At 72.0% G+C, this 57,671-nt stretch carries 46 protein-coding genes (2 of these 46 cut by a window edge); 23 read left to right on the forward strand and 23 right to left on the reverse strand.

The genetic code is table 11. From position 1 onward, the window contains the following. The 7 genes in view from BM085_RS22615 to BM085_RS22645 are tightly spaced (at most 60 nt apart) and all read right to left on the reverse strand, a layout consistent with a single transcriptional unit that may run on beyond the window. Window positions 1-671, reverse strand: the 5' portion of a protein-coding gene (locus BM085_RS22615; RefSeq protein WP_093888929.1) for a sensor histidine kinase. 1,243 nt of this gene lie to the left of the window's left edge; the window shows 671 of its 1,914 coding nt (coding positions 1-671); the start codon lies at window positions 669-671; its stop codon lies off the left edge, out of view. Between the two features lie 60 nt (window positions 672-731). Next, window positions 732-2,018 carry an amidohydrolase family protein gene (locus BM085_RS22620; protein WP_093888992.1) on the reverse strand — a complete coding sequence of 429 codons (1,287 nt, stop codon included), beginning with the start codon at window positions 2,016-2,018 and terminating at the stop codon, window positions 732-734. Continuing rightward, window positions 2,015-2,833 (reverse strand): energy-coupling factor transporter transmembrane component T family protein, encoded by an 819-nt coding sequence (locus BM085_RS22625; RefSeq protein ID WP_093888930.1) that lies wholly within the window; start codon window positions 2,831-2,833, stop codon window positions 2,015-2,017. Before BM085_RS22625 ends, BM085_RS22620 begins: the two co-directional genes overlap by 4 nt. Window positions 2,834-2,838: 5 nt before the next feature. Beyond that, on the reverse strand, window positions 2,839-3,402 hold the full coding sequence (locus tag BM085_RS22630; protein WP_093888931.1) for an ECF transporter S component: 564 nt from the start codon (window positions 3,400-3,402) through the stop codon (window positions 2,839-2,841). Continuing rightward, a complete protein-coding gene (locus BM085_RS22635) occupies window positions 3,399-5,141 on the reverse strand; it encodes an ABC transporter ATP-binding protein (protein WP_093888932.1) in 1,743 nt (580 codons plus the stop codon). The genes BM085_RS22630 and BM085_RS22635 overlap by 4 nt, the downstream gene beginning before the upstream one ends. Continuing rightward, on the reverse strand, window positions 5,138-6,298 hold the full coding sequence (locus BM085_RS22640) for an adenosylhomocysteinase (RefSeq protein ID WP_093888933.1): 1,161 nt from the start codon (window positions 6,296-6,298) through the stop codon (window positions 5,138-5,140). Before BM085_RS22640 ends, BM085_RS22635 begins: the two co-directional genes overlap by 4 nt. Next, the gene (locus BM085_RS22645; RefSeq protein WP_093888934.1) at window positions 6,292-6,825 is read right to left on the reverse strand and encodes a Rossmann-fold NAD(P)-binding domain-containing protein; all 534 of its coding nucleotides are present in this window, start codon (window positions 6,823-6,825) and stop codon (window positions 6,292-6,294) included. Before BM085_RS22645 ends, BM085_RS22640 begins: the two co-directional genes overlap by 7 nt. Before the next feature lie 208 nt (window positions 6,826-7,033). Between BM085_RS22645 and BM085_RS22650 the strand changes: the two genes are divergently transcribed. From BM085_RS22650 to BM085_RS22670, 5 genes are all read left to right on the forward strand, one after another. Beyond that, complete coding sequence (locus BM085_RS22650; protein WP_093888935.1) at window positions 7,034-8,899, forward strand: CASTOR/POLLUX-related putative ion channel; 1,866 nt, start codon at window positions 7,034-7,036, stop codon at window positions 8,897-8,899. Window positions 8,900-9,146: 247 nt separating this feature from the next. Further along, a complete protein-coding gene (locus tag BM085_RS22655; RefSeq protein ID WP_245789562.1) occupies window positions 9,147-10,280 on the forward strand; it encodes a sensor histidine kinase in 1,134 nt (377 codons plus the stop codon). Then, window positions 10,277-10,942 (forward strand): response regulator, encoded by a 666-nt coding sequence (locus BM085_RS22660; RefSeq protein WP_093888937.1) that lies wholly within the window; start codon window positions 10,277-10,279, stop codon window positions 10,940-10,942. The genes BM085_RS22655 and BM085_RS22660 overlap by 4 nt, the downstream gene beginning before the upstream one ends. 278 nt (window positions 10,943-11,220) lie before the next feature. Next, entirely contained in the window at window positions 11,221-12,468 is a 1,248-nt protein-coding gene (locus tag BM085_RS22665) for a cytochrome ubiquinol oxidase subunit I (protein WP_093888938.1), read from the forward strand. Between the two features lie 10 nt (window positions 12,469-12,478). Beyond that, window positions 12,479-13,228 carry a cytochrome d ubiquinol oxidase subunit II gene (locus BM085_RS22670; RefSeq protein ID WP_093888939.1) on the forward strand — a complete coding sequence of 250 codons (750 nt, stop codon included), beginning with the start codon at window positions 12,479-12,481 and terminating at the stop codon, window positions 13,226-13,228. Between the two features lie 289 nt (window positions 13,229-13,517). Here BM085_RS22670 and BM085_RS22675 read toward each other — a convergent pair whose 3' ends face one another. Beyond that, entirely contained in the window at window positions 13,518-13,748 is a 231-nt protein-coding gene (locus tag BM085_RS22675; protein ID WP_093888940.1) for a hypothetical protein, read from the reverse strand. 226 nt (window positions 13,749-13,974) lie between these two features. Between BM085_RS22675 and BM085_RS22680 the strand changes: the two genes are divergently transcribed. The 3 genes from BM085_RS22680 to BM085_RS22690 all read left to right on the forward strand — a co-directional run bounded on the left by BM085_RS22680 (window position 13,975) and on the right by BM085_RS22690 (window position 16,508). Beyond that, a complete protein-coding gene (locus BM085_RS22680) occupies window positions 13,975-15,195 on the forward strand; it encodes a sensor histidine kinase (RefSeq protein WP_093888941.1) in 1,221 nt (406 codons plus the stop codon). Further along, complete coding sequence (locus BM085_RS22685) at window positions 15,192-15,875, forward strand: response regulator (RefSeq protein ID WP_093888942.1); 684 nt, start codon at window positions 15,192-15,194, stop codon at window positions 15,873-15,875. The genes BM085_RS22680 and BM085_RS22685 overlap by 4 nt, the downstream gene beginning before the upstream one ends. Window positions 15,876-16,151: 276 nt before the next feature. After that, window positions 16,152-16,508, forward strand: coding sequence for a hypothetical protein (locus tag BM085_RS22690; RefSeq protein ID WP_093888943.1), 357 nt, complete (start codon window positions 16,152-16,154; stop codon window positions 16,506-16,508). A 139-nt stretch (window positions 16,509-16,647) separates the two neighbouring features. Here the strand turns inward: BM085_RS22690 and BM085_RS22695 are convergent, their stop codons facing one another. Further along, window positions 16,648-17,556 carry an NAD(P)-dependent oxidoreductase gene (locus tag BM085_RS22695; RefSeq protein ID WP_093888944.1) on the reverse strand — a complete coding sequence of 303 codons (909 nt, stop codon included), beginning with the start codon at window positions 17,554-17,556 and terminating at the stop codon, window positions 16,648-16,650. A 59-nt stretch (window positions 17,557-17,615) separates the two neighbouring features. Here BM085_RS22695 and BM085_RS22700 point away from each other — a divergent pair, with 59 nt between their 5' ends. The 3 genes from BM085_RS22700 (at window position 17,616) to BM085_RS22710 (ending at window position 20,540) form a co-directional block, all read left to right on the forward strand. Next, window positions 17,616-18,008 (forward strand): MerR family transcriptional regulator, encoded by a 393-nt coding sequence (locus BM085_RS22700; protein WP_093888945.1) that lies wholly within the window; start codon window positions 17,616-17,618, stop codon window positions 18,006-18,008. Window positions 18,009-18,267: 259 nt separating this feature from the next. After that, the gene (locus BM085_RS22705; RefSeq protein ID WP_218158802.1) at window positions 18,268-19,083 is read left to right on the forward strand and encodes a CPBP family intramembrane glutamic endopeptidase; all 816 of its coding nucleotides are present in this window, start codon (window positions 18,268-18,270) and stop codon (window positions 19,081-19,083) included. 179 nt (window positions 19,084-19,262) lie between these two features. Beyond that, a complete protein-coding gene (locus BM085_RS22710; RefSeq protein ID WP_093888947.1) occupies window positions 19,263-20,540 on the forward strand; it encodes an MFS transporter in 1,278 nt (425 codons plus the stop codon). Between the two features lie 145 nt (window positions 20,541-20,685). On the opposite strand, the gene BM085_RS22715 is transcribed toward BM085_RS22710, so the two are convergent. Further along, entirely contained in the window at window positions 20,686-22,344 is a 1,659-nt protein-coding gene (locus tag BM085_RS22715; RefSeq protein WP_093888948.1) for an alpha-amylase family protein, read from the reverse strand. Between the two features lie 120 nt (window positions 22,345-22,464). On the opposite strand from BM085_RS22715, the gene BM085_RS22720 reads away from it, so the two are divergent. From BM085_RS22720 to BM085_RS22740, 4 genes are all read left to right on the forward strand, one after another. Beyond that, a complete protein-coding gene (locus tag BM085_RS22720) occupies window positions 22,465-22,836 on the forward strand; it encodes a hypothetical protein (RefSeq protein ID WP_093888949.1) in 372 nt (123 codons plus the stop codon). Window positions 22,837-22,919: 83 nt separating this feature from the next. Then, window positions 22,920-25,190, forward strand: coding sequence for a protein translocase subunit SecD (secD, locus tag BM085_RS22725; RefSeq protein WP_093888950.1), 2,271 nt, complete (start codon window positions 22,920-22,922; stop codon window positions 25,188-25,190). Window positions 25,191-27,171: 1,981 nt separating this feature from the next. Next, entirely contained in the window at window positions 27,172-27,372 is a 201-nt protein-coding gene (locus BM085_RS22735; RefSeq protein WP_031168267.1) for an EF-hand domain-containing protein, read from the forward strand. A gap of 139 nt (window positions 27,373-27,511) precedes the next feature. After that, the gene (locus BM085_RS22740; protein WP_093888951.1) at window positions 27,512-28,765 is read left to right on the forward strand and encodes a PucR family transcriptional regulator; all 1,254 of its coding nucleotides are present in this window, start codon (window positions 27,512-27,514) and stop codon (window positions 28,763-28,765) included. On the opposite strand, the gene ccrA is transcribed toward BM085_RS22740, so the two are convergent. Together ccrA and BM085_RS22750 are read right to left on the reverse strand one after the other, a co-directional pair. Beyond that, complete coding sequence (ccrA, locus tag BM085_RS22745) at window positions 28,746-30,056, reverse strand: crotonyl-CoA carboxylase/reductase (protein ID WP_093888952.1); 1,311 nt, start codon at window positions 30,054-30,056, stop codon at window positions 28,746-28,748. The genes BM085_RS22740 and ccrA overlap by 20 nt on opposite strands. Continuing rightward, the gene (locus tag BM085_RS22750; protein ID WP_245789581.1) at window positions 30,053-36,370 is read right to left on the reverse strand and encodes a type I polyketide synthase; all 6,318 of its coding nucleotides are present in this window, start codon (window positions 36,368-36,370) and stop codon (window positions 30,053-30,055) included. Before BM085_RS22750 ends, ccrA begins: the two co-directional genes overlap by 4 nt. Before the next feature lie 260 nt (window positions 36,371-36,630). Between BM085_RS22750 and BM085_RS22755 the strand changes: the two genes are divergently transcribed. Then, window positions 36,631-37,752, forward strand: a complete 1,122-nt coding sequence (locus tag BM085_RS22755) for an alpha/beta hydrolase (protein WP_093888954.1) — start codon at window positions 36,631-36,633, stop codon at window positions 37,750-37,752. A gap of 137 nt (window positions 37,753-37,889) precedes the next feature. Here BM085_RS22755 and BM085_RS44585 read toward each other — a convergent pair whose 3' ends face one another. The 8 genes from BM085_RS44585 to BM085_RS46880 all read right to left on the reverse strand — a co-directional run bounded on the left by BM085_RS44585 (window position 37,890) and on the right by BM085_RS46880 (window position 49,945). After that, entirely contained in the window at window positions 37,890-38,459 is a 570-nt protein-coding gene (locus BM085_RS44585) for a L,D-transpeptidase family protein (protein WP_177245221.1), read from the reverse strand. A 346-nt stretch (window positions 38,460-38,805) separates the two neighbouring features. After that, window positions 38,806-39,921 carry an FAD-dependent oxidoreductase gene (locus BM085_RS22765; protein ID WP_093888956.1) on the reverse strand — a complete coding sequence of 372 codons (1,116 nt, stop codon included), beginning with the start codon at window positions 39,919-39,921 and terminating at the stop codon, window positions 38,806-38,808. A gap of 484 nt (window positions 39,922-40,405) precedes the next feature. Further along, complete coding sequence (locus tag BM085_RS22770) at window positions 40,406-41,755, reverse strand: hypothetical protein (protein WP_093888957.1); 1,350 nt, start codon at window positions 41,753-41,755, stop codon at window positions 40,406-40,408. A 144-nt stretch (window positions 41,756-41,899) separates the two neighbouring features. Beyond that, window positions 41,900-43,117 carry a glycosyltransferase gene (locus tag BM085_RS22775; RefSeq protein WP_093888958.1) on the reverse strand — a complete coding sequence of 406 codons (1,218 nt, stop codon included), beginning with the start codon at window positions 43,115-43,117 and terminating at the stop codon, window positions 41,900-41,902. Then, window positions 43,114-44,490 carry an MFS transporter gene (locus BM085_RS22780; protein ID WP_093888959.1) on the reverse strand — a complete coding sequence of 459 codons (1,377 nt, stop codon included), beginning with the start codon at window positions 44,488-44,490 and terminating at the stop codon, window positions 43,114-43,116. Before BM085_RS22780 ends, BM085_RS22775 begins: the two co-directional genes overlap by 4 nt. Then, window positions 44,487-47,972, reverse strand: a complete 3,486-nt coding sequence (locus BM085_RS22785) for an MMPL family transporter (RefSeq protein WP_093888960.1) — start codon at window positions 47,970-47,972, stop codon at window positions 44,487-44,489. The genes BM085_RS22780 and BM085_RS22785 overlap by 4 nt, the downstream gene beginning before the upstream one ends. Then, complete coding sequence (locus BM085_RS22790) at window positions 47,972-49,696, reverse strand: fatty acyl-AMP ligase (RefSeq protein WP_093888961.1); 1,725 nt, start codon at window positions 49,694-49,696, stop codon at window positions 47,972-47,974. The genes BM085_RS22785 and BM085_RS22790 overlap by 1 nt, the downstream gene beginning before the upstream one ends. A 117-nt stretch (window positions 49,697-49,813) precedes the next feature. Next, a complete protein-coding gene (locus tag BM085_RS46880; RefSeq protein WP_281249865.1) occupies window positions 49,814-49,945 on the reverse strand; it encodes a hypothetical protein in 132 nt (43 codons plus the stop codon). Window positions 49,946-49,969: 24 nt separating this feature from the next. Between BM085_RS46880 and BM085_RS22795 the strand changes: the two genes are divergently transcribed. After that, window positions 49,970-50,602, forward strand: a complete 633-nt coding sequence (locus tag BM085_RS22795) for an IclR family transcriptional regulator (protein WP_086578398.1) — start codon at window positions 49,970-49,972, stop codon at window positions 50,600-50,602. Window positions 50,603-50,693: 91 nt separating this feature from the next. Here the strand turns inward: BM085_RS22795 and BM085_RS22800 are convergent, their stop codons facing one another. Continuing rightward, entirely contained in the window at window positions 50,694-50,942 is a 249-nt protein-coding gene (locus BM085_RS22800; protein WP_093888962.1) for an SCO4226 family nickel-binding protein, read from the reverse strand. A 238-nt stretch (window positions 50,943-51,180) separates the two neighbouring features. Continuing rightward, a complete protein-coding gene (locus BM085_RS22805) occupies window positions 51,181-52,488 on the reverse strand; it encodes a hypothetical protein (protein WP_143121029.1) in 1,308 nt (435 codons plus the stop codon). A 286-nt stretch (window positions 52,489-52,774) separates the two neighbouring features. Here BM085_RS22805 and BM085_RS22810 point away from each other — a divergent pair, with 286 nt between their 5' ends. The 3 genes from BM085_RS22810 to BM085_RS22820 all read left to right on the forward strand — a co-directional run bounded on the left by BM085_RS22810 (window position 52,775) and on the right by BM085_RS22820 (window position 55,734). Beyond that, window positions 52,775-53,026: a ferredoxin gene (locus BM085_RS22810; protein WP_093888964.1), complete on the forward strand. Its 252-nt coding sequence runs from the start codon at window positions 52,775-52,777 to the stop codon at window positions 53,024-53,026. Next, window positions 53,016-54,410 carry an NAD(P)/FAD-dependent oxidoreductase gene (locus tag BM085_RS22815; RefSeq protein WP_093888965.1) on the forward strand — a complete coding sequence of 465 codons (1,395 nt, stop codon included), beginning with the start codon at window positions 53,016-53,018 and terminating at the stop codon, window positions 54,408-54,410. The genes BM085_RS22810 and BM085_RS22815 overlap by 11 nt, the downstream gene beginning before the upstream one ends. A gap of 91 nt (window positions 54,411-54,501) precedes the next feature. After that, window positions 54,502-55,734 carry a cytochrome P450 gene (locus BM085_RS22820; protein ID WP_093888966.1) on the forward strand — a complete coding sequence of 411 codons (1,233 nt, stop codon included), beginning with the start codon at window positions 54,502-54,504 and terminating at the stop codon, window positions 55,732-55,734. 6 nt (window positions 55,735-55,740) lie between these two features. Here the strand turns inward: BM085_RS22820 and BM085_RS22825 are convergent, their stop codons facing one another. Continuing rightward, the gene (locus BM085_RS22825; protein ID WP_093888967.1) at window positions 55,741-55,998 is read right to left on the reverse strand and encodes a putative antibiotic biosynthesis monooxygenase; all 258 of its coding nucleotides are present in this window, start codon (window positions 55,996-55,998) and stop codon (window positions 55,741-55,743) included. 113 nt (window positions 55,999-56,111) lie between these two features. Between BM085_RS22825 and BM085_RS22830 the strand changes: the two genes are divergently transcribed. From BM085_RS22830 to BM085_RS22840, 3 genes are all read left to right on the forward strand, one after another. After that, on the forward strand, window positions 56,112-56,696 hold the full coding sequence (locus tag BM085_RS22830) for a TetR/AcrR family transcriptional regulator (protein ID WP_093888968.1): 585 nt from the start codon (window positions 56,112-56,114) through the stop codon (window positions 56,694-56,696). Between the two features lie 216 nt (window positions 56,697-56,912). Further along, entirely contained in the window at window positions 56,913-57,230 is a 318-nt protein-coding gene (locus BM085_RS22835) for a hypothetical protein (protein WP_093888969.1), read from the forward strand. 133 nt (window positions 57,231-57,363) lie between these two features. Continuing rightward, window positions 57,364-57,671 carry the 5' end (the start) of a scabin-related ADP-ribosyltransferase gene (locus BM085_RS22840; protein ID WP_425443274.1) on the forward strand. It continues 727 nt past the right edge of the window, so the window shows 308 of its 1,035 coding nt (coding positions 1-308); the start codon lies at window positions 57,364-57,366; its stop codon lies beyond the right edge, outside the window.

Genomic DNA, 57,671 nt, shown 5'->3' on the forward strand with positions numbered 1-57,671 from the left:
CCCTCGCTGAACAGCAGCCACCGGTTCGGCGCGATCACCTCGATCGCCTCGTACTCGTCGTGGGTCAGCGCGCCGGCGAGGGCCGCGCTGGAGATCAGCGAGTCCTCCCTGGCCATGAGGTCGCGTGCGTGGGCGATCCGCTGGAGTCCGATGGCCTGCTGGTAGAGCTCGATCTCCGGCACGGTGATGAGCTTGTCCTGGAGCCGGTAGACCGCGTCGGTGATGCGGCTGTACGCCTGGACGACCTGGAGCCGGTTGGCGGTGCGCCCGTCCACGTCCCTGCGGATGGAGCGCAGCCTGCCTATCTCACCGATGACCCGGTTGACCGCCTCGCCCAGCTCCGGGGTGGTGATCGTCTTGGACTCCAGCGAGGTGGCGCGCAGGCGGAAGGCGGTGGCCGCCTTGTTGGTCAGGTCGCGGACCTGGGCCAGTTCCTCGGGCTGGGAGACGGCCTTGCCCAGCGCGACGGCCGAGAGCTTGCGCTCGTTCTGCACCTCGGTGGCCAGGGCGACGGCGGGCGCCGATATCTGCTCGTACAGCGCGGTGGCCTGGCGCAGCTCGAAGAAGTCCCCGACGACGTAGCCGGTGACGAACGTCCACAGGGCGACGAGCGCCACGATCGGGAGGCTGAGCAGCGCGTACAGCTTGAAGCGAATGGTCCGGGATGCCATGACTCCATGCCTGCAATATCGATGTCCGCAATATCGACAAATAGCGCTAAAGATCGGAGATTAACACCCAACGGCAGCCGCTGTCTGGTGATCCCACATCATCCGGCCTCCGATCACCGTCGCGACGCACCGCCCCGGCCCCTCCTCGATCAGGACCCGGTACGGCTCCCGCCCCACGGAGACGTCGAAGACCGCGAAGTCGGCCGGGCCGCCGGGGGCGAGGCCGCCGGCGATCCCCAGGGCACGGGCCCCGCCCAGCGTCGCGGCCTCCACCAGCCGCCGGTCCAGGTCGGCGGCCCGGTAGCCCTGCCGTACCGCCAGATCGCGCAGCACCGCCACGTCCGCCAGCACGTCCAGCGACGGCGAGGAGGAGAGCGAGTCCGTGCCGACCGCGATGGGGTTGCCCTCGGCGAGCAGCGCGGCCACGTCCGGCCCCTCCATGCCGACCGTCCGGTTGGAGCGGGGGCAGAGCGCGACGGCGGTGCCGCGCGCGCGGAGCAGGGCGCGGTCGTCGGCGTCGAGGTGGACGCCGTGCGCGACGTGGCACTCCGGCCCAAGCACGCCCAGCCCGTCCAGGAACGCGGTGGGCCCGAGACCGGTGCCGCCCTCGCGCAGGATGGCGAAGTCGAACTCCAGCTCCCTGACCATCCGGGCCAGCGGCCCGGTGCCCGAGACCGTGTACTCCCGCTCGTGCGCGCCCTCGGCGAGGTGGATGTGCCGGCGCAGCCCCCGGGAGCGGGCCAGCTCCGCCACGTCCCTCAGCGCCCCGGTGTCGAGGGTGTACGGCGCGTGCGGGGAGACCCCCACCGGCGGGCCCGCCGCGTCGAGCATGGCGAGGAACCGCTCCCGCCCCGACTCCGCCCAGCTCGCGTCGGTGTCGCCGAGGGTCTCCAGATACGGCAGGCCGCCCAGGCCCGCCTCCCGCAGCGCCCCGGCCGCCGGGAGGTCGGTGACGACGTCGGCGGCCGAAGTGGTCCCCGACCGCAGCGCCTGCCGGGCGCCGTCGCGGGCGCTGGCCGCCCAGTCGATCGTGGAGCCGTAGTAGACCTCGTCGAAGGCCGTGGACCACTCCTCGAAGGAGGCGTGAACGCGCTGCCCCACTTCGGCCATGTGGGTGTACTGCAGGTGGGTGTGGGCGTTGACCAGCCCGGCGACGATCATCCCGTCCCAGCGGGTCTCCTCCCGGCCCGGCCACGCGGCCAGGATCTCCGCGCGCGGGCCGAGCGCGGCGACGCGGCCCCGCCGTACGACCAGGGCGCCGTCACGGACGGGGGGCGCGCCGACCGGCAGGATCAGCGGCGCGGAGTGGATCGCGGCGTCCGCCCCCCGGAGGCCCTGACCGGTCACGGCGCCCACACCTCGCCGAACGGCCCGAAGAACTTGGCGGCGGTCATCACCGCGGCGAGCGCCAGGAACCCGCCCATGACGAGGTAGTCGGTGCGGCCGAAGGCCAGCTCGCGCATCCAGGTGCGGTGCTTGGCGCCGAAGCCGCGCAGGTCCATGGCGTTGGCGGTGTCCTCGGCGTCGATCAGCGCGTTCACCGTCACCGGGACGACGACGGGCTTCAGCGAGGCGAGCTTTCTGAACGGGTTGCGGCTGCGGCTGTGCTCGTAGCCGCGGACCCGCTGGGCGTCGATGGTCTCGCGGAGCGCGGCGACCGTGGACGGCAGGAACCGGAACGTCAGGTCCACGCCGTAGGCGAGCCGCTGGGACAGGCGGAGACGGGCGAGGGCCACGCCGAGGTCGGACGGGGCGATCGCGAAGGCCACCGGGAAGCTCACCATGGCCAGGGAGGCGTAGCGGATCAGCAGGGTCGACGCGTATGACAGCGTCGCCCAGGTGACCTCCGTCCCGGTGAGCGGGACGGCGAACAGCGCCTCGCCGGCCCCCACGCGGGTGTCCGCCGCGGTGAAGACGCTGTTCACCACCACCAGCAGCGTGGTGAAGGTCAGCATGAAGACCCAGTTGGCCCTGACACCGCGCCACGGGATGCCCGCGGCGCGGTAGTACACCAGGGCGATCGCGGCGCACACGAGCATGCCGCGGAGGTCGGCGACGTTCGCCACCGCCACGAAATAGAGCACGGGGACCAGCAGGAGCACGCGCGGGTCACGTCGCGCGAGGAAGGAACCCGCGCCCAGATAGCGTGGCGTGACGTCCATCGGCCCTACAGTCCCGCGCGCTTGGCGAGCGGCTCCCAGGCGGCGTCCAGCGCCGGGACGAGGATGACGACCGCGATGCCGTTGGCCAGCAGCGCCGGGAGGTAGTTCAGGAAGAGGAAGGTGTTGAAGTCGATCCCCAGGACCCAGAGGTCGGTGATGATGAACAGCAGGCCGAGCGCGGTCGCGATGAGCGCGCCGAGCGCGGTGACGACGTGGCGGAGCGCCTCGCTGGAGATCGGCGGGATCACGGTGAAGATCAGCGCGGCGAACGCGCCGACCAGGCCGTTGGCGACGCTCCAGTTCCACCAGATCAGGCCGGCGCCCTGGATGAGGTCGATGACGACGTTCCCGACGAAGCCGACGAAGAATCCGGTGATGACGCCGAAGCGCTTGCCGAAGAACGGCACCAGCGCGACCGCGGGCCGGACGGTGACGCTCTGGGTGCCGGGGATGAGGAAGCTGAACAGGCCGAGCACGGCGTAGAGGGCCGCGCCGACGGCGCCGAACACGACCGTCCTGGAGTCGATCGTCCACGGGGAGTGGCGCGGCGACAGTGCCTCGGTACTCATGAAGGGGGGGTTCCTTCCGGGTGGGGGATGAGACGCGCGAGGTCGAACGGGTGGGGAATCCCTCCCGCGCCGTGGACGTGGTCGCGGATGGCCCGGACCAGGCTGGTCTGCCGGAGCCCCGCGCGGGACCAGACGTCCGCGTCGCGGGCCAGTTCGGCGGCCGGCGCGTCGGCGACGACCCGGCCCCCGTCGACGACGATGATCCGGTCGGCCGAGGTCAGCGCCAGATCGACGTCGTGGGTGATGAAGTAGACGCTCTCCGAGGCGGCCATGACCTGCGCCATGAACCGCGTGGTGGCGTGCAGGTCCTGGCCGGCGGTGGGCTCGTCGAGGATGAGCGTGCGCGGCCGCATGGCCAGGGCCAGGGCGACGGTGAGGCGGCGCTGCTGGCCGAAGGAGAGCGTGCGCGGCGAGCGGTCCATGACGTCGGCCTCGCCGTCGAGGAGCATCGCGCGCAGCGCGTCCTCCGAGACCCGCCGGATCTCGTCGGCCGGCCAGCCGAGGTTGCGCGGGCCGAAGGCCAGTTCGTCGCCGACCGTCGCGCAGAACAGCGCCTGGCCGGGGTTCTGGAAGACGTATCCGAAGGTGGTCGCCAGCTCCAGGGTCGAACGCTCGGTGACCGGCGCGCCGTCCACGTGGACGGCGCCGCGCAGCGGTTCGAGGAGCCGTACGGCGGCGCGCAGCAGCGTGGACTTCCCCGCCCCGTTCCGCCCGAGGACCGCGACCCGCTCCCCTGCTCCGAGCGCCAGGTCCACGCCGTCCAGCACGGCCCGCCCGCCGTACCCCAGCGCGACCCCCCGGTACTCCAGCCGCGCCGCCGCGCTCCCGCCCCGGCCCCGCCGTACGGCGGGCCCGCCGGTCCGGGCGGGTGGCGCGTCGGACACCGCGGTCCGGGCGGATGGCGCGTCGGACACGGCGGTCCGGGCGGGCGGCGCGTCGAACGCGGCGGTCCGGGCGGGTGGCGCGCCGGACGCGGCGGGAAGCTCGGCGGCCCGGGCCACCAGCGTCTCGAACGGCAGCTTCACGTGGGCCACGGGCGCGGCGGCCAGGAAACCGGCCACGTCCCCCGCGTAGCCGCTCCGCCCGTCCTCCAGGTAGAGGACCTGGGTGGGGTCGAAGTCGAGGATCTCCTCGACCCGGTGCTCGACGACCACGGCGGCCCCGCCGTCGTCGACGAACCGGCGCAGCTCGCGCATGAGCCGCAGGCTCGCCTCCAGGTCGAGGTTCGCCAGCGGCTCGTCCACCAGGACGACCTGGGGACGCATCACCAGCACTCCGGCGAACGCCACCATCTGCAGCTCGCCGCCGCTCAGCTCGGCGGTCGCCCTGCCGAGCAGGTGCCGGATGCCCACCCGGTCGGTCACCTCGCCGATCCGGCGGCGGATCTCGGCCCGGGGCAGGCCCAGGTTCTCCGGGCCGAAGGCCAGCTCGGTGTCCACGGTGGTGCCGACGATCTGCTTGCGGGGGTCCTGGAGCAGGGTGCCGACGGTGGTGGACAGCTGCCTGACGCTCTGCTGGGCCACCGGCCGGCCGCCGACCAGGACCTCGCCGGTCACCTCGGCCCGGTAGGCGTGCGGGATGAGCCCGTTGAGCAGCCGGAGCAGCGTGCTCTTGCCGCCACCGGAGGGGCCGCTGACCAGTGCGAGATCGCCGGGGCCCACGGCGAGGTCCACTTCGGCGAGCACCTGCCGGCCGGTGGTCTGGTAGCGGACCGAGGCGGCCCGCACTTCGATGATCACAAGCCTCTTCCCAGGAACTCTCGCTGGCGGGCGGACGGTGTGTCGAGGCCGATCCCCAGCGCGCGCAGCTTGAGCCGGGCGACCCGCTCGTCCAGCTCCTCGGGCAGGAGGTGGACGGCGGGCGCCATCGTGCTCCCCCGCCTGACCAGGTGGTCCACGGCGAGCGCCTGCACGGCCAGCGAGAGGTCCATGATCTCGATCGGGTTGCCCTCGGCCGCCGCGCAGTTCACGCACTCGCCTTCCGCGAGGACGGTGACGCCGGCCGGCACGTCGCCGGCCTCGACCTCGTCCGGCACGCCTCCGGCGACGGCCACCACGGCACCGGGCCTCATGGCCCGCAGGTGCTCGCGGGTGACGGTGTGCGCGACACCGGTCGCGGAGAACACCAGGTCGGCGTCCGGGCAGGCGTCGAGGAGCGGGCGGACCTCATACCCCTCGTGGTGCGCGCGCAGCGCCGCGAACGGCTCCACCTCGGTCACGACGACCCGGGCGCCGAGCGCCCTGGCGTAGCGGGCCACGCCCTGACCGACGTAGCCGTAGCCCGCGACCACGCAGACGGCGCCGGCGAGCTGGAGCCCGGTCAGGTCCAGGGCGGCCATCACGCAGGACTGGCCGGTCCCGTGCACGTTGTCGAACAGGTATTTCGAGCGGGCGTCGTTCACGGCCAGCACGGGGATCCGCAGCTCGCCCCGGTCGGCCATGACCCGGAGCGGGCGCAGGCCGCTGGTCGTCTCCTCGGCCGCTCCGATCAGCCCTCCCAGGAGGTTCTCGGCGTGCGCCAGCCGTACGACCCTGGAGCCGTCGTCGGCCAGCACGTCCAGCCCCTCGCGGAGCATGCGCAGCGCGAAGGCGCGGTCCCGCTCCGGTGAGGCGTCCGAGCGGGCGAGCACGGCGACGCCCTCGGACACGAGGGCCGCGGCGACGTCGTCGGCGGTCTCGCTCGCCGGGCAGGTCACGATCACGTCCGCCCCGGCGTCCCGGAGCGTCAGCGCCAGGTTCGCGGTCTTGGGCTCCAGCACGAGCACCAGGCCGACCGTGCGCCCGGTCAGGTCGAGCTCTCCGGCGATCGCGTTCAGCACCGGCATGGACCGCCGCGCCCAGGCGATCCGCTCCAGCCCGCGCGTCCGGAGCGAGGCGTCCCTGATGTCGGCTAGCACGACATGTCCAGCACGAACACCTCACGGCCGGGACCGAGCCGGTAGCCGGTGATCCCGTCGCGGACCCGCACGCCCGGCAGCCCCGCGAAAACACCGCCGGTCCCGGACGGTCCACCACCGGTCCCGGACGGCCCGGCGGGCGGTTCGCCATCGGTCCCGGATGGTCTTGCCGGGGGCCCGGTGGGCGGTTCGCCATCGGTCTCGTGCGGTTCACCGGTCCCGGACGGTCTTGCCGGGGGCGCGGCGGGGATCAGGATCGCCCCGTCCCGCAGGAAGGGCAGATGCGCCTCGGTCGCCCCGACCACCAGGTCGGCGAGCGCCACCGCCTCGTCCTCGGCGAGCACCCGGTGCCCCCGGAGGGCCGCCGCCGGGTCGGCGAGGAGGGTCTGGGCGCCCATCGCCCTCAGGCGGGCGGCCAGCTCCGGCTCGTCACCGATGACGGCCACGCGCTTGCCCGCCATCAACAGGTTGGTGAGCCGGAGAATGGCCTGGATCGCAGCCTGTGCCCGGCGATGTCCGTCACTCATGTCCCCTCATCCGATCTTTTGCAAGATCCGATTAAAGGGGAGATCCACACTCAGTGACAATGCTCTTTCGCTGATAAAAGGCACAATCACCACATGTGAGCCCCAGCGAAGGCCGGTCCGGGCCCGCATTTCATGGATTTGCGAACACCAGAGCGACATGGAAGTTTTGTGTGATCGTTTGTCGGACGTTCACCCACGGGAGGTACCGGTGTCCAGGGCGACGGTCCGGGAACGGGTTCGGTACTGGTTCGACAACACCATGTCACGCGGCACGGCGGCCCTGATCGGCTGGCTGGCTCTGATCTCCTTCGGGTTGATCCTGCTGGTCACGGTGTTGGGCATGTGGCTGACGCCGGTCGAGGCGGCCAAGAACAACGGCTTCCCCGGCATGCTGTGGATGTCGCTCATGCGCACGCTGAGCCCCGGCAAGGTCGCCAGTGACAGCGGGAGCGCGCCGTTCGTCGCGCTGATGTTCGTCGCGTCGCTGGGCGGGCTCTTCATCGTGAGCGCGCTGGTCGGCGTGCTCGCCAACGGGCTCAAGACCAGGTTCGAGCAGTTGCGCAAGGGCAAGTCCCGGATCATCGAGACCGGGCACATCGTGATCCTGGGCTGGTCGGAGCAGGTTTTCACGATCGTCACCGAGCTGGTCCAGGCGCACGCGAGCGACCGGGGGTCGGTCATCTCGATCCTGGCCGACATGGACAAGCCCACCATGGAGGACGACATCCGCCGGCACGTGGGCGACACCGGCAGGACCAAGCTGGTCTGCCGAACCGGGCGACCCACCGAGCCGACCGACCTCGACCTGATGAGCCTGGACTCGGCCCGCTCGGTGGTCGTGCTCTCCCCGCAGGGCGACGACCCCGACGCCCACGTCATCAAGACGCTGCTCGCCCTGGCCAAGCGCTCCGGCGACCACCCGCCGGTGGTGGCCGCGATCGCGAGCACCGCGAACATGGCCGCCGCCCGGCTGGCCGGCGGCCCGGACGTCCACCTGGTCGACTCCGACGACACCGCCTCCCGGCTCATCGTGCAGTCGTCACGACAGTCGGGCATGTCCGTGGTCTGCATGGACCTGCTCAACTTCGACGACGGCGAGATCTACCTGCGCTCCGACCCCGACCTCACCGGCATGGCGTACGGCGACGCCCTGCCCGCCTACCAGACCGCCACGGTCATCGGCCTGCGCGGGAGCAGCGGGGTCATGCTGAACCCGCCCATGGACACCGTGATCTCCGCCGGGGACGAGGTCATCGTGATCGCCCACGACGACTCGCTGATCCACCTGGCCGACGGCATGCCCGAGGCCCGGGAGGAGTCGATTCTCTCGGTCGAGCACACCGGGCCGGCCCCGGAGCGGACCCTGGTCCTCAACTGGAACGGCCGGGGACGCCAGATCGTCCGCTACCTCGACGGCTACGTCGCCCCCGGCTCCGTCCTGGACATCGCCTCCGACCACCCCGACGCCGCGACCGGCTTCGAGGGGCTGCGCAACCTCACAGTGAACGCCAAGGAGTGCGACACCGCCGACCGCTACGCGCTGGAGTCCCTGGGCCTGGGCGTCTACCAGCACGTGATCGTGCTCTCCGACGACCGCTTCCTCGCCGGCCACGCCGACACCCGGACGCTGATGACCCTCCTGCAGCTCCGCGACATGCAGACCTCGCTCGGCGAGCGCTACTCGATCGTCAGCGAGATGCACGACGAGAACAACCGGAGCCTGGCCGAGGTCACCGAGGCCGACGACATCGTGATCAGCGACACGGTGATCGGCCTGCTCCTGGCCCAGCTCGCGGAGAACCAGCACCTGGCCGAGGTGTTCGACTACCTCTTCGACTCCCGCGGCTCGGAGATCTACCCCCGCCCGGCCGGCCAGTACGTCCGCCCCGGCGCCCCGGTCAGCTTCGCCTCGGTGATCGAGTCAGCCCGCCGCCGGGGCGAGACCGCGATCGGCTACCGCCTGGCGGAGCGGGTGAACGAGGCCCCCCACTTCGGCGTCGTCCTGAATCCCGACAAGTCACGCCCGCTCCGCCTCGGCCCCGGGGACTCGGTGATCGTCCTCGCCGAACGCTGACCCACCGCCCCGAGTCCGCGACGCGGGGTAGGCGGTCCGTGACCGGAGCCCGGCCGTGCCCCGGAGACCGGGGCCCGTGACCCGAAAGCCGGGCGTGACCGGAGCCTGGGGCCCGTGACCCGAAAGCCGACCGTGACCCGGAGACCGGCCGTGACCCGGAGACCGGCCGTGATCCGAAGCCCGGGGTCCGGGATCCGGCACGGTCCGCCGTATCCGGCCCTGGTAAACGATCGATAAAGTGCCGGGCGTGGAACTTCGCCGCGTCCCGGTCGAGACCGCGATCACCGTCCTGGTGATCCTTACAGTGCTCGCCGGGACCGTCACCATGGCCGCCCTGCGGCCGGAGGTGACGCCCAACGTCTGGGACTACACGATGCCGCCGGTGGCGTGCGCCGCGGCGGTGTTCCGCCGCCGCTTCCCGATCTCGGCGCTGCTCCTGGCCGGAGCGGCGGCCGGGTTCTACTACCCGCTGGCGCATCTGGACGGATGGATCCTCCTGGCGGTGCTCCTCACCCTGTTCACCGCCGCCGACCTGGGCCATCTCGCGGCGGCGGCGACCATCACGGTCGCGGGCCTGCTGGCGGTCACCCTCGGCGAGGTGAACAGCCCGATCCGGCATCTCGACGACAGCCAGTTCCTGCTGCTGGGCGGCTGGGTGTTCGCGACCCTGGCGATGGGCGGGATGTCGCGCAACCGGCGCGCCTATCTGGCGGAGGCCGGGCGGCGGCTGGCGGAGGCCGAGCGCACCCGCGAGGAGGAGGCACGGCGCAGGGCCGCCGAGGAACGGCTCCGGATCGCACGGGAGCTCCACGACACCCTCGGCCACAACATCTCGATGATCAATGTGCAGGCAGGGGCCGCGCTGCACCGGATCAAGGACCGGCCCGGACAGGCCGAGACGGCGCTGGCGACCATCAAGGAGGCCAGCAAGGAGGCGCTGCGGGAGCTGCGGGCCACGCTGGGCATGCTGCGGCAGGTGGACGAGGACTCCCCCACCGGCCCGGCGCCGAGCCTGGCCCGGATCCGGGAGCTGGCCGACCGGTCCGGGCTCGCCGTGCGGATCGAGATCCTCGGCGAGCCCCGGGCCCTGCCCGCCGAGGTGGACCACGCGGCCGTGCGCATCGTCCAGGAGGCCCTGACCAACGTCACCCGCCACTCGGGCGCCGGCGCCGCCGAGGTCGTCATCCAGTACGGCGACGCCGACCTGAGCCTCCGGATCGACGACCACGGCCCCGGGGCCTGGCCCCGCTCGGAGACCGGGTTCGGGATCATCGGTATGCGGGAGCGGGCCACCGCCCTGGGCGGGTCCCTGGAGGCCGGCGACCGCCGGACCGGCGGTTTCCGGGTCTCCGCACGGCTCCCCCTGAGAGGAATTTCATGATTCGCGTACTGCTCGCCGACGACCAGACCCTGGTCCGCGCCGGTTTCCGGTCGATCCTGGAGGGCGAGGACGACATCGAGGTGGTCGGGGAGGCGGCCGACGGGATGCGGGCCGTACGGCTCGCCAGGGAGCTCAGCCCCGACGTGGTGCTGATGGACATCCGGATGCCCGAGCTGAACGGGCTGGAGGCCGCACGGCGGATCATCGCCGACGACGGGCCGGCCGTCACCAAGGTGATCATCCTGACCACCTTCGACCTCGACGACTACGTGTACGGCGCGCTGCGCGCCGGGGCCAGCGGTTTCCTGGTCAAGGACACCGAGCCGGCCGAGCTCATCCACGGCATCAAGGTGGTGGCCAGGGGCGACGCGCTGATCGCGCCCTCGATCACCCGGCGGCTGATCGCGGAGTTCGCCGGGCGGGTGAAGCGGCCCGAGCCGGGGCCGGAGTTCAACGGGCTGACCGAGCGCGAGCGGGAGGTGCTGACGCTGGTCGCCGGCGGGCTGTCCAACGACGAGATCGCCGCCAGGCTGGTGCTGAGCCCGGCCACCGCCAAGACCCACGTGAGCCGGATCATGACCAAGCTGCACGCGCGGGACCGGACGCAGCTCGTGGTCCTCGCCTACGAGGCGGGCGTGGTCACCCCGGGGTGGATGGGTTAGCCACCGGGCAGGCGGGGCAGCCGCGTAGATGAAGGCGAGCCCGTAGGCCGAGCGACCGGGAAGGCGAAGCAGCCGCCCTGTAGGCGAGGCGGCCGTGTAGGCGAGGCGGACCCGTAGGCGACACGAGCGCGCAGGCGAAGGCGGACCCGTAGGCGTAGGCGGGGCGGCCGGGGCGCGGGGCGTCGCACGGCTCGGGTCCGGGGACGCAACTTCTGGAGTACGGCGTATGCGCTCCGGGAGGGACGCGCGGGCGGTGGCCGTACCGGGAATCTGTGGACATGGAGACGCTCGACCTCGCCCGACTGCAGTTCGCCCTCACCGCGGGGGCGCACTTCCTGTTCGTCGCCCTGACCCTCGGCCTGGCCACCCTGGTGGCGATCATGCAGACCCGGGCCACGCTGACCGGCTCGGCCGTGCACATGCGGATGACACGGTTCTGGGGGCGGCTCTACGTGATCAACTACGCGATGGGGATCGTCACCGGGCTGGTGATGGAGTTCCAGTTCGGCCTGGCCTGGAACGGGCTGACGCACTTCGCGGGCAACGTGTTCGGCGCCTCGCTGGCGATGGAGACGCTCGTCGCCTTCTTCGTCGAGTCGACGTTCCTGGGGCTGTGGATCTTCGGCTGGGACCGGCTGAACCGGTGGGCGCACCTGGGGGTGCTCTGGGTGGTCACGCTCACCGCCTACGCCTCCGCCTACTGGATCATGGTCTCCAACGGCTTCCTGCAGAACCCGGTCGGCGCCGAGGTGGCCGGCGGCGTGCTGCGGCTCACCGACGCGGCGGCGGTGCTCGCCAACCCGGCGGCGCTCACCGCGTTCGGCCACATCCTCTGCGGCGCGCTCCTGGTCGCCGGATTCTTCGTGGCCGGGGTGAGCGCCCACCACCTGCGCAGGGGGACCGGGGAGCAGGAGTTCTTCCGCCGTTCGCTGCGGATCGGCGTGTTCACCGCCCTGCCCGCGGTGATGGCCACCGCGGCGCTCGGCGGCGCCCAGTTCGACACGGCGCAGCCGATGAAGATCGCCGTCTACGCCGGCCGGACGGAGGAGGTCGCGCGGCTCCAGGCCGAGATGGTCGCCGCGCACGGACCGGGTGACTACGTCCCGCCCGCCGGGCTGGTGCAGGGCAGCGGCACCGCCATGATGATCCTCTTCGCGCTGATGATGGGGGTCGCATGGCTGAGCGCCCTGCTGGCGCTGTTCCCCTGGGCCGTCCGCCGGCTGCGGATCTGGCACGTGGTGCTCACCGCGATGATCCCGCTGCCGTTCGCCGCCATGCTCGCCGGCTGGGTGTTCCGGGAGGTGGGCCGCCAGCCGTGGGCGGTGTACGGCCTGCTGACCACCGAGGACGCGCTGAGCGACCTGTCGCCCGGCGCGATCCGGTTCTCGCTGGCCGCCTTCACCCTGCTGTTCGGCCTGCTGGTCGCGGTCAACACCTGGCTGCTCGCCCGCAACGCCCGTCAAGGCCCGGCGGACACCGCCGCCGCCCCCGTCTCCGCCGAGCCGCTGCCGGCCCCGGTCTTCTGAAGGGACCTCCATGGAGATCACGCTTCTGGCGTTCTTCGCCGTCGGCTACTTCGTCCTCGCGGGCGCGGATCTGGGGGTGGGCGCGCTGCTGCCCTACCTCGGCCGCTCCGACGACGAGCGCGGCCGGGTGCTCGCCTCGATCACGCCGTTCTTCCTGGGCAACGAGGTCTGGCTGATCGCCTCGGCCGGGATCCTCGTCGGCGCCTTCCCCGTGCTGGAGGGAGAGCTGCTCAGCGGGATGTACGTGCCGTTCGTGATGCTGCTGCTCGGCTGGGTGGTCCGGGACGCGGGGATCTGGCTGCGCGGCCGGGTCGACCGGGCCGGGTGGCGGGGCGGGTGTGACGGCGCCGTGGCCACGGGGAGCTGGGTGGTGGTGCTGAGCTGGGGGTTCATCCTCCCCGGGATGGGCCAGGAGTCCGTCACCGGCCTGGCCGCGGCGATCGTCGTGCCCGCCGTGGTCGCGCTGTTCTGCGCGCATGGGCTGGCCTTCGCCGGCCTGCGGCTGGACGGCGGCCCGAGGGAGCGGGCCCGGCGGTTCTACGGAGCGTCGAGCGAGCGCACGATCTACGCCCTGACCTCGGGCGGGATGGCACTGGTCTGCCTGCTGGCCGGATCCCGCCTGCCACTGGCGGAGAATCTGGCCGACCCGGCGACCCTCGCCCTGCTCACTCCCTCACTGCTGGTGATCACTCCTGTGCTGGTGGCGTCACAGGTGTGGCTCTGGCGGGTGTTCGGCCGCGCTCCGGTCAGGTCGCAGTGATCATGAAGGCCAGGCCGAGCAGCACGACGACGGGGATCAGCCATACCACGGCCTCGACTGCGAACTCCTTGTACACGGTCAACTTCTCCCTTTAGGTCGCACCAAATACATAGAACTGGCAATGCGAAGCATATGTGCACCCACAGGCAGCCCCGTACGCGGGCCCGGGGCGTACGCCCGCCATCGACCGGGGCGGATGCGGATCCGTGTCGCCGGCGAGACGGAACGGCCTTCTCCGGGTGCGGCTCCTACGGGCTCCGGGTGCGACGCCTACGGGCGGCTCCGGATGTCATGACGGCTGGAGCCGTTCCGCGGCGACGGCCAGGACGGCCCCCAGCGCCGCCAGGGTCAGGTTCGCGAAAATCTCGTAGCCGGTCAGGAAGTCCAGGCGGGGAAGGATGACACGGTTGAAGAAGTTGAGGAATATGCCGAAGAGGGGCTGGACGGCCACCTGGTCGATGGCCCCGCTGACGCCTTGGAAGACCATGACGATCCCCAGAAGCTGGATGATTTTGCGCATGATCGAACGGTAGGGACCGTCGCCGTGGCGGCGGATCGGGCATCGGGATCCTCCGCCTCGACCGATGTCTCCGCTTCCGGGCGTCGCGGCCGACGAAAGTATCGCGCGCCGCGACTTCGGTATCGCCCGCCGCCCGCGACGGGTACGGCCCACCTGGAACGGCATAGGCTCCGGGAGGTGACATCCTCCCCAGGGCCGAAGCCCGGGGTCTCCTGGGGAGTTCCTGATGAACGGATCCGCGACCGCGCCCCGGTCCGGCCTCCGCGACTGGGCGGTGGACATCGGCCTGTTCCTGCTCGCGGCGGCCTACGGCGTCTTGATGGCCTCCATGCGCCTGGAGGCTCCTTCCCCGCCACCGCGGTGGCTGTTCAACCTCGACCAGCTCACCGGCGCGCTGGGCTGCGCCGCGCTGTGGCTGCGCCGCCGCCGGCCCGTCGAGCTCGCCCTGGTGCTGGTCGCCCTGTCGGCGTTCTCCGAGCTGGTGGCCGGCGCGATGCTGGTGGCGCTGTTCACGGTCGCGGTGCACCGGCCTCCGCGGACCACGACGGCCGTCTTCGCGCTGAGCCTGCTCGCCGTGCTCGGCTACGTCGTGCTCCGTCCCGAGCCCGGCACGCCCGGCCACCTGCTGTTGCTGCTGGGCGTCGTGATCCAGGGGGCGGCGGTCGGCTGGGGGCTGTTCATCCATCACCGGCGCCGGCTCGTGCTGTCGCTGCGTGACCGCGCGGCCCGTGCCGAGGTCGAGGCCCACCTCCGCGCCGAGCAGGCTCAGCTCCACGCCCGCGAGCGGATCGCCCGGGAGATCCACGACGTGCTCGGCCACCGGCTGTCGTTGCTGAGCGTGCACGCCGGCGCGCTGGAGTACCACCCGGACGCCCCCGCCGAGGACGTCGCCCGCGCGGCCAAGGTGATCCGGGAGAGCGCCCACCAGGCGTTGCAGGACCTGCGCGAGGTCATCGGCGTCCTCCGCGCCCCGGTCGGCGAGCTGCCCCAGCCCACCATCGCCGACGTCCGGCAGCTCGTCGCCGAGTCGGGCCGGGCCGGGATGCGGGTGGATCTGAGCGAGGAGCTCACCGGGGCCGTCCCCGACCGGGTCGGCCGCACCGCCTACCGGATCGTGCAGGAAGCCCTGACCAACGCCCGCAAACACGCTCCGGGGGCCGAGGTGCGCGTGCGCGTGGCGGGGGCGCCGGGCCGGGGAGTGACCGTCGAGGTGTGCAACGACGCGCCCGCGCCCGCCGCATCCGCGCCCGGTGCCACCTCCACGTCCCCACCCGCCCCGCCCGCGCCGGCCCCCGTTCCCGGTGCCGTGTCCACGCCCGGCGCGCGGCCCGGTCAGGGCCTGGTCGGCCTGGCCGAACGCGTCGCCCTGGCCGACGGGCGCCTGGAGCACGGGCCCGCCGCCGCGGGTGGCTGGCGGCTGTCGGCCTGGCTACCCTGGCCGCCATGACCGCATCAGAGCCGTGGACGGTCGGCGTGCTCATCGTCGACGACGACCCGCTGGTCCGCGCCGGCCTGGTGATGATGCTGGGCGGCGCTCCCGACATCCGCGTGGTCGCCCAGGCCGGTGACGGCGCCCAGGCACTGCCCCTGGTCGACCGGCACGCCCCCGACGTGGTCCTGATGGACATCCGGATGCCCGTGATGGACGGGCTGACCGCCACCGAGACCCTGCGTGCCCGGCCGGGCGCGCCGGAGGTCATCGTGCTGACCACCTTCGACGCCGACGACCACGTCCTGCGCGCCCTGCGCGCCGGAGCCGCCGGGTTCCTCCTCAAGGACACCCCGCCCGACGAGATCGTGACCGCCGTACGCCAGGTGGCCCGGGGCTACCCCGTGCTGTCCCCGGCGGTGACCCGGCGCCTCATCGCCCGGGTCGCCGACTCCGGCCACGACCTGCGGCGCACCCGGGCCGGGGACCGCCTGGCACTGCTGAACGGCCGCGAACGCGAGGTCGCCGTGGCCCTCGGCCAGGGCAGGTCCAACGCCGAGATCGGCGCCGTGCTCCACCTCAGCGTCCCCACGGTCAAGACCCACGTCTCCGGCATCCTCACCAAGCTGGACCTCAACAACCGCGTCCAGATCGCGCTGCTGGTCCACGACGCGGGGCTCCTCGACGACCAGGAGTGACGGTCCGCGGATCCCGCGCTCCGGACAGCCTGGACCTCACCGTCAGGACCGGCGAGGCGCACGGCTTCCCCGAATCCCATGGGGCCGGGAAAGCCACCACGGACGGCCGGTCTCCGCCGGCTCCCTCTCCCCGCTGTGCGACCTCCCTCCCGCGCGACCTCCCCGCCGTGCGACATGCCCCGGAAGGCAGCCGACGCTCCGGGACGGTGCCAGCCAGAGCCGCCTTAGTTGCCGAATGTAACCTTATGACTACATTTCATGGAAGGGGTGCGGGCGATGGCAGACACGGGTGACGAGCAGGCGGACGTCCTGGGCGAGCGGCTCACGCTCGGCACGGGCTTCGCCGAGGACGAACGCCCTGAGATCGTCGAACGGTTCACCGCCCTGGGAAAACGGCTGCGCTCCTATCCTCCCGACTCGGTGGACCTGCGGCTGAGCGTCAAGAACCGGGGCCGGGCCGAGCAGAAGGCGACCCTCGAATGCCGGCTCGCCGGCGTCGAGCCGCTGGTCGCCACCTCGACCGAGCCCGAGCTCTCCAGCGCGCTGACCGAGGTCCGCGAGGACCTGATCCAGCAGCTCGACAAGCTCAAGACCCGGAGGGACCCACGCCACGACCGGCCCCACCGGCCGTGACCCCGCCGCCATGGCCGCGCCGCACAACCGGGATCTGAGAACCGTTCCCCGCATGGACGTTCGCCTTCTCGGGCGGGCGGGCGACGATCAGGGATCACCCGACGGGGCGCCGCCCCTCCTTGCAAGTCGGACGGCGCGGTCAGGTCGTCGCCGGTCTTCTGAGGATTTCGAACACGGCCAGATAATTGTTGCCGCCGTAGCCCTCGGCGATCGCCTGTCCAGCGATCTCCTGCATCAGCCGTGGCTGGTCGGAGTGGACTCCCTGCTCCACGCTGGTGCGGGTGATGTGCTCCAGCGCGTTCAGGTTCATCTCCATCGTGCCCACGTCGCCGGGGTAGTCGCCCTTGTCCAGGTCGGACGCCTGCTCGACGAGGCTCGCGTCCATCACCACCGTGGGCATGAACCAGTTGACGGCGAGGTCGGCGAACTCGGTCGCGGGCACGCCCGCCGAGGTGACCAGCGCGGTGGCGTGCAGGAATCCGTTCATGGTCGCGTACATCAGGTCCAGCAACGCCGCGTTGTACAGCACCGCCAAGCCGGGGTCCGCGCCGAGCCAGCGGGGGTCGCCGAGGCAGGCCAGCGTCGGCTGGAGCCGTTCGAAGACGGCCTGGTGACCGCTGTAGAGCAGGACGGAGCCGGGCTGCCCGACGAGCGGCGGCGGCACCATGATCGCGCCGTCGAGGTAGGCGATCCCATGCGCGGCCGCCCACTCGGCCGCCGCGCGTGCCTGCGCGGGCGTACCCGAGTTGAGGTTCACCAGCACCCGGCCCCGCAGAGCCTCAGCGGCCGGGACCAGGAGTTCGTGTGTGGTTTCGTAGTCCTTGAGGCACATGATCGTGACTGGGCTTGCGGACACCGCCTCGGCGACGGTCGCCGCGCGGCGCGCGCCTTCGGCGACGAGGGCGTCGCCCTTTTCGGCGGTGCGGTTCCAGATCGTCAAGGGGTGTCCGTGGGTCAGGAGTGCCCTGGCCAGTGCCAGGCCCATCGGGCCCAGCCCGATGACGGTGACCGGTGTGCGGCCCTGGCCGGAGGAAAGCGGATTCGTCATGACGGATAGGTTGGACCCTCACATTGACGTGAGAGTCAAGCCGATGAGGCGGTGATTTCATGCGGATAGGCGAGTTGTCCCGACGCACGGGGGCCAGCGTGCGCTCGTTGCGGTACTACGAGGAGCAGGGCTTGCTGCAGCCGGCGCGGCTGCCCAGCGGCTACCGCGAGTACGGCGAAGAGGACGTCAGCATCGTGCGGGGCATCCGCCTCATGCTCGCCGCCGGACTGAACAGCGCCACGATCGCCGAACTGCTGCCCTGCATGACCGACGACGGCCAGACGCTGAGGCCGTCCTGCTCCGGCATGGTTCCTGACCTGCACCGGGAACGTGAACGGCTCAGCGGCGCGGTGGCCGAGCTCCTGACCGCGCGCGATGCGCTGGACACCCTCATCGAGGCCACAGCGCCACTCGAGCCCGCCGATCCGGCAGCGTGCCAAGCTCTGACCTGACCTGCCGAGAAGCGTTCCGATCTACACCAGTGGCATCGCCACGGCGGCCACCGGCCACCACACCGACCAGACAGTGACAACCGCGGCAACACTTCAGCAATTGAAACCATATGAACTGGCAGGGAGCCGCTACGCCGCGGGGGCGACCCGATGGCTCCCCCGGTCCGCATCCGCCGTGACCTGTGCCTTTCACGGCGACTCGAAGCCATGTCAGTGCGATGTCAGGTCCGTGTTAGGTCGCGGGGCCACGATTCTCGGCATGGCTACAGCAATGCGGCCCCCGACCGACACCCAAGGCGCCCAGCCGAAAGGCTTCGTCGCGAAACTCCTCGCCGACCGTCACTCCGTCCCGTTCTCCATCGCACTGCATCTGGTACCCGGCGCGGCCATCGTCGCCGTGTACGTGTTCGTCGCCGCCCCCCTGGTCCGGGCGATGGAATTCCCGATCTTCCTTTCCTGGGCCATCACCCTCGCGGTTGTGCTCTTCCCGCTCCAGCTGTTCCTGCTGTGGCTGGGCAAGAAGCAGACCGGCCGCTTCACGATGAAGGGCGTCGTCCACTACCGCGACAAGCCGGTCGCGCGCGGCAAGGTCTTCTGGCTCGGGGCCGCGTGCCTCGTGTGGATGACCGTGGTCGCGCGCTCGCTGACCCCGCTGGACAACATCGTCTACGACTGGTTCTTCACCTGGGTGGACTACCAGGGCGCCGGCCCCGACGGCATCGCCTACCTCCAGGGCTACTCGCAGGATCTCGTGCTCACCACGCTGCTCATCTGCGCGCCGTTCACCGGCTTCACCCTGCCCCTGCTCGAGGAGTACTACTTCCGCGGCTTCCTGCTGCCCCGCCTCCCGCAGCTCGGCAAGTGGGCCCCGTTCTTCAACACCTTCTTCTTCTCGGTGTACCACTTCTGGGCCCCTTGGACGGTCCTGTCGAAGCTCGTCTTCCTCTACCCGGGCGTCTGGCTCGCCTGGAAGAAGCAGGACATCCGTATCTCGATCGCCATGCACCCCGGCTCGGCGCTGCTGATGACCGTGGTCGGCGTCATCGCCCTCGCCTCCGGCGCCTACTCGATGTAAGACCGCCCGACATGATCGATCCATGGCCGCTTTCCCCCGTATCCCGGCTGATCCCGCCGGCGTGCTACCTGCCTCGTTCGGTGCCCTCCGCCTTAGCGGTCATGTCCGGCGACCTGGCGCGCTCAACGGGATCCGCAGACTGATTTGGTGCTTTCGGCGCCCATGTGAAGGATGCGGGGATGATCTCTTCGAGTCCGCGGCGCCGCTTCCTGTTGTTCCTGGCCGGTGGCGCGGGCCGGCAGATCGGCATGTACGCCTCAGGGTCCGTGGTCACCCTGTCCGGCCTCGCCGTGCTGGAGATGGGTTACGCGCAGATCGGCCTGGCGCAGATGGCCGCGAGCATGCTGCCGCTCGTGCTGGCCCTCCCCCTGGGCGTGCTGGTCGACCGGGTGCGGCGCAGGTCGGCACTGGTGACGACGGGACTGCTGAGCGCCGGGCTGCTCGCCTCCGTCGCAGCCGCCATCTGGCTGGATTCGATCACCGTGCCGCACTTCATGCTGGTGGTGGTGGTTCTGGGCATCGTGCAGGCCGCCGGAGGAGGCGCCCAGGACGCCTATCTGCCGGCCGTCGTCAAGCGGGACCGGCTGGTCCCGGTGAACGCCGTGCTGTCCGGCGTGGCGTCGATCGGGTTCCTCATCGTCCCGCTGCTGCTCGGCGAGCCTTCCGGCAGCGCCATATCGATCCTCTGGCTCGTCGCGGCGGTGGCGTGCGCAGCCTCGGCACTGCTGTTTCGCGGCATCGACACACCGGAGGACCCACCGGGACCGCGCACGAGGTGGTGGCGCGAGGCGGCCGAGGGCGTGCGCTTCACCTTGACCCACCCGGCGCTCCGGGCGATGACCGTCTACCTGGTGGTGTCGACGGCGCTGGAGGAGGTGATCGAAGAAGCCGCCTGGCCCCCGCGCCGGGAGCCGGGCGACCACAGCGTCCTCGTCGAGCTGGCACCGACGGTGATCTTCTCGGCGCCCGCGGTCGGGGCTCTTGCGGCCGCGCTGCTGTACCGGCGCATCGGTGCCTTCCGGCTGGGGTGGCTGGCCGTCGTGGTGACCCAGCCGTTCACGCTCCTGCTCACGCTGACCGGCACGGCCTGGGGGCCGGCCTGGTACCTGATGGGCAGCTTCGTCCCCTGGGCCGGATGGGCCATCACGGCGATCGCCCTGCTCAGCCACCGCCAGGCGATCACCCCCGGACGACTGCTGGGCCGCGTCGGCGGCACGCTGGCCCTGTTCATCGGCCTGGCAGGTGTCGCCGGATCGGGACTGGAGGCGCTGCACGCCGGGCTTCTCTCCGGTGTCGAGCCCTTCGGCGGGACCTGGTCCCTGGTCGAGTCGCTGATCCTCGTGCTGGGTACGGCCGGCACGCTCGCCGCGGCCGTCCCGCTACTGAAGGTCCGCCACCTCGCCGAGCGCGCGCACCCGCCGGCCGTGCCACTGACATCATCTCCGCACGAAGACTGACAGCACGTCCGCGAGCAGTGACGCGGGCCGGTCTTCCGCTTCCGCAAGACCCCGGCCAGTTGCCTGGCCGGGCTTCTCCATGTGGCGCCGTTCTGTGGATGCGGAGCCTCCGGCCCGTTTGGGGATCCGAACTCGGAACAGGCCCCTAGTGGCTCTTGGCCGAGGTGTTCTCCAGGGGCGCGTCGGGGACGGCGGCGCGCAGCCAGCGGGTGCCGTAGGGCTCAAGGGCGAACGTCACCCGGCCGTCGGAGGGCAGATCGAGGGTGCCGTCCACCAGCAGGTCGGTCAGCACCTCGCAGCGGCCGAGATCGCGCAGCACGAGCTCCACCTCCGCCTCCCGGTCGGCGAAGTTGTGGACGGCGATCACGGTGCCGCCCTCGGCGTCGGCCCGGTGGGCCAGTACGACCTCGTCCCCGGCGTCCAGCACCTCGTAGCGGCCCCAGGCGAGCTCCGGCGACTCCCGGTAGCGCTCGACCAGCATGGTGATCCATTTGAGCATCGAGTCGGGGTCGCGGCGCTGGTCGTCCACGTTGACGTGCAGCGGGCCGTACTCATCGGCGGGGGCCGGGACGAGGGTCTTCGGGTCCGGTGAGAAACCGCCGGAGCGGGACCACTGCATCGGGATCCGGACCGCCATCCGGCCCTCGCCCTCAAGGTTCTCGCCGAGACCGATCTCCTCCCCGTAGAAGAGCACCGGCGTGCCCGGAAGGGAGAACAGGACGCTGTAGGCCAGCTTGAGACGACGCTGGTCGCCGCCGAGCATCGGGGGCAGGCGGCGGCGCAGGCCACGGTCGTAGACCTGCATGTCCTTGTCCGGGCCGAAGGCGTCGAAGACCTCGTGCTTCTCGGCTTCGGTGAGCTTGTCCAGGGTCAGCTCGTCGTGGTTGCGGACGAAGGTGGCCCAGTGGGAGTCGTCGGGCGGGGCGGGCCGCTCGCGGAGGGCCTCGGCGAGGGCTTGGGGGTTCTGCCGGGCCATCGACAGGTGGAACCGCTGCATGCCGATGAAGTCGAAGCACATGGTGACCTGGTCGCCGTTGCCGTCGCCGAAGTACTCCATCAGGTCCGGATAGGGCAGGTTCACCTCGCCCAGCAGGATCGAGGTGCCGTCGCGGCGGTTCATGAAGGCGCGCAGGTCGGCGAGGAACTCGTGCGGGTCAGGGCCGATGCCCTCGATCAGGAACGGCACCGCGTCCACCCGGAAGCCGGACAGCCCCAGCTCCATCCAGAATCCGAGGATGCGCGCGATCTCGTCGCGGACCTCGGGGTTCGCCACGTTCAGGTCGGGCTGGAACCGGTAGAAGCTGTGTAGGTAGTACTGGCCCGTCTTCTCGTCCAGTTCCCAGATGCTGTCCTCCTTGTCCGGGAAGACGAGGTCCTTGGGGTCGACGGGGTCGGGGTCGTCCTGCCAGATGTACCAGTCCCGCTTGGCGGAGTCCCGGCTGGAGCGCGCCTCCTTGAACCAGGGATGCTCGTCGGAGGTGTGGTTGACCACCAGGTCGGCGATCACCCGGATGCCCCGGTCCCTGGCCGTGCGCATGAACTCCACGAAGTCCCCGAGGGTGCCCAGCCTGGGGTCGACGGAGTAGAAGTCGGTGATGTCGTAGCCGTCGTCACGGTTGGGCGTCGGGAAGAACGGCATCAGCCAGATGCAGGTCACCCCGAGCCGGTCCAGGTGGTCGATCTGCTGGGTGAGCCCGCGGAAGTCCCCGATGCCGTCGCCGTTGCCGTCCTTGTAGGTCTCGACGTCCAGGCAGTAGACAACCGCGTTCTTCCACCACAGGTCAGCTGTGTAGGTCAGTCGCATGCCGACGCCCTACCCGTGCGGGGGCCGTTTACCGGGAAGCGGGCGCTTACCTCGTCATGCCGGCATACGCCGTGCCCGTGCCGGACGGGCTACGGTGGGACCGGACCCCTGGAGGAGAACATGCGGCAGGCGAGGCGCGGCGCGCCCTTCGGCTGGCTGCTCGCTCTCCTCCTCCCGCTGCTCGTCTCCGGTGGCCTCAACGCGGGTGGCGCCACCGCCCTCCTGGGACACCCGGCCGTCGCCGCCGTCGCCGGGGAGCATCAGCCCCTGTCCCGCCAGGTTCACGCCGGCGGGGAGCAGCACGCCTTCACCGGGGGTTCCATCGGGACCGGAACCGGGGGCGGCCACCCGTCCGCGGCCGGGCCGCCGGACGCCCGGGACCTGTCCCGCACCCCGGGCTTCGACTCGCGTCCCGCCGGTGACGACGACCCACGCCCGCTCGCGGCCCTGCTGGTCAGGCCTGGCCGGGCACCCCCCTCCACAGGCGTCTGAAAGCACCTCGCAGCCGGCCTCCGAGGCCGCTACGGGTGCTTTCGCCGTACCCGGACACCTTTCCCCTGCCTGTGGAGGCTTCCATGTCGCGTGCCCCCGTGGTGCGCGCGGTGACGGCGTTCGCCGTCATCGCCATCTCCCTTTTCGTCGCGTTGACCATGACGCCGCGCCTCGGTCTCGACCTGCGCGGCGGCACCCAGATCGTCCTGGAGACGAGGGACTCCCCGACCGTCAAGGCCGACGCCGAGGCCACCGACCGCACCCTTGAGGTGCTGCGCCGCCGGGCCGACGCCCTGGGCGTGGCGGACGCGCCGCTGGCCCGCTCCGGCGAGCGGCGCATCATCGTGGAACTGCCCGGCGTGCAGGACCCGACCAAGGCCGCCGAGGTCATCGGCAAGACCGCCCAGCTCACCTTCCACCCCGTCATCGCCCAGGCGGACGAGGCGACCACCCCGAAGAAGGGCGAGCAGATCATCTCCGACGAGGACGGCGTCAAGCTGCTCGTCGGCCCGGCCCGGCTCACCGGCGACGGGGTCGAGGACGCCCAGGCCGGGACCGATCCCCAGCAGGGCGGCGGCTGGTACGTCACCGTGGACCTGCGCGAGGAGGGCCGCAAGGCGTGGGCCGAGCTGACCGGTGAGGCCGCGTGCAACCCGGTGGGCGACCCGAAACGGCGGGTCGCCATCGTGCTCGACTCCAAGGTCATCGTCTCGCCACAGGTCAACGACGGCGTGGCCTGCAACGTGGGCCTGCCGGGCAGCTCCACCCAGATCACCGGCTCCTTCACCGCCGAGGAGGCCGGCGACCTGGCCGTGCTGATCAAGGGCGGCTCGCTGCCGGTCCCCGTCGAGATCGTCGAGCAGCGGACCGTCGGCCCGACGCTCGGCGCGGCCGCGATCGCGGCCAGCGCGCAGGCGGCCGTCATCGGCGTGCTGCTCACCGCGCTGTTCATCGTGGTGGTCTACCGGCTGGTGGGGTTCCTCGCCGCCATCGCCCTGGCCTGCTACGCGCTCATCTCCTACGCGGCCCTGGTGGCGCTCGGCGCCACGCTCACCCTGCCGGGCCTGGCGGGCTTCGTACTCGCGATCGGCATGGCGGTGGACGCCAACGTGCTGGTCTTCGAGCGCGCCCGGGAGGAGTACGCCTCCGGGCCGAGGCTCCGGCCCGCGCTGGAGAAGGGCTTCCGCAACGCCTGGAGCGCGGTGGCCGACTCCAACATCACCACCCTGCTCGCAGCGGGGCTGCTGTTCTTCCTGGCCTCGGGCCCGGTGCGCGGCTTCGGCGTCACGTTGAGCATCGGCGTGATCGCCTCGCTGATCACCGCGATGGTCATCACCCGGGTGCTGGCCGAGTGGGCGGTGACGAGACGGCCGGTGGCGCGGCGGCCGGCACTGACCGGCCTGGCCGGCATCGGGCGCGTCCGGACCTGGCTGAACGCGCGCAAGCCCCGCCTGATGCGCCACCGCACGGTGTACTTCGTGGTCACCGGCGTGCTGGTGGCCGTGGCGGTGGCCGGGGTGGCGGTACGGGGGGTGAACTTCGGAGTGGAGTTCACCGGCGGCCGGCTGGTGGAGTACTCCACCAGCGTCCCGATCACCGCCGACGCCGCCCGCGAGCTGGTCGGCGAAGCCGGGTTCCCGAACGCGGTGGTGCAGGCCTCGGACGCGGACATCTCCGTACGGACCGGCCAGATCGGCGCCGCCGACCTGGCGAAGATCGAGGCGGCTCTGGAGAGCGGCGCCGGGCAGATCACCAAGGAGCGCGACGAGCTCATCGGCCCCAGCCTGGGTGACGAGCTGCGCCGCAACGCGATGATCGCGCTGGCTGTCGCGCTCGCCGCGCAGCTCCTCTACCTGGCCTTCCGGTTCCGCTGGACGTTCGGGCTGGCGACGGTGCTGGCCCTGGTGGTGGACGCGGCCATCGTGGTCGGCGCGTTCGCGTGGCTGGGCAAGCCGGTGGACGGGGTCTTCCTGGCCGCGATGCTCACCGTGATCGGCTACTCGGTCAACGACAAGGTCGTGGTCTTCGACCGCGTCCGCGAGCTGTGGGGGATGCGGCCCAGGACTCCGTTCGCGGAGGTCGCCGAGACCGCGATCCTGCAGACCGTGCCCCGTACGGTGAACACGGGCCTGGGTGCGCTGTTCATCCTGGCCGCGCTGGCCGTGCTCGGCGGTGACTCGCTGACCGACTTCGCGGTGGCGCTGCTGATCGGCATCGTCGTCGGCACGCTGTCGTCGGCGCTGGTCGCGGCGCCGCTGGCGATCGAGTTCGAGAAGCGTGGCTCCGCACCGCCGCCGCAGCCCCCGCGCAAGGGCGCCTCCAGGGTCCGCGAGGGGTCGGGCGCCGTGATCTGAGCCGGTCCGCGCCGGCCTGAGCCGGTCCGCGCCGGCCTGAAAGGGACTGAGCTGGACTGAGGGGGACGGAGGGAACGAGAAGAAACAGGAAAGGTGCGGGCCTGTGATGGCCCGCACCTTTCCTGTCTCACACGCTGAACGCCTGTCCTACCCGTGTTCCGGTCGACCGTACCGATCGGCTCTCGACCTTCGCGGTCTCACCGGACTCACCGGTCTCCGTCACCGGGCCGGTGAGTCCGGATCACCTCGCCCTGACGGTGATCAGAAGCACCAGGTCACGCAGGACGGAAGGGACTGGTAGGCCGAGAAGGACTGGAAGGTGGGAACGGCATGGAAGGTCTGGATGGGACGGAAGGTCGGGATCGGACGGAAGGTCGGAAAGACCCCGACGACGACGGGCCGACCGGCCGGCACACGCGTCACTTCGGTGGACGATCCGGGAGGCCCCTGCGGCCCCTCAGGTCCCTGCGGACCTTCAGGACCGGCGGGACCCTCAGGACCGGCAGGACCCTCAGGACCGGCAGGACCCTCAGGACCAGCGGGCCCCTCAGGACCAGCGGGCCCCTCAGGTCCAGCGGGCCCCTCAGGACCGGCAGGACCCTCGACGCCTCCAGGACCGGCAGGACCCTCAGGACCGGCGGGACCTTCAGGTCCAGCGGGCCCTTCAGGGCCGGCAGGCCCCTGCGGGCCCTCGAAACCCTCGGGACCTTCAGGGCCCTCAGGACCGATGGGACCCTCAGGACCCTGCGGCCCCTCAGGACCAGCAGGACCGGCGGGGCCTTCAGGACCAGCGGGACCCTCAGGACCAGCAGGACCGGCAGGGCCTTCAGGACCAGCAGGACCGGCGGGACCTTCAGGACCGGCAGGACCCTCAGGACCAGCGGGCCCCTCAGGACCAGCAGGACCCTCAGGACCAGCAGGACCCTCAGGACCAGCAGGACCCTCAGGACCAGCAGGACCCTCAGGACCTCGCGGACCCGTCAGGCCGCGCGGGCCCGCAGGACCGGTGGCACCGGTCGCACCGGTGGGTCCGGCGGGTCCGGCGGGTCCGGGCGGACCTGCGGGACCTTCAGGGCCACGGGGGCCGACGGGCCCTGGTGGAACCGCACAGAGGGACAACGGCAGACGGAGCCACTTGCACAGCGGGATGTAGCTCTGCGCAGCCGAGTCGGCAGTCGGCCGCGCGGGGCTGGGCTGGTTGACCTGCGGAATGGCAGGGGCGGGATTCTGCCAGTAACCAACGACAGAGCTGCAGAGAGGATGGGAAGGCGTCACCACAAGAGCAAGTGCCGCCGAATTACTACAGAAGGGATCGCTTATCCCATAGCGGGCATGTGCCTCATTCATCGGCCAGGCCGGCGCTACGCCGGCATTAACCGGAGCAGGCATCTGAACGAGAACGGCCCCGGCGAGCGCGCCGCCGGCCAGGATGCGTTTCATAAGGGTAGACACAGCGTCTTCTCTCTCCTACCCCGCTCGCCGAAAACCTGGTGAGAACACTTTTGAACCGACCGGGGACAGCCGGAAACAATGCCCTCCGGATCCAGTTGATGCACCTGACGGGAAACGCGCGTTTCTTTGCTCTCCGCCAATGCGACCCGCCAAATAAAAACCAATGTGCTTAGTGCCTGAATATTCGCATCAAGCGCCTTATATTCGCGCAACGCCGACACCACGGCCGAATCTCCGGAATCCGGAACCTCCACGACCTCGCCTCCGCAGGCGGCCGTCCGGATCACCGGACGGCGGGGGCGGCCGGGAGACACTCGACAGGAGGCCGTACGGCATCCGGGCCACGCGAGGCCGTCCTCGCGGGGCGCGGAGAGCAGGGGCCCGCGAAGAGGGGAGCCCCTCGGAAGAACCAAGGCCCGCGAAGAGGGGAGCTCCCTCGAGGGAGCCGAGGGCGGCCTCCTCGAAAAGGGCGGCCCCCCGCTAGTGTGCTTGGCGTCTGATTCCCTGCTGCCGGAAGGCGGATGCGCTCGTGGCGGACGACTACGCGACGACTTTCAAGATTATCGACGTCGACGGTGACGGCCTCATCTCGGCCACCGAGATGACGCGGCTGATGGAGGTGCTCGGCCAGCCGATCACCCCCGAGGCCGCCGAGGCCGCCATCGCCAGGATCGACCTGGACGGCGACGGGCTGATCTCCCTGGAGGAGTTCGGCGGCTACCTCAAATAACCTCACCCCTCCCTAACCCCACCCCACCCCTCCCGCCGGGTGCCCTCACATGTTGCATTTGAGATAAGAACAAGCGTTTGCTACTTGCTCAAAGTGTCAATGAGATCAGAATGTGAGGCGCACTCCGACGGGAGGGTCTATGACGATAAAAGAAGATTCCAAGCTCGTTGTCACTGGGTTCGGCGACCGGAAGAGAAGATCTCACGAGCTGTCTGACCAGCGACTATGGAGATCCGCTCCGGCAGAAGTGGCCAGGTTGCTGAGACCGGGCCTGTCCGAGGTGGCCGACCAGGTGATCAAGGAGATCACGGTCCGGATCCCCGAGTACTCCCGGCCTTCCGACGAGATCTACATCAGGGCCATCCGGCTCGCCGTGGACGAGGCCCTGCGCCAGTTCGTCGACCGGATCGAGAACCCCAGCACGCCGTGGGAGCCCGACGTGTTCCGCACCATCGGGCGCGGCGAGGCCAACGAGGGCCGCAACCTCGACCCCCTGCAGACCGCGATGCGGCTGGGCGCCCGGGTGGCCTGGCGGCGGCTGACCGAGCACTCCGAGCGTCTCGGCCTCACCCCGCAGCACCTCTACGACCTCGGCGAGGCCATCTTCGTCTATCTCGACCAGCTCGCCGACGCCGCCGCCGAGGGCTTCGACGAGGCCCGGGCCCGCGCGGCCGGAGAGATCGAGCGTCGCCGCCGCCGGCTGATGGACCTGCTGCTGAGCCAGCCGGCCGCCTCCCCCGACGCGATCGCCGACCTGGCCAAGACCGCCGGATGGCGGCTGCCCAAGACCGTGGCCGGAGTCGCCCTGGACGCGCACTCCCGGGGCTACCGCGCCCCCTCGCTCCCGCCGGACGTGCTGTCCGGCCTCGACCGGCCCGGTCCCTGCCTGATCGTCCCCGACCCCAACGGCCCCGGCCAGGCCCAGACCCTGGAGGCCGGGCTGCGCGGCTGGAAGGCGGCCGTCGGGCCCGCCGTACCGCTGGCCGCCGCCGCGACCTCGCTGCGCTGGGCCCGCGAGGCGCTGGATCTGCACCGGCGCGGGGTGCTCACCGAGGAGCGCGGCGTGCTCCGCTGCTCCGACCACATGGCCACCCTGATCGTGTTCAAGGACGAGGAGCTGGTCAGCGCCCTCACCGAGGTACGGCTGGCGCCCCTGGCCCACCTGCGTCCCAGCCAGCAGGACCGGCTGGCCGAGACGTTGCTGGCGTGGTTGCGGCACGGCCGGGGCGCCGGCGAGGTGGCCGCCCGGCTCCACGTGCACCCGCAGACCGTGCGCTACCGGCTGCGCCAGCTGGAGGAGCTCTACGGCGAGCAGCTCAGCGATCCGGACATCCGGTTCGAGCTGGAGATCGTCCTGCGCGCCAGGCAGTCCGTCAGCTCCGGAACAGCCTGATCCGGTCCTCGCCGATGCGCTCCCTGAGCGCCGGGTCCTCGACGCCGAGGTCCTCGGCGGGAGCCAGACCCAGCACGCCGACCTTGCCGACATGCTCGTTGAGCTGTACGGCACGGGCGGCGTCGCCGGTCCGGTCGAGGGGGTAGACCTTGGACAGGGTGGGCTGCAGCGCGCCCAGCGAGAGCAGCCGGTTGACCTCGTGGCATTCCTGGTAGTTCGCTCCGTGCGAGCCGACGATCCGCTTGAGCTTCATCCACAGGTGCCGGTTGTCGTACTCGTGGGCGTAGCCGCTGGACGATCCGCAGGTGACGACCGAGCCGCCACGCCGCGCGACGTAGACGGACGCCCCGAAGGTCTCCTTGCCGGTGTGCTCGAAGACGATGTGCGGGTCCTCCCCGACCTGGCGGCGGACCTCCGCACCGAGCCTGCGCCAGGCCTTCTCGTCGTTGAGGTGCTCGAACTGCGAGCGGTCCACGACGTGCTCGCAGCCCATCCGGCGGAGCAGGTCGGCTTTCTCGCCGGAGCTGACCACGCCCACCGGGACGCCGCCGCCGTTCTTCACCAGCTGCACGGCGTACGCGCCGAGCCCGCCGGTCGCGCCCCAGATCAGCACCACGTCGCCCTGCTTCATCCGGGAGCCGCGCTCGCTGACCAGCATCCGGTAGGCGGTGGAGGCGCACAGCATGTTGCAGGCGGCCTCCTCCCAGGTCAGGTGCCTGGGCTTGGGCAGCAGCTGGGTGGCCCTGACCACCGCGAACTCGGCCAGCCCGCCGTAGTTGGTCTCGAACCCCCAGGCGCGCAGGTCGGCGCCGAGCATGGAGTCGGCGTGGGTGATCGGGTCCTGCTCGTCCACGTAGGCGGGTGAGACGACGACCCTGTCGCCGATCTTCCAGCGCCGTACGGCGGCGCCCATCCGGACGATCACCCCGGAGGCGTCCGAGCCGAGCACGTGGAAGCTCTGGTCGTGCCGGGGGTCCTCGCGCCCGAACCGCTCCAGGAACGCGAACGTGGGGATCGGCTCGAACATGGCCGTCCACACGGTGTTGAAGTTGATGGCGCTCGCCATGATCGCGACCAGCACCTCGTCCGGGGCGAGCTCCGGCATCGGCACGTCGTCCACGTGGATGGACTTGGTGATGTCCTTGTCGACGTCGTCGACGCCGTGCGGGCGCCGCCCGAACATGCCGACCTCGTTCTTGCGGGTGTGGGCGGCCCGGAAGGTCGTGGGGACCTCCAGGCGCGCGAGCTCCTCCGGATCGGCGCCGTCGACGACGGCCTGTGCGAGTGTCATAGCTGGCCTCCAAGGTGAGCGGCGATGACTTCGACGTGGGGCGGGTCGAGCAGGTTGAGATGGTGCGACCCGGGGATGGTGACGATCTCCAGCTCCGGGCTGAACGGGCCGAATCCCCTCGCGGGGTCGTCGGTGTGGGCGTATCGGGTGTCCTCCACCGCCCAGGGGGTCGGGTCCGTGGAGCGGTAGAGCACCACGCGGCCCTCGTAGGTCCCGGCCCGGTAGCCCTCGATGGCCCGGGTGTCCTCGTGCGAGGTGATCTGGTGCCGGAGGATGGCCTCCCCCAGCAGGTCCAGCACCCCCGACTCGGCGACGCGCGTCTCCACCAGCGCGAGCTGGCCGGCCTCGCTCAGGCCCGCGAGCTCGTCGTGGGACAGCCGGACGCGCACCCCGTAGGTCCGGGCGAGGTAGGCGGCGAAGTCCGCGTACCTCCTCGCCGCGATCTCCGCCCGCTCCGCCGCCGCCACCTCGTCCGGCAGGCCCGAGTCGATCATCGCCACCAGCTCCACGTTCTCCGCCCCGAGCTGCCGGGCGATCTCGAACGCCAGGATCCCCCCGAAGGACCATCCCCCGACCCGGTACGGCCCCGCCGGCTGCACCTTCCTGATCTCCGCCACGTACCGGGCGGCCCGCTCGCTCACCCCCGCCTCCGCGCCGAGGCCCCCGACGTCGTCCAGCCGCTCCAGCCCGAACACCACCCGGTCCGTTCCCAGCGCCCCCGCCAGCAGCGAGTACACCCCCGTGGTCCCCCCGGCCGGATGTCCCAGGAACAGCGGCACCTGCCCGCCACCCGCCGTCACCGGGGCGCCGGTCGGCGGCACACCCCGCGCGGGCCCGCCGGTCGGCGGCGCGGCGTGGCGGGCGGCCAGGTACGCGCGGGCCGCCGGGGTCAGCGGGCGGACAATGCCCCGGGCGGCCTCCTCCTCGTCGATCTCCCGGAGCAGGTCGGCGATCCGGGCCCCGGTCAGCGCGCCCTCGGCGGACAGCTCCCGGCCGGCCTCCCGGCTGAGGACGTCCAGGACGACGGGCAGGACATCGGCCGGGATCTCCTCGGTGACGCCGGGCTCGCGCCCGAGGATCCGGGTGAGGGCCACGACGACCTGCCGTTCCGCCGCGTCCCGGGGCTCGACCGGGCGCGTCCCGGCGGTGGCGCCGTGGATGCCCAGCTCGGCGGCCACCGCCGTGGCGACGTCCCCGAGCGTCGCCCCCTGGAGCAGCAGGGCGGGGGGCACGGCCACCCCGAAGTCGTGCTCGATCATGCCGCGCACCCGGGTGGCCGCGAGCGAGTCGAGGCCCGCCTCGGTGAGCACCGTGCTCTCCTGGAGCCAGGCTGCCTCGAATCCCAGCACGACGGCCGTCCGCTCCCTGACCTTGGCGACCACCGCCTCCATGGCCCGGCCGGGCTCCATCGAGGCCAGGGCCTCGGCGCCGGCCCACTCACCGCCGGTCGCGACCGCCCCCGCCAGATCCGCGAAGTACGGCATGCGCGCGATGCCGGGGAAGGCGGCGACCGCCGCCGCCGCGTCCAGCCGCAGCACGCCCGCGGCGGCCGTGCCCCGCGCCAGGAGCGCCTCCAGCGCCTCGACGCCCTCGCCCGGTGTGAGGGGCGAGACCGCGGGCAGCGTCGCCTGGCCCGCCCCGCCGACCTCGGCCCACGTGCCCCAGTTGATCGCCGTACCGGGCAGCCCCTCGGCCCGGCGGAGGTCGCACAGCGCGTCCAGCCAGGCGTTCGCCCCGGCGTAGGCCGCCTGCCCCGGCGACCCGAGCAGCGCCGCCGCCGAGGAGAACGCCACCCACCAGTCGAGTCCGGCGTCCCTGGTCGCCTCGTGCAGCTCCAGGCCGCCGCGGACCTTGGCCGACCAGACCCGGTGCAGGTCCTCGGGACCGACGTCGGTGACGAGGCGGTCGTCCAGCACGCCCGCCGCGTGCACCACCCCGCGCAACGGCATCCCCCCGGCCGTGACCGCGTCGACCAGTCCCCTGGCCACCCCCGGCACCGCCAGGTCCCCGGTCACCACCTGGATGTCGGTGCCCAGCGCCCGCAGTTCCCCGATCGTCCCGGCCCCCTCGTCCGACGGCCCCGACCTGCCGCCGAGCACGATCCGGCCGGCCCCCCGCTCGGCCAGCCACCGGGCCACCACCAGCCCCAGCCCGCCGTACCCGCCGGTGATCAGGTAGCCCCCGCCGCGCCGTACCACCGGCGTGCCCTCCCCGGCGCGACGCCGATCACCGGCGTCCGGGACCGCGGACAGGCGGGCGGTGTGGCGGACGCCGTCCCGCCAGGCCACCTCGTCGTCCGGCGCGTCGACCGCCAGCTCGGCCAGGAGCGCGTCCGGGCCGTCCGCGTCGATCAGGCAGGCACGCAGCCCCGGCTGCTCGAAGGCGAGGACCCGGACGAGGCCGCGCAGCGCGGCGGCGCCGGGGTCGCCCGGCTCTCCCGCCAGTACGGCCTGGGCCCGGTGGGTGACGAGCCGCAGGCGCGTCCCGGTCCCGGCGAGGGCGCGGACGATCCGGGTGACGGCGAGGAAGAGGGTCTCGGCGCCGGCCGGGTCCAGGCCGCCGGGGACCAGCACCACGACCTCGTCGGCCGCCGGAAGGGCGGACGGAAGGGCGGGCGGCTCCGGGACCGGCCCGGTCCGCGGGGGCGCGGAGCGCTGGGCGGGGACCAGGGAGGGCAGCGGCCCGGCCGGAGCCACGCCGGGCAGGTCGAGGTGGTGGACGTCGTGCCCGGCGGCGGCGAGGCCGGAGGCGAGGCGCCCGGCCCGCGGATCCCCCTTACCGGCCACGATGAGCCAGCCGCGGACCGGGCGCGGACCGGATCCATTCCCCGCCGACGCGGCCTCGACACCTGGCGCCGGCGCCCACACGCGGGCCACGAGCTTGCCCGCCAGCGGAACCGGTACGGCGGTGGCGGGGATGTCCCTGGTCAGCAGGCCGGCCGGGGTGCCGTCACCGCCCAGCCGGCCGATCGCCACCGGCACCCCCGAGGAGTCCCGCAGCCGCTCGGCCAGTTCGGCGGGGCCGGGGACGGTCCCCGCCGGGGACGGATCGGGCGCGACGGTCGCGGTGCCGTACCGGATCCAGACGCCCGCGGCGTTCTTGGCGTCGATCCCGACCTCGCCGGACGGGGTGAGGGTGGTGGTGATCGTGGCGGGCAGGGGCAGCAGCGCGTCCAGGGTGACGTCGGTCAGCTCGGCCCGGCCCAGGATCCCGGCGGCCGCCGCCTGGGCGAGGGCGGCCACCGCGGCGAGCGGCAGGACCGGCAGGCCGTGCAGCCGCCAGGCCGAGGGGTCCAGGCGCCAGGGGGCGTCGGAGAGGTCGTCGACGGTCGTGGTCCACACGTGCCCGGCGGGGCTCTCGACGTGCACGCCGAGCAGCGGATGGCTGCCGGGCGGGAGGGCGGCGCGCCTGGGTGCGGAGAACCAGTGGCGTCCGTGCCGCCAGGGCGAGGGGGGAAGGTCGACGAGCCGGCCGGAGGAGGCCGCGACCAGCGAGGGCATGGCGATCACGGTGGCGGCGAGCTGGGGATACAGCTCCTCGTCGTGCCCCCTGCGGAGGGAGTGGGTGATCACCGTTCCCGCCGGGAGGGAGTCGCGCAGGGGCGCGGCCAGGACCGGGTGCGGGCTGATCTCGGTGAACACGGTGTGGCCGTCCTCGGCGGCGGCCTGGAGGGCGGTGAGCAGGCGCACCGGACGGCGGACCCCGGCGGCCCAGTAGGCGGGTTCGAAGGTGGGGATCTCGCGGGGGTCGTCGAACACGGTCGAGTAGAACGGGATCTCGGGCTTGCCTCCGGCGACGGTGGCCAGCGCCTCGCGGAGCTTCGGCAGGAGCGGCTTGACCTGGGGCGAGTGCCCGGCGCCCTCGGCGGTCAGCACCCGGGCGAGCAGACCCCGCGACTCGACCTCGGCGGCGAACGCCTCGACCCGGCCGGGGTCGCCGGTGACGACGCACTGCCTCGGCGAGGAGTGGACGGCGACGTGCAGATCGCCGGGGACCTCCTCCGCGGCCACCTCCAGCACCGCCATCGCCCCGCCGCCGCCCAGCGTCCCGAGCAGCGCGGCCCGGCGGCAGATCACCCGGACCGCGTCCCGCAGCCCGATGCCGCCCGCGACCACGGCCGCCGCGACCTCCCCCATCGAGTGCCCGACGACCGCCGCGGGCCGTACCCCGTGCGACCTCCAGAGCTCGGCCAGCGCCACCTGCACCGCGAAGATCACCGGCTGTGCCGTGGCCACGCCCACGGCGTCCAGCCCCCCGGCGACGATCTCCCGCAGCCCGATGCCCGCCTCGTCGCCGAACATCGGGTCCAGTTCGTCGATCATCGCGGCGAACACGGGTTCCTCGACGTAGAGCCGGGCCCCCATCCCCGCCCACTGCGAGCCGTAGCCGGAGAACACCCACACCGGCCCCCGCCCACCGGTCACGGCCGCTCCGGTGACGCCCCCGCCCGCCTGTACGGCCCGCAGCCCGGCCAGCAGTTCCCCGCGGTCCCCGGCCACGACGGCGGCCCCGGCCCGCCCGCGCCCGGCCCGCCGGGCGAGCGTGTGGGCGACGTCGCCGAGCGCGGCGCTCCCCCGTGCGGCCGGGTCGGGCGCGATCCCGGACTCGACCCAGTCCGCGAGCACCCCGGCATGGTCCCGGACCCGCTCGGCGGACACGTCCGTGAGCAGGAACACCTTCGCCCCCGGCCGGTCGCGCCCGGCCTCCCCGTCGTACCGCTCCGTGGACGGGCCGGCCGCGGCGGTGCGGGACGGGGGTGGGGACGGGGGCACGGACGCGGGCGCGGGCGCGGCGCGCTCCAGGACGATGTGGGCGTTGGTGCCGCCGAAGCCGAAGGAGGACACCCCCGCCCGGGGGTGGTCGCCCGGCCAGGGGGTCGGGGCGGTGACGACCTTGAGGCGGTCCCAGGGGATGTGCGGGTTGGGGCGCCGGAAATGGATGCTGGGCGGGATCACACCGTGGTGAAGGGAGAGGACGGTCTTGATCAGGCCGGTGATCCCCGCCGCGGCCTCAAGGTGGCCGAGGTTGCTCTTGGCGGAGCCGATGAGCAGTGGCGCGGTACGGCCGCCGCAGAGCGCGGCGTCGATGGCGCGGGCCTCGATGGGGTCGCCGAGGAAGGTGCCGGTGCCGTGGGCCTCGATGTAGTCGGGGCCCTCCAGACCGGCGTAGGCCGTGCGGAGCAGCTCCTCCTGGGCCTCGGGGTTGGGCGCGACCAGCCCGTTCGAGCGGCCGTCCTGGTTCACCGCGGTGGCGCGGACGACGGCCAGGATCCGGTCGCCGTCACGCTGGGCGTCGGCCAGCCGCTTCAGCACGGCGACGCCGCACCCCTCGGCCCTGACCATCCCGTCCGCCGAGGCGTCGAAGCTCTTGCAGCGCCCGTCGGGCGCGGTCCCGCCGCCCTGGTCGAACGCCATCGTGACCACCGGGGAGAGCAGCAGGTTGACCCCCGCCGCGAGCGCCAGGTCGCTGTCGCCCGAGCGCAGACTCCGGACGGCGAGGTCCGTGGCGACCAGCGAGGAAGAGCAGGCGGTGTCCACCGACAGGCTCGGCCCGCGCAGGTCGAGCAGGTAGGACAGCCGGTTCGCGGCGATGCTGAACGCCGCCCCCGTCGCCGTCCAGGCGTCCACCTTCGCCGGGTCGGCGGTGGTGAGATGGGCGTACTCGTTGCCGGAGATGCCGACGAACACCCCGGTACGGCTGCCGCGCAGCGACCGGGGGGCGACCCCGGAGTGCTCCAGCGCCTCCCATGCCGTCTCCAGCATCAGCCGCTGCTGCGGGTCCATCGTCTCGGCCTCGCCCGGGACGATCCCGAAGAAGTCGGCGTCGAACCCGGCCACGTCGTCCAGGAAACCGCCGTGCCGGGTGGTCGCGGCCAGCGCCTCCGCGGTGCGGGGGGATCCGTCGTCGAAGGCCGCCCAGCGCTCCTCCGGCACCTGGCCGACCGCGTCGCCGCCCGCCATGAGCAGCCGCCAGAAGTCCTCCGGCCCGTGCACGGACCCCGGCAGGCGGCATCCGACGCCGATCACCGCGATCGGCCCGCCGGGATCCGCCGTCCGGCCGGCGGCCGGGGCGGCGGCCGTACCGGTGGCGAGGCCCCGCGCGAGACGGTTGATCGTGGGGTACTCCCAGACCAGCGTGGGCCCCAGCTCCCGGCCCAGGAGGACCTCCAGCTCGCCGGCCACCGCGACCGCGTCCCGGGAGGACAGCCCGAACTCCTCCAGGGGGCGGTCGGGATCGACGTCCGCGAGGGGCAGACGGCAGCGGGTCGCGATCCGTTCCGTGAGAAAGCGGCGGATCTCGTCTTCGCCGAACATGTCCACGTGGCGACTCCCAAGAACACCCGAGGTGATCGGCAAACTTACAGAGACAAATCCGCATAAGGGAGCCCTGACAACCCACAATCCACCAGCGCGTTTTGTCACGATCGTGATAACGGCCGCCCTTTCAAGGGATTTGTTCGGGCAGCTCAAACCCCTCGCGCATTTCGTTGCGAACACTCATAGCCGGACCCCGATGATCAGGCTTAAGGTCGCCTGCCACGGCCCCTGTCTCCAGGCCGGGTGGAGGAAAGAGAATGCGACCTGCTCGACGTGGATTCCTGGTGCTGGCGACCGCTCTGCTCGTCGGGCTGCCGTCGACCGCGCACGCCGCTCCGGCTGCGCCGTCCGGCAAGAGCCCCTCCGGCCCCTGGCCGGCCGCGAAGCCCGGCGGCGCGCGGGTGGTGAAGGAGCGCTGGTTCGGCCTGCGCATGGTCGACATCACGGTGTCGTCGCCCTCGGTCAACGCGATGCTGCCGGTCCGGCTGCTGGTGCCCCGGGGCTGGTCGAAGAAGGCCAAACGCACCTGGCCGGTGCTCTACATGCTGCACGGCGGAGCCGACAACTACACCGCGTGGACCCGGATGACGGACATCGCGGCCATGACCGAGAACGTGGACGCGATCATCGTGATGCCCGAGGCGGGCCGGGCCGGGAACTACACCGACTGGTACAACGGCGGCAAGGGCGGCGCGCCCGGCTGGGAGACCTTCCACACCTACGAGCTGCGCCGCCTGCTGGAGACCGGATACCGGGCCGGGAGCCGCCGAGCCGTCGCGGGCCTGTCCATGGGCGCCTACGGCGCGATGAAGTACGCCGCGCGGCACCCCGGGATGTTCCGCTTCGCCGGCTCCTACAGCGGCGTCATGTCCACCCGCCTGCCCGGCATCCCCGAGCTCATCATGAACGCGCAGGCGGCCGAGCGGCAGGACCCGAAGGCCATGTGGGGGGACCCGATCAGGAACCGGAACGTCTGGCGGGCCAACGACCCCGCCTACCTGGCCAGGAACCTGCGCGGGATGAGCCTCTACATCTCCAGCGGCACGACCAGCCGGCTCGGCGAGCTCGACCCGCCCGGAGCGCCGTGGAGCCCCGCCCATCTCAGCGAGCCGCTCTCCGCCTACACGGCCAAGGACCTGGTCGCCAAGCTCCGCCGGTACGGCGTCAGGCCCGTGGTGCACCTGTACAAGGACGGCACCCACACCTGGCCCTACTGGACCCGCGAGTTCAAGCGGTCCTTCCCGATGATCCTGTCGGCCCTCGGCCTGGAGTCCTCCTCGGAGGAGGCGCCCCCGCCGCAGGAGGAGGACGAGGGCATCTGGGGCCTGCTCGGACACCGCTCCCCGATCACCGTCTCCGGCGGCGAGAGCTCCCGTTAGGCGCCGGGCCGCGCCCCGTCCCGGCCCGGCCCGGCTCCACTACTGGCCTGCCCAACTCCCGGCCTGCCCCGTCCCAGCCGGCCCAGCTCCCAGCCGGCCCAGCGCCCGGCCGGTCCTGCTCCCGGCCGGTCCGCGTCCTAGGCGGGCCGGCGGACGTAGACCGGCTGCCCTGTCTGGATCATGTCGAAAAGGGGCCGGGCGTTGTGGAGCGGGACGCGGATGCATCCGTGGGACGCGGGATGCCTCGGGACCCGTTCGGAGCCGTGGAAGCCGATGCCGCCGTTGAAGTACACGGTGTAGAACTGGTCGCCCAGAGGTCCGCTGGTCCATCCGGCGGTCCGCCACCAGGCGCGGAAGTCGCCGGTGGGGGTGACCGCGACCCCGCAGTGGCCGTTCTTGCAGTAGGGCTTGCCGGTGCCGGTCGAGATATGGGTGATCAGCGCGGGCCTGCCGTCCTTCCACGCCGTGAGCAGCTGGCGGCGCAGGTCGATCTCCACCCGCACGGACCCGCCGGAGGGCACCAGCGGCCTGACGCGCTCCGGATGGGAGAGCGCCTGCCAGGTCGGCGGGTCGACCCGGTCGACGGCGGGCAGCCCGTTCGCCTTCTGGAAGGCCCATACGGCCATGCGCAGCGCGGGGCCGTACTCGGAGCCGGGAGGGCCCGTCTTGAATCCGAGCCGGTCGAGACGGCTCTGGACCTTCTCCACCAGGGCGCCCTCGTCGCCGGGGTGAAGGGTGGGGAACTGCGGCCGCGCGGGAACGTCCCCGGAACCGGAGTCGGGTCCGGAACGCGGGGCACTTCCGGCATGAGAGGTGTCACCGGGATCCGAGACGTCACCGGAACGCGGGGCACTCCCGGCATGAGAGGTGTCACCGGGATCCGAGACGTCACCGGGATGCGGTGCCGGGTGCCCGGAATGGCGCTGTGACGCGATACCGGTATACGCGAGATCGAAGGGCGTGCACGCGGTCAGCATGAGGGCCGCGTTCACCATCAGGAAACACCGGAAATTTCTTCTCATGGTCACGTCCATCCACTATCGGGAGAAATCATCAGAAGGAGTGGGAGTACTTACGGTCCTCCACGGCCGAACGCACCAGGCCGACGGCCTCCTGTGCGCAGCCCCAGGAGAAGCTGAATCCGGCCCCGCCGTGCGCGAAATTGTAGATGATCTGACTTTCGTCATCCCATTCCAGGCAGACGTTCTCATTCCTGAATGGCCGCAACCCCACCCGGACCGGCTCATCCGGGTCCAGTTCGGCGTTTCGCAGTGCGGGCATGAACGCCAGGCAGCGCTCATACATCTCCCGTACGGGCCCGTGGTTCTCCAGATTGATGTCCGTGCTCCACTCGTCCTTTTCCGCCAGGCCGCCGAGAACGAGGAGTCTCTGGTTGCGCGGCACGATGAAGACGATGTCCTGCTCGTCCCTGCCCTCGACGTGGGAGACGCAGTGGGCCTCGTCGATCCGGGGCCCGCGGACCCCGCCGTTGCGGACCCGCACCAGCGCACCGCGCAGGGGATACATGCCGACGCCGCGGAGCTGGGCGGTGCCGAGGCCCGCGCAGCAGACGATCGCCTCGGCGTCGAAGCGGTCCAGCAGCTCCGCTCTCCGCTCGGCGAGCAGCCCCTCGATCCGGTACCGCTTGACCCGCACTCCGTGGATCTTGACCTGCCGCATCAGCCACACCATGTACTGATCGGTGTCGATCATGGGTGCCATGTGGGAGTACGCGTCGACCACCCCGTAGTCGGGGCTGACGCCGTTGCGTTCGGCGAGCGACCGGTCGCGGACGAACCCGCGCACCTTCCCCGCGAGCTCCTGCATCTTGTGCAGGTCGTGCGGGCTCTCCTCGACGGGACGGCCGAAGTAGAAGTTCGACCTCCGCATGGCCACGCCGGGGACCTTGGCCCGGGCCAGCTCGTCGAACATCCTGTAGGAGGTGACGCACCAGTCCTTGGAGCGGGCGAGTGAGATCTGGTCGTGGTGGTAACCGCACACCGCGGGCGGCCACTCCCACAGCGCGCCCGCGACGACCGAGACGATCTCGGGCGCGAATCTCTCCGCGACCACGGTGACGCGGAATCCCTCTCTGGCCAGACAGAGCGCGGTCGTCAATCCACTCACTCCGGCCCCGACGACAAGCACTTTCGGCGAATTCGCGCGCACTTATGAACGCCTTCTCTCTGAGTCCATCCGGCTCGATCGATTTTCTGACATGGCCGACCGCGGGAGGTCGTCGCGACAGACGCTGAAACTCTCCCAGGGTAAAACGCGGCACTGGTGGAATCCGGGACGGAGGCGGACTCGGGCCAATATTGACGTGCTTTTAGCCGGTCCTCGGCGTTACGACGGGCCGACCGGGATCAGCGGTGGCCGGATTGCCTACGTTGGGATTCAGGCTCGCCTATATGCCCCAGTGGGAACATTGGGGCGGGCAGACGGCTCCGGCCACCCGAATAAAAACTGGGCAGTGCCGATGCATAGCGATATACGCGAATTTCGCCATGCAAAACACATGGCCCCGGAGCCTGCGCGTCCGGAGTGCACGACCGCGCACCGCACAGCCGCACCTCACAGTCAGGGCACACACGACCGAGGCCCGCACCCGGCGAACGGGTGCGGGCCTCCTGTCTCGGGGCCGGGCGCCGGGTCAGGCGGTGGTGAGGTAGACCTGGCTGAAAGCCTCGGCGATCTTCTTGAGGTCGGCGGCCACGTCCACCTCGGGGGTGGTCGGGTTGTAGACGGCGGCCAGGCGGCGCTTGATCGGGTTGAGCTTCTTCAGCTCGTCCCAGGCGGTCAGCCGCTTCACCGTGCCCTGGGCGTCCTGGACGCGGGTCCAGAGGTTCACCTGCTGGGCGGCGCCGTCCATGACGGGGGTGGAGGCGCGGGTGGCGACCTGCTCGGAGGTCACCTGGCCGACCAGGCCGGTCTCCTCGGCGGCGACCTGGGCCAGGACGTCCCAGGAGCGGGCGCGGACCTGGATCCACTGGTTGCGCTGGGCCTTCTCGGCGTTGATCTTCCAGGTCTCGTAGCCGCCGTACAGCAGGCCGGTGTCCAGGGTGAGCTGGTCGACGCGGCCCGCGCTCAGCAGCGACTCGACCTTCTCCGGGACGACCAGCGGGTAGCGCTTGCGCATCTCGGTCTTGCAGGCCTCTTCCGCGCCGCAGGCGAGCTCGGGCACCACCGTGTGCACGCCCAGCCGCTTTCCGGGGGCCGCCTGGCGCAGCGCCGTGGAGGCGGCCGTGACGAAGGCGGTGACCTCTTCGTCCGTCTTGAACGTCGTGTTGTAGCCGAGCTGCGAGGTGAACCGGATCCCGGCCACCTCCGGCCGCGCGGCCAGCGCGCCGATCCGCTTGACGGCCGCGGCGAAGCCCGCGGCGCCCGCCTTCCAGTCGTCGGCCAGCTCGGTGTCGAGCCAGACCCGGACCCCGGTGGCCTTGGCGGCGGTGACCGCCTGGCCGGCGGGGGTCTGCGCCGCCGCGGTCACGTCCTGGGCGGACGTGGTGAAGTTCTGCGTGGCCGCCGTCGTGGTGGGCGAGGCGGAGGGGGTGGCCGAGCCGCTCAGCTCGGACCGGCTCGGCGTGCCGTCCCCGCCTTCTCCGGTCCCGCCGACCGAGCACTGCTGGCCGGCTTCGCACTCGGGGGTCCCGCCGTCCTCGGCGCCCTCGGGGAACGGAGAGTTCTCGTCACCGCCGACCTCCTCGCCCTCCAGCGCCGGGCAGGAGCTGCCGGGGGCGGAGCAGTCGATGAACTGCCCGTCCGACGGGGTGGCCTCCTTGAGGTTGGCCCCGTCGCCGCTCAGCCAGAACATCGCGACGCCGAGGGCCTCCTCCGGCTTGGCCAGCCACTGGCACGTGATGTACGCCGGGGTGTCGGCCCCCATCAGGTCGTTGCAGCTACGGGGGTCGTCCTGCGAGTAGGCGGCGACCCCGGGGGTCGCGACACCGAGGACCGTGAGCATGGCGCCGACGGCGAAGGCCCGCCGCAGAGTGAATCGCATGTCCTGAAACTCCCCGGTAAAGCCAGCCAAAACGATTGCCTTGCACTCTACAGAGATCACCATTCGCCCAACAGGCCCTGACCGGAAAACGTCAAATTACCGGCACATCGTGTCCATCTCCGGCACCGCGCGGCAGAAGCGGCCTCAGAGCCCCAGCGCCTCGCACGCGCGCGCCACCCCGTCCTCGGCGCGCATCCGCTCCCCCAGCCGGGCCGCCGCCGCCCTGATCCGCCCGTCCCGTAAGGCACGCGCGACCCTCCCGGCCAGCGCCTCCGCGGTGACCTTCCGCACCGGCAGCGGCGCGGGCCCCGCGCCCAGCAGGGCCACCCGGGCACCCCAGAACGGCTGGTCGGAGAAGAAGGGGCAGACCACTCCCGGGACCCCCGCCCGCAGCCCGCTCCCCGTCGTCCCGGCGCCCCCGTGATGCACCACCGCGGCCATCCGCGGGAAAAGCCACCCGTGGTCGGCGTCACCGACCACGAACATGTCCTCCGCCCCGCCGTACGGCATGCCCTGCAGGACCCCCCGCACCCCGGCCCGGCGCAGCGCAGCCACCACCGTCCCGGCCGTCGCGCCCGGGTCGGCGGGGACCATGCTGCCGAACCCCACGTAGACCGGTGGCGGCCCGGCGTCGAGGAACGCCTCCAGATCGGGCCCGGGGGCCCAGGTGCGCTCCAGCGGCCAGAACCCGGTCAGATGCACGTGGTCGGGCCAGTCCGCCGGGCGCGCGACGACCGAGGGGCTCACCCCGCACAGCACCGGCACCCGGTCGGCACGCGCCCGGCGGAAAGGGCTCCCCCGCATGGGCCCCAGCGTGAACACCCTGCTCCGCAGCCGGTTCACCATGCGGCCCAGCAACAGCCAGCTCAGCCCCTCGACCAGCGCGTAACTGGCCCGGTTGCCCGCCCTGCCGAGGGTCCGCAACGGGACCAGCGGGTTGGGGAAGGCCCCGGTGGGCTCGCTGGGCTGGAAATGGAGCAGCGCGTACGGCATGCCGTACCGCTCGGAGAGGTGGTGGCCGAAGCCGCCCAGCGCGGGCGAGAGCACCAGGTCCGCGCCCGCGCAGGCCGCGTCCACCTCGGTGACCAGCCGTTCGGCGAGCGGCTCCACGATCCTGCGGAACCCCCGGGCGAACCCGGCCGGCCCGCTGCGCAGCCACGCCTGCCCCTCCTCGGACTCCACGATCCGCAACGGGTCGACGCTCACGGGGGCGAGCCCGAGCCCGGCCTCCTCGACCAGCCCGCCGTACCGGGCGGCGGCGACGACCGTGACCCGGTGCCCCCTCGCGGCGAGCCCCGCGCCGAGCGCCACGCAGGGCTGGGTGTCCCCCCGCGACCCGAACGCCAGGACCGCGATCCTCACCGGAGCGTCACCAGGCTCACCGCGGCCCCCACGACGACCAGCGCGGCGGCGGTGAGCAGGCCGGTCGCGTAGCCGGTGGTGAAGCTGGCGGAGCCGCTGACGATCACTCCGACGACCGCGATGCCGAACAGCCCGGACATCTCGCGCGCCACGCTGAACACGCCGCCCGCCACTCCCGCCCTGGACTCCGGAACGGCCCCCAGCACCGCCGAGCCGAGCGGCATGGTCAGTGCCGAGCCGACCCCGATCACGCACACGGCGGGCAGCAGATCGGCCCAGCCGTCGCCGGGACGCAGGAACCCGACGGCGGCCATGCCCCCGGCGACGAGGAGGAGCCCCAGCGCGACCGTGCGCCCCGCGCCGAGCCGCCGCTCGATGTACGGGACCAGCGGCGTGACCGCGACGACGAGCAGGGCCAGCGGCACGAACGCCAGACCGGACATGGTCGGGCTGAAGCCGAGGACCCCCTGCAAGAACAGCGCCGTGAAGAAGAACACCCCGTTGACGCCGAGCCCCCAGAGCACCTGGGCGATCACCCCGCCGGTGAAAGCCCGCGCCCGGAACAGCGCGAGGTCCACCATCGGGTCCGCGCCGAACCTCTCGACGGCCAGGAAGACGGCGGCCGCGACCACGGTGACCGCCGCCGCGGCCACGATCACCGGCGACGTCCAGCCCAGCTCGGCCCCGAAGGTCAGCGCGAACGTGCCCGCCGACAGCACGACGACCGACGTCGCGACCCCCGGGACGTCCACGCGGGCGGCGCTCTCGTCGCGCGACTCGGGGACCGCGACGACCGCGAGCGCGATGACGAGAACGCCGAGGGGGACGTTGAGCAGGAAGACCCAGCTCCAGTGGAAGTGCTGGGTCAGGTAGCCGCCGACGACCGGCCCCAGGGCGAGCGCGCCCGCCCCCGAGGCCATCCAGACCGCGACACCGGCCGACCGCTGCCGGTCGTCGTTGCCCACCGAGACCACCGCCAGCATCGCGGGCAGGATCAGCGCCGCACCGCAGCCCTGGACCAGCCGGGCGGCGACGAGCACGCCCGCCGAGGTGGCCAGCCCGGCGGCGAGGGACGCCGCCGTGAAGACCGCGAGCCCGGCGACGAGGACCCTGCGGCGGCCGTAGACGTCGGCCAGGCGGCCTCCGGCGAGCATGAGGCCCGCGAAGGTGAGGACGTAGCCGGTGACGACCCATTCGAGCGCCGCCAGAGACGCGCCCAGCTCGGCCTGCAAGGTGGGCAGGGCGACCGTGACGACCGTGTTGTCCAGCGTGGTCACGAACCCGGCCAGACCGACGACCAGCAACAGCAGGCCGCGCCGGGGGGACCGGGGCCGGGCCGCGGCGCCCTCGGGCCTCGCGGCGAGGTCGCTCACTCCGGCACCTCCGTCCACTCCCAGCCGGATCCGTCCTGTCTGGGCCGTACGACCCGCGTGGTGCGGGTCCCCACGGCGACCCAGCCGCCGGCTGCCTGCCCCTCCTGCTCCGCCCGCTCCTGCACGGTCCGCCGCTCCCGCGCGACCTGGCCGGACACATCCGTCCGCGCCCCGCTTGCCGGCTCCGGACGCGGCTCTGGGCGGGGCTCCGAACGGGGCTCCGGCCGGGGCTCCAAGCGCGGGTCCGGACGGGGTTCCGGATGGGGTTCCAAGCGCGGCTCTGGACGGGACTCCGGACGCGGCTCGGGCTGTTCCGCGATCGGCTGGACCGGCTTGCCCGCGTGCTGGATGAGCGGCTCCAACTGGTCGATCAGATGGCTGCTGACCAGCGGCGCGCTCCGTGTGCGGCGGGCGTCCCCGACCTCCGCCGTGGGGTCCGGCGTCTCAGCCGCCGGGGCGGGGGGCGGCAGCTCGGGCCGTACCCGGGGCGCGGGCTCGGGGCGCGGCGGAGAAGCGGGCTCGGGGCGTATCCGGATGACGGGGGGAGGCTCGGGGCGTGGACGGGGATCGGGCTCGGGCCGTACCCGGATGACGGGAGGAGAGAGCTCCGGGCGGGCCTGCGGAGGCGGGGCGGCCGGGGGGACGGGGCGGCCGAGGGCCGGGGAGCGCACCGGGGAGTGCCGGGCGGGTCCCACCGCGTCCTCGACGGTCAGCAGGGGTTGCGGCGGGGACGGGTCTTCGTGTTCCTCGGCCCAGTGCCAGCCCGGACCGTCCAGGTTGGGCTTGATGACTTTCTTGACCTTGCGTGCCCGTGCGGGCTCGCGCTCCGGCGGCACGGGAGCGGGCTGCGGCTGCTCGGGGTCGAGCCCCGGAAGGGGATAGGGGTTCGACCGGTGCTGGGGGTCCGAGGCCCGTGACGGCGCGGGACGGCGCGGGGGCGGATCCACATGGGGAGAGGGATTCGCACGGGTGGGCGGGGTCGCGCGGGGAGAAAGGGGCGGGGCCGGAGGGCCGGGGTCGAGGACGGTCTCCTCGCCCCACTGCCAGTCGGAGCCGTCGGGGGTGGGCGTGATGACGCGCACCGGGACGGCGGGGGCGAGAGGCGGAGATTCGGGGGCGGCGAGCTGCGGCACCGGCGGGGAGGGCTCCAGGCGGTGCGCCGGCGTGACGCGGCGGCCACCGGGGACGTCCTCGCGCTCCACGGTGACGTAGGTGGGGGCGATCTCGGCGGGGCGGTGCTCGCGGACGTCGTGCTCGCGGATCTCGATGCGCCGGTGGAAACCCCGCAGGAAGTCCGGCAGCCACCAGTTGGCGTCGCCCATCAGGCGCATCGTCGCGGGCACCAGCAGCGCGCGGACCAGCGTCGCGTCCACCACGATGGCCACGAACATGCCGACGCCGAGCATCTTCACGATGGTGATCCCGGCGGTGGAGAACGCCGCGATGACCACGAGCAGCAGCAGGGCGGCGCTGGTGATGACCCCGCCGGTCCGCTCCAGGCCGACCGCCACGGCGGCGGTGTTGTCCCGGGTCCGCAGCCACTCGGCGCGGACCCGGCTGAGCAGGAACAGCTCGTAGTCCATCGACAGGCCGAACACCACCGCCAGGATCAGCACGGTGATGGTCGCCTCGATGCTGCCGGTCGGGGTGAAGCCGAGGACGCCGGCCAGGTTGCCGTCCTGGAAGGCCCAGACGATCACGCCGAAGGACGCGCCCAGGGAGAGGACGTTCATCAGGATCGCCTTGATCGGCAGCAGGATCGAGCCGAACGCGGCGAACAGCAGCAGGCCCGTCATCAGGCAGACCACCAGCGCGGTCCACGGCAGCGTGGACTTCAGGCTGGCCTCCAGGTCGAGCTGGGCGGCGGTGGGGCCGCCGACGACCACGTCCTGGAAGTTCCGCTCCAGGGGAAGGTCGCGGACCCTGCCGACCAGCGCGCGGGCCTCGTCCGACATCGGGTCCTCGTCGTAGCGGACCGCCAGCCGTACCGCGCCGTTGTTCTGCGAGACCCCGGTGACGTCCACCCCGGTGACGTGGTCGAGCGCCTCCAGGCGCTCCACGAAGGCCCGCACGTCCAGCGGGCCGACCTCGGTGACCGGGGTGATCCCCGAGTTGCCGACCCCGATGGGCCCGAGCCGCGTCCCGACCTCCGAGGTGAGCGCGCCGGGCGCCGACGCGGTCATCGGCCCGACGAGGTCGCGTTCGACGAGCACGATGACGTCGATCGGCGACATCGCGTTCCTGGCGAACCTCGTGTTGATCTCCTCGGCGACCTGGCGGCTCTCGAACCGCTCGGGCAGCACCCGGTGGTCCACGCTGCCGAACCGCACGTGCACAAACGGCGCGGCCAGCGCGAACAGCACCACGCCGACCCCGGCGAGGTAGACCACCGGGCGACGCATCACGCTGGAGGCGATGGCGTGCCAGGTCCCGCTGCCGCCCTTGTGCCTGCCGAAGTCCGGCGCGAGCCGGATCGCGTCCACCCTGGGCCCGAGTACGGCCAGCAGCGCGGGCAGCACGATCAGCGCGGCCGCCATCGCGACCAGCACCACCGCCGCCGCGCCCAGGCCGATCGAGCGCAGGAACATCTGCGGGAACAGCAGCAGGCCGCTGAGCGAGGTCGCCACGGTCAGCCCGGAGAACGCGACCGTGCGGCCGGCCGTCGCCATGGTCCGCACGACGGCCGTCTCCACCGGTGAGCCCCGGCGGATCTCCTCGCGGAAGGCGTTCAGCACGAACAGCGAGTAGTCGATGGCCAGGCCCAGCCCGAGCATCGTCACGACGTTCAGCGAGAAGACCGAGACGTCGGTCACCTCGGTCAGCAACCGGAGCAGCAGGAGCGCGCCGACCACCGACAGCAGCCCGACGACCAGCGGCAGCCCGGCCGCGACCAGGCTGCCGAAGACCAGTACGAGCAGGACGAGCAGCACCGGCATCGACAGGGCCTCGGCCTGCTGCAGGTCGGCGCCGGTCTGCGTGTTGAGGTCCTTGAGCAGCGGGATCGGGCCGCCGACCTTGACCGTGTATCCGTCCGGCGCGGTCCTGAGCCGGTCCTTGACCTGCTCGTAGCCGCTCTGCTTCGTCAGCTGCCCGCCACGCAGGGTGATCAGCGCGTAGGTGGAGTGCCTGTCCTCGGAGACGAGCTCCCCGGCTTTGGTCGTCCAGTAGGTGGACGTCCTCGTGACGTGCTCGGCGGGCAGTTCGCGGAGCGCGGCCTGCACGTCCTTCCTGAACCGCTCGTCGTCGGCCTCGAACGTCGGGTGGGTGTAGAGGACCACCACGTCGGGCGAGCTGCCGCCGAACCACTGCCGGCTCCACTGGGCGGCCGAGGTCGATTCGGCGCCCGGGTCGTCGAACCCGCCGTCGGTCATCCGCCCGAACAGCCCCAGCCCGAAGTATCCGGCGACGACCGCGAACACCGCCCCCAGCGCCAGCACGCTCCAGCGTGCCCGGTAGACGGTCCGCCCGAACGACTCGAACATCAGACGCCGGCGTCCCTGGGCCCGGCGGGCCGGGGGCCGAACGCGCCGTCCAGGTAGGCCCGCACGCACGCCCTGCGGGCGATCTTCCCGCTCGACGTGCGCGGTACGGCTCCCGCCTCGGTCAGCACGAAGTCATGCAGCCGCAGATCATGATTTTTCGCGACAGCCGCGCGGATGTTGGCCGTGACCTCGGCCGGGTCGCGCCCGTCGGCCCTGCGGGACCGCTCGGCCACCACGACCAGCCGCTCGGTCTCCTCCCCCGGCACGGCGAACGCCGCCACGTGGTCCCGGCGGACGGCCTGGTCGGCCTCCTGCACGGTCACCTCCACGTCCTGCGGATAGTGGTTGCGCCCGTCGACGATGATCAGGTCCTTGATCCGCCCGGTGATGTAGAGCTCGCCCTCGTGGACGACGCCCAGGTCCCCGGTCCGCAGCCAGGTGCCGTCCTCGCCGTCGAGCACGTTGCCGAAGACCTCGGCGCTGCGCTCCCCGTCCCGCCAGTAGGCCCGCGCCACGTTCGGCCCCTGCACCCAGATCTCGCCGACCTCGCCGTCCGGCTTCGCCGTACCGGACTCCGAGACGATGACGACCCGCTGGCCCGTCGGCACCCCGCAGGAGACCAGGTCGCTGACCCGCCCCTCGCCCGTGTACGGCACCGCCCGCCCGGCGGTCAGCGCGTCCCTGTCGAACAGGGTCACCCGGGCCGGCAGGTCCCGGTCCATCACCGTGACGAACACGGTCGCCTCCGCCAGGCCGTACCCGGGGGTGTGCGCCTCGGGCCGCAGCCCGCACCCGGCGAACGTCTCGGAGAACCGGTCGATCGTGCTGCCACGCAGCGGCTCGGCGCCGTTGAGCATGACCGAGACCCCGGACAGGTCGAGCGTGGCCTTCTCCGCGTCGGTGACCCGGCCGGCCGCGTACTCGTAGGCGAAGTTGGGGCCGCCGGTGAACACGTCGTCGTACTCGCTGAGCATCCGCAGCCACCGCACCGGATGCATGACGAACGCGACCGGGTCCATGAACACCGCCTGGTTGCCGCCCACCATCGGCGCGGCGATCGTGGCGATCAGACCCATGTCGTGGAAGAGCGGCAGCCACAGGGCCGCCGTGGACACCCGGGGAGTGGCCCGGAAGGCCTCCCAGAGCTGCTCGGCGTTGGCGGTGAAGTTGGCGTGGCTGATCTCCACTCCCGCGGGGGCGCGGGTCGAGCCGGAGGTGTACTGCAGGTAGGCCAGGTCGCCGAGCCCGATCGGCTCCGGCTCCCACTCGTCGGCGAGCAGGTCGGAGACCGTGTCCAGCGTGATGACCTGCTTGGGCCGGGGCGCGGACCCGCCGTCCAGGAAGGCGCGGACGCTGTCCAGCGCGGGGGTCGTGGTGAGCACGCAGACCGGGTCGGCGTCGGCGTAGGCCCGGATCAGCCGGTCGGCGTGGCCGGGCAGGTCGGGCGCGAACAGCGGCACCGCGACCACCCGGGCGTACATGGCCCCGAGCATCGCGACCACGTACTCCAGCCCCTGCGGCGCCAGGATCGCCGCCCGGTCGCCGGGGAGCGTCACCTCGCGCAGCCGTACGGCCAGCGCCCGCGCCTTGAGATCCGCCTTCGCCCAGGAGAGCGTGTGCTTCACCCCGTCGTGTCCGGCGGAGTAGTCCAGGAAGGTGTACGCGGGAGCGTCCGGGATCTCCCTCGCCCACCGCTCAACCCGGGCGATCAGCGCGTCGCTCATCCTCAAGGTCCCCTCGCCGAGGTACAGGGACCTAGCAACTTACTCAGGCGAGTCCAGCAATTCTTGCCAAAGACCTGCACATTCCGGGCCTCCGGTTATTACCGGCATGACAACTGATCAGCGGTCCGCCCGGTCGGTCCGGCCGCTCGTCCGCAGGCCCCGGACGGGGACCCTCGGGTGCAGTCCGAAGCGGGGCTCGTGCTCCCGCGCGCCGTCCGCGGCGCGGGCACCGTCGATAATCGGGAGCATGCTCCCAGCACAGCAGGTGCCCTGATGCCGGCCGAGTCGTCGCAGACACTGGAACGCGGCCTGCGTCTGCTCCGCCTGCTCGCCGACGGCCGGCGCGGCCGCACCCCCACCGAGCTCGCGGGCGAGCTCGGACTGAGCCGCCCGGCGGTCTACCGCCTGCTCACCACCCTCCAGAGCGAGGGCTTCGTCCGCCGCGACCGGGACGGCCGCGTCCACCTCGGCTTCGGCGTGCTCGTCCTGGCGCGCGCCGTCCAGCCCCTGCTCCGTGAGGGCGCCCTGCCCACCCTGCGCGGGCTCGCCGAGGAGGTCGGCGCGACCGCGCACCTCACCGTGGCCGAGGGGGACGACGGCCTGGCCGTGGCGGTGGTCGAACCCTCCTGGACGGACATGCACGTCGCCTACCGCGAAGGCTCCCGCCATCCACTCACCAGGGGCGCCGCCGGCCTCGCCGTGCTCGCCCTGCGTCAGGGCCGCACCGACTACGTGACCACCGAAGGCCAGCTCCAGGAGGGCGCGCGGGGCATAGCCGCCCCCGTCCCCGGCGTCCCCTGGCTTGAGGCGTCCGTGGGAGTGGTCGCCTTCACCCCCCTCGACCCCGAGGTCGTCGGCCCCCGGGTGGCCGCCGCCGCCGCCGAGCTGGCCACGGCCCTGGCCTGACGGGGGCGCGGCCGCGCGCCTCACCGGTCCCGGGTCGGACAGACGGAGGCGCGGCCACGCGCCTCCCGGGTCCCGGGTCCTGGGTCCTGGGTCAGACGGTCAGCGGCACGGGGTGGATCTCGTCGGCCGGATGCCCCGCCCGCTCGTGGACACGCTGTACGGCCTCCGCGTCGGGCGCCTCCGACAGGCAGTAGACGACGCCCTCCGCCGGGTCCGCCCACGCGTGCTCGAAGGACACCCCCTCTTCGGCCTGGATGGCGAGGTCGGCGTCGTGGGCGTCACGTAACTGCTCGTCGGTGATGCCCGCCATGCCGCGATGGACGTCCATGAACTTCGTCATGGCTTCCTCCTGAGACAGCGGAACCGGCTGACCTGCCGGAACTCCTCTCAGCCTAGATCGGGCACAAAACACCAGAACACCCAAGCTTGTTCAAACGCTGGAATTCTTCCACCTCTGGCGCCCGCAGGTCGTTCGAGCGCGCGTTCGCATGGGTCCGCCGGTTCGAACACCCGCCCATCCATGACGAGGAGGCGGGGAGCGGCGACCGCCGTCCGGACCTCGCCTGGCGAGACCCCGGTCAGGAGCGGCTGAACCCGCTGATCTCACGGTCGCCGATCCTCGTCGTCCGGCTCGCGTCGAACGCCCGGTACCAGGCGATCGCGGCGGCGGCGGCCGCCGGGGCGAGGTTCGCGCAGACGATGATCACGGAGGAGAGCCTGCTGCCGAGAAGCTCGACGACGGGACGCAGAGCGGGGTTGAACCGCGCCGCGATTCCCGCCCCCGCGATGGCCGCGCCGCTGACGACGGAGAAGACGAGTGCGACCTTGTGGATGCGGGCGAGATCCTCGACCGTGTCGGAGAGCGCGTCGGACAGGCGGCGGACCCTCTCGGCCAGATGGACGCCCGCGGCGACGAACTCGACCAGCCTCGCGTCGGCGGCCTCCATGGCGGGCCCGGCCCAGGCCGCCGCTACGGCCTCACGGACCAGGCCGGTGTCGTGCCCGAACACCTCTCCACAGTCGTAGGCGAGCTTTTCCCAGCCCGCGGCCGCACGGTCGAGATCCTCGTCCGAAGGGACGACCATGACGGTCCAGGCGAGCCCACCGGCCATGGCCGCCCAGGAGAACGTCTTCGCCCGCGCCAGGTTCGCCTGCGTGCCCTTACTGCTCTTGGCGAGCTCCGACAGCCTCCTCTCCCTCCCCGCGTGCAGCTCCCCTACCCGGGCATGCAAAGAATCCCGATATGCCCTATCACTCGCACCGAGATCGTTTGCCCAATTGGTGGCTTCCATATGCCTGACTATAGATTTGGCGGTTAGGCTTATTTCGCTTCTTGTTGCATTCGTGATATACATTCTCCTAAGGCCAAGAATTGCACTCTCTTCTCTTTTTCTACGGTTAAGGAAGGCGCGCCCCCCTGCGCCCGCCCCCATGGCGGCCAGCCCAGCGCCATACGACAGTTTGGTCGGGTCCATCAAGTATTCACCGAACGACTTCGTCTCATAATCGGAGTAATCGTCAGAGAAGTCCGAGTAAAGGGGAACTTCGTCGGGATCCGCTTTCCGGGCCTCAGTCACGGCGTCGAGCACCCTGCGGACACTCGCGCCTTCGGCCCCGGCGTAGCTTTTCCGGGTCCTCCGCATCAGGTCCGCCAGAGACGTGCCCTCGGTCTCGCCGTAGTTGAACTCCTGCTCAAGCTCCCCCCAGGTCTTCCCGTACTCGTGCCGGGCCGGCCACTCACCCGCCGCGCCCAGCGCCCAGGTGGGGAGAGCGACCGCGTCCCCGGAAAACCTCAGCCCCCTGAGCTTGTCCGCCATGATCTCCAAGTCCGCCGCCACCTCACTGAAGACACCTCCGTCGTAGGCGAACCCATCCCCGGCAGTCATCCGGTCACCCCATCCCATGAGTCGGAGTACGGCCTCCAGAGCTTCCTGGAGCACTTACCCGGCGTTCGTCGCAGCCGACGATAGTGATCAACTCGCGGGCGTCAAAGGGGTGATCCCAGGACGGGACGACCTCGCCGGCCGCACCGATCGGCCACCGTTCGGGAGGAACACGGCAAAGCCAGCGCCAAAAGGCGTAACACGGCGATTCCGGATGACGTCTTCCCTGGTCAGCGACCTAGTCTGGGCAGCACTTGATGGCCGAACCCGTCGAAGGGACAGGGTCCTCATGAGGCTCGTCGTCGATCTCAACCGGTGCCAGGGATACGCGCAGTGCGCCTTCCTCGCGCCGGACGTCTTCACCATGCACGGTGAGGAGGCGCTGATGTACGACCCCGGCGCCGACGAGACCCGGCGCGAGCAGGTCATGAGGGCCGCGGCCGCGTGCCCGGTCCAGGCCATCCTCATCGACCAGGTCGACGCGCCGGGCACGCCGGAGCGGCCGATCGCGCTGGAGAGGGCGGGGACCGATGGCCGTTGACGGGTCCGACAAGGCGTTCAGGCGCCACGGCCGCGTGGTCGTCGTCGGCGCCTCCCTGGCGGGCCTGCGGGCCGCGGAGACCCTGCGCGAGGAGGGCTTCACGGGGTCGCTGACCATGATCGGAGACGAGCCGCACGAGCCCTACGACCGGCCGCCGCTGTCCAAGCAGGTCCTGCTCGGCAGGGTGCCCGCGGACGGCACGGCCCTCCCCCGGCGCCGCGCGATCGACGCGGAGTGGCGGCTCGGGGTCGCCGCCACGGGACTGGACCTGACCGGCAAGCGGGTGCGCCTGGCCGACGGGCAGGAGGTCGGCTTCGACCGCCTGCTGATCGCGACCGGCACCCGTGCCCGGCCGTGGCCGAGGGACGCGGAGGCCGACCTTGACGGCGTCTTCGTCCTGCGCACCAGCGACGACGCCGCCCGGCTGAACCGCAGGCTGGCCGCCCGGCCCCGCCGGGTGCTCGTCGTCGGCGCCGGGTTCACCGGCTCCGAGGTCGCCTCCGCCTGCCGCGAGCGGGGGCTGGAGGTCACGGTCGCCGAGCGCGGCCCGGCCCCTCTCGTGGGCGCGCTCGGCGGCGTCGTCGGCGCGGTCGCGGCGGAGCTCCAGCGTGAGCACGGCGTCGACCTGCGCTGCTGCATCACGGTGACCGCGCTCGAAGGCGACCCGGCCGGACGGCTCCGGCGCGCCCACCTGTCCGACGGCGGCACGCTGGACGTCGACGTGGCGGTGATCGCGCTCGGCGCGATGCGCAACACCGAGTGGCTCGCGGGATCCGGGCTCGGCGCCGGCCCGCGAGGCGTCGCCTGCGACGCCGGATGCCGGGCCTTCGACGTGCACGGCATCGTCACCGACGACATCTTCGTGGCCGGCGACGTCGCCCGGTCCCCGCACCCGCTCTTCGGCTACCAGTTCCTCTCCCTGGAGCACTGGGGCAACGCGGTCGCGCAGGCCGAGGTCGCCGCCCACAACATGATCAGTCGCGGCCCCGACCGCCGGCCCCACCTGTGGGTCCCGGCCTTCTGGTCCGCCCAGTTCGGGGTGAACATCAAGTCCGTCGGTGTGCCGCCCATGGGCGAGGAGATCATCGTCACCCAGGGGTCGCTCGCCGAGCACCGCTTCGCCGCGGCCTACGGCTTCCAGGGCCGCGTCATCGCCGCGGTCACCTTCGACCACGCCAGATGGATCGACTTCTACCGCGAGCGGATCGAGTCGGCCGCGCCGTTCCCGCCCGACTTCACCAACGTCGACCGGCGGCCCGAGGGCCTGCGTCCGGTCGGGGCCGACTTCCCGGACCCCGCCCTGCCCACCCACGGCCCCACCGTCACCCTGAGCGGCTACTCGCCCAGCGACCGGCGGGTCGTCTTCACCCCGGCCCGTGCCTGACAACAAGCGCCCCGGCCGGCCGTGTTCAAGGACTCCGCCTTGACTTCCTCCCTACCGCTGAAGCCCGGGGTCTCACGCTCAAGGAGATTCGATGACATCGGGAACCCTGCTGCACCAGATCACCGACTACGCCAGTCGCGCCGATCCGTACCCTCTCTACGCCGAGCTCCGCAGGACGCCGGTGTCGCGGCAGGACGACGGCGTCTACGCCGTCAGCACCTACTGGGAGATCGTCAGCCTGCTCCGCGACCCGCGGCTCAGCTCCGACGTGCGCAACCGCGTCGCCCAGCCGGGTGAGGTCCTGCCGCCGGAGGAGGATCCGGCCCTTCCCCCCAGTTTCCTCCGGCTCGACCCGCCCGAGCACGACCGGCTGCGCCGCCTGGCGACCCGGCCGTTCGGGCCGCCGCACTGCCCCCGCCGGGTCCACGACATGGGCGGCGAGCTGGCCCGGATGGTGTCCGGTCTGGTCGACGGCTTCCAGGGCAAGGACCAGGTCGACATCGTCGAGGACTTCGCCTACCCCTTCCCCGTGATGGTGATCTGCAAGCTGCTGGGGGTGCCGCACCAGGACGAGGCGCGCTTCCACGGCTGGGCCGAGACGATCGTCGCCGCCCTCGACCCCAACCCCGCCGAGGGCCCCGCCGAGCGGCAGCGCGTCGCCCAGCAGGCCCGCTCCGAGCTGGGCGCCTACCTCGCCGGGCTCGTCGCGGAACACCGCCGCGCGCCCGGCGACGACATGCTCTCCGCCCTGGTCACCGACCACGGCCCCGACGGGCGGATGTCACCGGTGGAGGTGATCACCACCGCCGTCCTGCTCCTCATCGCCGGCCATGAGACCACCGTCAACCTCATCACCAACGGGATGCTCACGCTGCTGCGCCACCCGGAGGTCCTCAAGCGGCTGCGTGCCGACCCCGACCTGGCCGTCCCGCTCGTGGAGGAGCTGCTGCGCTACGAGCCGCCGGTGCAGCTGCTGCCCCAGCGCACCGCCCTCGCCGACATCGACGTCGCCGGCACCGTCATCCCCGCCGGCTCGTCCATCTGGCTCATGCTGGCCTCGGGCAACCGGGACCCCAGGCGTTTCCGCGACCCCGACCGGTTCGACCCCCTGCGCCGGGACAACGAGCACCTCGGCTTCGGCAACGGCATCCACTACTGCTTCGGCGCGCCCCTCGCCCGGCTGGAGGCGCAGCTCGCGCTCACCGAGCTCGCCCGGCGGCTGGAGGACCCACGGCTCGTGGAGGACCCGCCTCCATACCGGCAGAACCCGGTCCTGCGCGGCCCCCGGCACCTCCCCGTCGCCTTCGGCGGCCTCGCCGGGTAGTTCCGTTCACCGGACGGAACCGGCCAGACGGCGCCGCACCTCCGTGTGGACCCGCAGCAGCGCCGGGACCAGCACGTACACGACCACCGGCACGACGACACCGGTGAGGATCAGCGTCCGCACGGGCAGCGGCAGGGCGGCGATCGGGCCGCCCAGCAGCAGCTGGGTCGCGGTGATCATGGAGTAGACCGCCAGCCAGGTGAGCAGCGCCCGGTGGTGCACGGACGGGACGGCGGGGGCGGCGGGGCCACAGGGGACAGACATGACGACCTCTTCGGTGCGGGAGCCGGACCCAAATTCCAACTCGCTGGTTGGAGTTTGGCATATCGGCGCCGAGAATCCAACCAGTGAGTTGGAATTTGCCGTACGCTGAGGTCATGGCATGGGACACGGCGAAGACCAGGCAGCTCCTGCTGGACGCGGCGGTCGGCGAGTTCGCCGAACACGGGCCGCAGGGGGCGCGGGTGGACCGCGTCGCCGCGAAGGCCGGGGTGAACAAGGAGCGGATCTACCAGTACTTCGGCGGCAAGCAGCAGCTGTTCGGCGCCGTGCTGACCCAGGAGCTGGAGAAACTGGCCGCGGCCGTGCCCCTGGACGCCGGGCTGGCCGCAGATCCCGGCGAGTACGCGGGACGCGTCTTCGACTACCACAGCGCGCACCCGCACTTCGTCCGCCTCCTGCACTGGGAGGGCCTGCAGGCCGGGGATGACCAGGTGGCAGCCGAGGCGCAGCGGGCCGTCCACTACGCCGACAAGGTCGCCGCGCTGACCGCCGCGCAGCGCGCCGGGACGCTCGGCGACGCGATCCCACCGGCGGAGCTGCTGTACGCGGTGATCGCGCTGGCCGGCTGGTGGTTCTCGACGCCCCAGCTCGCACGGATGATCATGGCGGGCGCGGCGGACGACAGCCCTCGGACCCGGCGGGAGGCGCTGGTGCGCCTGGTACGCAAGCTGACCGCCTGAACCGCACGCCAGGCCTCCGGCCGTGGGAAAGAACGCACACACCGTCCCACCGGGCTCGCCGAGGTCCCCCGCCGGCGACACGCGCGGTTCCGGCTCCCTCCGTCCTGCGGCTCCGACATCTTCTTGCGATTTGCCATAATTCATAGGGATTACTGGCTACATCAGGTAATAATCCATGTTTCTGATGACGGAGCGAGCCGTACCGGGGGTGTGTGGATGGGGCGCGAGCTGCAGGTCGATCAGGTGTCGTTGAGCGGTGCCGGGCAGCGCATGCGAGAGCCGGTCGAGCTGTTCGGGCAGCACACGGACGCGTTGCTGAAGACCGTCGCCGGCGGCGGACGCTCTCCATGGGGGATCGGCGTCATCGGCATGGTCATGGACCAGATCAACGAGACGCTCTCCCAGGCATGCGGTCACCTTCACGCCAACCTCGACATGACCGGCGCGGGCGTCCGGGAGATGAGCGACCAGGCACGGACCACCGAGCTGGTCAACATGGTCACCGTCCAGGATCTGGATCCGTCCATCCGATGACACTTGACCTGAGCTGTCCGTCTCGACCGGAACCGGTCGGGGAGACTGACCTGAGCTGTCCGTCCCGACCAGGGCCGGTCGGGGAGACGACGGCCGGACGGCTTGGCGGGCGGGAGGCGGCCCGGTGGCGGTGATGCTTCCGGCCGGACTGGAGACCGCGTTCGGGATGCTGGGCGTGCCGTGGCCCACCGAGGACGAGGACGGGCTGCGCGACTGCGCCACCGCCTACCGGTCCTGTGCCGACACGATCACCGCCGACGTCATCCCGGGCACGCGGGGCGCCGTCCAGTTCGCCGCCGCGGACAACGCCGGCGACGACGTCGACGCGCTCACCGCCTTCTGGGCCGACTACCACCGCGAAGGCGACGACTCCGCGCACCTGTCCAGTCTCGCCACCACCCTGCACGCCCTGGCCGACACCCACGACGGGTTCGCCACCCT

This window comes from Streptosporangium canum (genome assembly GCF_900113865.1).
In the GTDB taxonomy this organism is placed as follows: Bacteria; Actinomycetota; Actinomycetes; order Streptosporangiales; family Streptosporangiaceae; genus Streptosporangium; species Streptosporangium canum.

Coding starts and splice junctions, on each gene's coding strand:
- BM085_RS22625 (WP_093888930.1), bottom strand. CDS start 2,833: ATGGACGTCACGCCACGCTATCTGGGCGCGGGTTCCTTCCTCGCGCGA.
- BM085_RS22630 (WP_093888931.1), bottom strand. CDS start 3,402: ATGAGTACCGAGGCACTGTCGCCGCGCCACTCCCCGTGGACGATCGAC.
- BM085_RS22645 (WP_093888934.1), bottom strand. CDS start 6,825: ATGAGTGACGGACATCGCCGGGCACAGGCTGCGATCCAGGCCATTCTC.
- BM085_RS22660 (WP_093888937.1), top strand. CDS start 10,277: ATGATTCGCGTACTGCTCGCCGACGACCAGACCCTGGTCCGCGCCGGT.
- BM085_RS22665 (WP_093888938.1), top strand. CDS start 11,221: ATGGAGACGCTCGACCTCGCCCGACTGCAGTTCGCCCTCACCGCGGGG.
- BM085_RS22670 (WP_093888939.1), top strand. CDS start 12,479: ATGGAGATCACGCTTCTGGCGTTCTTCGCCGTCGGCTACTTCGTCCTC.
- BM085_RS22675 (WP_093888940.1), bottom strand. CDS start 13,748: ATGCGCAAAATCATCCAGCTTCTGGGGATCGTCATGGTCTTCCAAGGC.
- BM085_RS22680 (WP_093888941.1), top strand. CDS start 13,975: ATGAACGGATCCGCGACCGCGCCCCGGTCCGGCCTCCGCGACTGGGCG.
- BM085_RS22685 (WP_093888942.1), top strand. CDS start 15,192: ATGACCGCATCAGAGCCGTGGACGGTCGGCGTGCTCATCGTCGACGAC.
- BM085_RS22690 (WP_093888943.1), top strand. CDS start 16,152: ATGGCAGACACGGGTGACGAGCAGGCGGACGTCCTGGGCGAGCGGCTC.
- BM085_RS22695 (WP_093888944.1), bottom strand. CDS start 17,556: ATGACGAATCCGCTTTCCTCCGGCCAGGGCCGCACACCGGTCACCGTC.
- BM085_RS22700 (WP_093888945.1), top strand. CDS start 17,616: ATGCGGATAGGCGAGTTGTCCCGACGCACGGGGGCCAGCGTGCGCTCG.
- BM085_RS22705 (WP_218158802.1), top strand. CDS start 18,268: ATGGCTACAGCAATGCGGCCCCCGACCGACACCCAAGGCGCCCAGCCG.
- BM085_RS22710 (WP_093888947.1), top strand. CDS start 19,263: ATGATCTCTTCGAGTCCGCGGCGCCGCTTCCTGTTGTTCCTGGCCGGT.
- BM085_RS22715 (WP_093888948.1), bottom strand. CDS start 22,344: ATGCGACTGACCTACACAGCTGACCTGTGGTGGAAGAACGCGGTTGTC.
- BM085_RS22720 (WP_093888949.1), top strand. CDS start 22,465: ATGCGGCAGGCGAGGCGCGGCGCGCCCTTCGGCTGGCTGCTCGCTCTC.
- secD (WP_093888950.1), top strand. CDS start 22,920: ATGTCGCGTGCCCCCGTGGTGCGCGCGGTGACGGCGTTCGCCGTCATC.
- BM085_RS22740 (WP_093888951.1), top strand. CDS start 27,512: ATGACGATAAAAGAAGATTCCAAGCTCGTTGTCACTGGGTTCGGCGAC.
- ccrA (WP_093888952.1), bottom strand. CDS start 30,056: ATGACACTCGCACAGGCCGTCGTCGACGGCGCCGATCCGGAGGAGCTC.
- BM085_RS22750 (WP_245789581.1), bottom strand. CDS start 36,370: ATGTTCGGCGAAGACGAGATCCGCCGCTTTCTCACGGAACGGATCGCG.
- BM085_RS22755 (WP_093888954.1), top strand. CDS start 36,631: ATGCGACCTGCTCGACGTGGATTCCTGGTGCTGGCGACCGCTCTGCTC.
- BM085_RS22770 (WP_093888957.1), bottom strand. CDS start 41,755: ATGCGATTCACTCTGCGGCGGGCCTTCGCCGTCGGCGCCATGCTCACG.
- BM085_RS22785 (WP_093888960.1), bottom strand. CDS start 47,972: ATGTTCGAGTCGTTCGGGCGGACCGTCTACCGGGCACGCTGGAGCGTG.
- BM085_RS22790 (WP_093888961.1), bottom strand. CDS start 49,696: ATGAGCGACGCGCTGATCGCCCGGGTTGAGCGGTGGGCGAGGGAGATC.
- BM085_RS46880 (WP_281249865.1), bottom strand. CDS start 49,945: ATGCTCCCGATTATCGACGGTGCCCGCGCCGCGGACGGCGCGCGGGAG.
- BM085_RS22795 (WP_086578398.1), top strand. CDS start 49,970: ATGCCGGCCGAGTCGTCGCAGACACTGGAACGCGGCCTGCGTCTGCTC.
- BM085_RS22800 (WP_093888962.1), bottom strand. CDS start 50,942: ATGACGAAGTTCATGGACGTCCATCGCGGCATGGCGGGCATCACCGAC.
- BM085_RS22805 (WP_143121029.1), bottom strand. CDS start 52,488: ATGACTGCCGGGGATGGGTTCGCCTACGACGGAGGTGTCTTCAGTGAG.
- BM085_RS22810 (WP_093888964.1), top strand. CDS start 52,775: ATGAGGCTCGTCGTCGATCTCAACCGGTGCCAGGGATACGCGCAGTGC.
- BM085_RS22815 (WP_093888965.1), top strand. CDS start 53,016: ATGGCCGTTGACGGGTCCGACAAGGCGTTCAGGCGCCACGGCCGCGTG.
- BM085_RS22820 (WP_093888966.1), top strand. CDS start 54,502: ATGACATCGGGAACCCTGCTGCACCAGATCACCGACTACGCCAGTCGC.
- BM085_RS22825 (WP_093888967.1), bottom strand. CDS start 55,998: ATGTCTGTCCCCTGTGGCCCCGCCGCCCCCGCCGTCCCGTCCGTGCAC.
- BM085_RS22830 (WP_093888968.1), top strand. CDS start 56,112: ATGGCATGGGACACGGCGAAGACCAGGCAGCTCCTGCTGGACGCGGCG.
- BM085_RS22835 (WP_093888969.1), top strand. CDS start 56,913: ATGGGGCGCGAGCTGCAGGTCGATCAGGTGTCGTTGAGCGGTGCCGGG.